Origin of the sequence: Streptomyces sp. NPDC007088 (assembly GCF_042869355.1) — a bacterium.
Lineage (GTDB): Bacteria > Actinomycetota > Actinomycetes > Streptomycetales > Streptomycetaceae > Streptomyces.
Window position 1 is genome coordinate 1 of sequence record NZ_JBIAFO010000033.1, and the last position, 45403, is coordinate 45403.

The window sequence follows — 45403 nt, forward strand, 5'->3', positions numbered from 1 at the left end:
CCCGCCCCCCCCCCGGGCCCGCCCCCCGGGGGGGGGTTGGGGGGGGGGGGGTGGGGGGGGGGTTGGGGGGCCGGGGGGGGGGGGCCCCCCCGCGGGGGGGGGGGGGCCCCCCCCCCCACGTCGTCGGCGTGGCGGCCCTCAGGCGGGGTGCCCGCCTCTGCGGCGGTGTCCCGCGACGAGTTCGGCGTAGCGGCGGCCGCTCGTCTTGACGGTGCGCTTCTGCGTCTTGTAGTCGACGTGGACGAGGCCGAAACGCTTGTCGTAGCCGTAGGCCCACTCGAAGTTGTCCATCAGCGACCACGCGAAGTACCCGGCGAGCGGGGCGCCCTTGCGCAGGGCCCGCGTGCAGGCCGCGAGGTGGTCCTCCAGGTAGCGCACCCGGTCCGGGTCGTCCACGCCGCCGTCGACACCGACCACGTCGGGCCAGGCGGAGCCGTTCTCGGTGACGTAGATCTTCCGCGCCCCGTACTCCTCGGTCAGCCGCAGCAGCAGCCGCTCGATGCCGTTCGCGTCGATCTCCCAGTCCATCCCGGTGCGCGGGACGTGCAGTCGGCGCACGGCCCGCGCGTAGGGCGCGCGCCCGGCGGGGTCGTCGGTGACGACGGCGGGCATGTAGTAGTTGAGCCCCAGCCAGTCCAGCGGCTGCGCGACGGTATCGAGATCCCCGTCCCGCAGGGGCAGTTCGACCCCGTACAGGTCGGTCATGTCCTGCGGGAAGCCGCGGCCGTGCAGCGGGTCCAGCCACCAGCGGTTGGTGTGGCCGTCCATGCGCCGGGCCGCCGCCGCGTCCGCCGGCGAACCGGTCGCCGGGTCCACGGGGCTGAGGTTGAGCACGATGCCGACCCGGGCGTCCGGTACGGCGGCCCGGATCGCGCGGGTGGCGAGTCCGTGCCCGAGCAGCAGATGGTACGAGGCGCGGACGGCGGCGGTCAGATCGCTGATCCCGGGCGCCATCGTCCCTTCGAGGTGGCCGATCCACGCGGAGCACAGCGGCTCGTTGAGGGTCGCCCAGTTCTTGACGCGGTCGCCGAGCCGTTCGGTGACCACCGAGGCGAAGTGGGCGAAGTGCTCGGCGGTCTCCCGGCGCGGCCAGCCGCCCCGGTCCTGGAGGGCCTGCGGCAGATCCCAGTGGTACAGCGTCGGGAAGGGTTCGATGCCCTCGGCGAGCAGGCCGTCCACGAGCCGGTCGTAGAAGTCGAGGCCCTCGGCGTTGACCGGTCCGTCGCCGGCGGGCAGAACGCGGGGCCAGGCCACCGAGAAGCGGTAGGCCCCGGCGTTCAGCTCCTTGATCAGGCCGAGGTCCTCGCGCCAGCGGTGGTAGTGGTCGCAGGCCACGTCACCGGTGTCACCGCCGGCCACCTTGCCCGGGGTGTGCGAGAAGGTGTCCCAGATGGACGGCCCCCGGCCGCCCTCGGCGACGGCCCCCTCCACCTGATACGCGGCGGTGGCCACGCCCCAGAGGAAGCCGTCGGGGAGGGCGGCGTGGTCGAGGGGTTCGCCCCCGGCCGGGACGGCAGCCGTCATTTGACGGCCCCGGCGGTCAACCCGGTCACCAGATACTTCTGGAGCAGCAGGAAGCCCGCCACGATCGGCACGCTGACCACGAGGGAGGCGGCCATGACCTGATTCCAGTACACGTCGTTCTGCGTCGCGTAGCCCTGGAGGCCGACGGCGAGGGTACGGGTCTGGTCGTTGGTCATGACGGAGGCGAACAGGACCTCGCCCCAGGCCGTCATGAAGGCGTACACGGCGACCGCGACGATGCCGGGGACGGCGGCCGGCACGACGACGCGGAAGAGCGCGCCGAGCGGACCGCAGCCGTCGACCTTGGCGGCCTCGTCGAGTTCCTTGGGCACCGAGTCGAAGTAGCCGATGAGCATCCAGATCGCGAAGGGCAGCGAGAAGGTCAGATACGTGATGATCAGGCCGAAACGCGAGCCGAACAGCGGGAGGCCGGTGGCGTTGCCGATGTTGACGAAGATGAGGAACAGCGGCAGCAGGAACAGGATGCCGGGGAACATCTGCGTCGACAGTACGGAGACCGTGAAGACCCGCTTGCCGGGGAAGCTGTACCGGCTGACGGCGTAGGCCGCGAAGACGGCGATGATCACCGAACAGACGGTCGCCGCGCCCGCCACGACCAGCGAGTTCACGAAGTACCGCGCGAGCGGGATGGTCTTCCAGATGTCGATGTACGGCCTGATCGTCAGACCCGAGGGGATCCAGTGGAACTCCCCGGACACGTCCTTGAGCGGCTTGAGCGAGCTGCTGATCATCACGTAGACGGGCAGCACGACGAAGAAGGTCAGGACGGTCAGGAAGACCCGGCGCACCCAGATGAACGACTTCGGCGGTGCCATGGGCGAACGCGGCACCCGGCCCTTGTCCGTCCGGGACACGGAGCCCGATGTCTTCGTCACGGCCGGCGTGACGGAGGTTGCGCTAGGCATCGGAGCCCTTCTTTCCGCGCGACGTGAGCAGGAGGTACAGGGCCGTCACCACGAGGAGGAAGAGCAGCAACAGGACGGACATGGCCGAACCGGTGCCGAAGTTCCAGGACACGAAGGACGACTGGTAGATGTGGATCGAGATGAGGTCCGCCGACTCCGGCGCCGAGTCCCCGAAGAGGATGAACGGCGTGTTGAAGTCGTTGAAGGTCCACAGGAACAGGACGAGCACGAGGACCTGATTGACGGGGCGCAGGGAGGGCAGGGTGATCCTGCGGATCTGCTGCCACATCGTGGCACCGTCGATGCTGGCGGCCTCGTAGAGGTCCTTGGGGATGTTCTGGAGGGCGGCCATCACGATGAGGAACGCGAAGGGCCAGGTCTTCCAGACGGCGACGACGCACAGGGCGACGAAGCTGTTGTTGCCCAGCAGCCAGAAGGGCTTGTCGTCGGTGAGGCCGAGCTGGTCGTGGACGACGTGGTTCACCAGGCCGTTGTCCCGCTGGAACATGAAGGCCCAGGTGATGACGGCGGCGTAGATGGGCAGCGCGTACGGGGTCAGGAAGATGGCCCGCAGCAGGCCCCGGCCCTTGAAGTTGTCCTGGAGGAAGATCGCGGCGGCGACCCCGATCAGCCAGCAGGAGGCCACCGAGATGACGGTGAAGACGCAGGTCACCCAGAAGGAGTGCAGCAGCGCCTTGCCGACCGGCTCGCTGAAGTCGATCGCGAGGTGGAAGTTGTCGAAACCCGACCAGGGGGCGGCGCCCCAGTCACGGATGTAGAACTGCGTCAGTTCCTTGAAGGCCATGAAGATGCCGACGACCATCGGCACCATGTGGACGAGGAGTTCGAAGAGCAGTGCGGGGAGCAGCAGCAGGTAGGGCAGACCGATCTTGCGCACCCGGTCGGGGATGCGCAGCCTGCCCTTCCGCTTCGGCCCGGGGCCGGGCCCCTTCACGGGGCCCGGCGTCGCCTGCTCGGGAGCGGCGGTGGCTGTCATGTTCAGTAGCTCACTTCGGCATCTGCTGCTGGGCCTTGTTCAGGCGTTCCTTGACGTTCTCCGTCGTGATCTTGCGACCCGCCGCGGCGTCCGCCCACAGCTCCTTCACCGCGGTACCCACCGTGGTCTCGAACTGCGACTCGGAGGGGACCTGCGGGAGCGGGCTCGCGCTGTTGAGCAGGGTCTCCTTGAGGACCTTGGTGTCCTGCCTGTTGAAGGCGGCGTCGTCCTGCGCGGCCTTGACCGGCGGGATGGAGCCGTAGGTCTTGTTGAGCAGCTTCTGCTCCGCGTCGCTCGTCATGAACTTGACGAACTTCTGGGAGGCGTCGAGGTTCTTCGTGTTCTTGAAGACGGCCATGTTGATGCCGGCGACCATGGAGTTGGTCTGCTTGTCGGCGCCCGGGGTGCCGGAGGGGACCGGGACGGGGGCGACGCCGTAGTCCTCGGGCTTCATGCCGTGCGCCTCGAAGGTGCTCGACGCGGCCTGCCACAGCACCATCGCGGTCTTGCCGCTGGAGAAGTCCTGCAGCGACTGGTTCTGGGCGTACTCGGCGTTGCCCGGGGCGATGATCTTGTCCTTGGCCATGAAGTCGACGTACTGCTTCACGGCGGCGACCGCGCCGTCGGAGGTGAAGGTCGGCTTGCCGTCGGCGTCGAAGAAGTCGGCTCCGTGCTGCTTGGCGAGGACGAACACCTGATGGATGTTGTTGGAGAGGTTGCCGCCCTCGGCGCCCAGGCCCCAGGTCTTGCCGCCCTTGGAGATCTTCTTGCCGTCCTCGACCAGCTCGTCCCAGGTCTTGGGCGCCTCGGTGATCCCGGCGTCGGCGAACATCTTCTTGTTGTAATAGAGCGCGTAGGACAGCGAGTAGAGCGGGACCGCGGCGGGGTCCTTGCCCTCGGCGCCGGCCGCGGCCAGCGCGGCCTCGGCGAAGCGGTCCTTGCCACCGATCGCGTCGAAGTTCTTCTGGTCCCAGGGCAGCAGCGCGCCCGTCGCCTGGAGCGAGGCGGTCCAGGTGTTGCCTATGTTCAGCACGTCCGGGCCCTGACCCGAAGTGGTGGCCGCGAGAATGCGGTTGAGCAGGTCGGCCCAGGGAACGACCTCCAGCTTGACCTTGACGCCGGTCTGCTTGGTGAACTTGGCGAGTTCCTTGGTCAGGATCTTCTTGTCCGCCTGGATGCTCGGCCCCTGGTTGGAGGCCCAGTAGGTGATCGTCTTGGAAGACTTGCCGTCACTCCCGCCGTCGCCGTCGCCGCCGCCACAGGCACTGGCGGTGACGGCGAGCGTGGTGACGAGGGTGGCAGCGGCAGCGGCTCGAAGTCTGCGCATGACGGAATGCCCCTTTCCGGGGTGGTCAAGGAGTGCTGGACGCGTTCAGTCCCTGAACGGCCTCACGACTTAATTTAGGACGTGAGTTAAAACCTGAGAGAAGGTCGCGTCAAGGGCTACGGCAGGGGTATGTTGCCGTCCGGGAAGGGGCAACATGGTGGAGCGTCACAGGCGAACAGTGCGTGACCTGCGCAGAGGCAACCGCGCGGCGGTTTTGCAACGGTTGTATTTCGATGGGCCGATGAGCCGCCAGGCGCTCGTTCCCGCGACCGGGCTGAGTTCGGGTTCGATCAGCAACGTCGTCTCCGAACTCACCGCCGACGCCCTCCTGGAGGAGGCGGGGGTCGTCGAGTCGGACGGTGGCCGGCCCCGTACCCTTCTGCGGGTCTCCCCTTCGGCCGGTTACCTGATCGGGGTGGACGTCGGCGAGACGATGGTCAGGATCGAGCTGTTCGACCTGGGCATGTCCGAACTCGCGCGCTCGGAGCTGGCGCTGACCCAGCTCGGTTACGACGTCGACGTCATCGTGCGGTACATCGGCGAGGGCATCGCCTCGGTGCTCACCGAGGCGTCCGTCCCGCCCGACCGGCTCCTGGGTGTCGGCGTGGGGGTGCCCGGCATCGTGGAGCGTTCGGGTCCTGAAGGAGCCCTGGTCCACGGGCAGACCATCGGCTGGGCCGGTGTGCCGCTGGAGACCTTGTTGCGCCAGGTCGCCGAACTGCCCCCGGAGGTCGGCTTCCACGTCAACAACGGGGCCAAGGCACTCGGTCAGGCGGAGATGTGGTTCGGTGGCGGCCGCGGCGCCGAGGACGCGGTCATCGTCCTGTTCGGCTCGGGGGTCGGCGCGTGCATCGTGACCGGCGGCGCGATCCACGGCGGAATGCACGGCAGCGCCGGGGAGTGGGGCCACCTGACCGTCAACGTCCGTGGCCGGCGCTGCCGTTGTGGGGCGCGCGGCTGTCTGGAGGCGTATGCCGGCTCCGAGGCGCTGTTGCAGCGCTGGGTGGAGGCGGGGGGCACCCTTCCGGACGGGGCCGGCGAGGAGGAGGCGGTGACGGCGCTGCTGGCCGCCGCCCAGCCCCGGGACGACGGCGGCGCGCCCGATCCGGTGGCGGTCGCCGTGCTGGAGGAGACCGCCGAGTACCTGGGCGCGGGCATCTCCGACCTCATCAACCTCTTCAGCCCGGAGCGGGTCCTCATCGGCGGCTGGGCGGGGCTTCAGCTGGGCCCGCACATCCTGGAGTCCCTGCGCCGCTACGCCGACAGCTTCTCGCTGCGCCACCCGGCCGGGAAGGTCACCATCGGCATGGGGCTGCTCGGGCCGGACGCGGTGACCGTGGGGGCGGCGACCCTCGTCCTCGCCGACTTCTTCAAGAGCGGTGGCCGGCGCAGCGAACCGGTGCGCGAGGAGGAGCTGCCCGCGCTGGACCACGTCGAATGGCGCGCCCCGCACGGGCCGGGTGCCCCGCACTGACTCCCCCTGGATCACGGGGGCGGGCGGCGGACGGGTCACGCGAGTTGCGCGGGAGAGCGCGGGGGCCCAGCGTCGGAGTGTCGGTCCTACTCCCAGGAAGGCGCGATGCCATGAACGGTCCCGGCCGGGGCGCGGGGGCGCACGGATGAGGATCACCGTCTTCGGCGCGTCCGGGAGAGCCGGGCGGGCCTTTCTGTACGCGGCCGCGCGGGCCGGGCACACCACGACGGCGGTCGTGCGCGATCCGGCCCGGCTCGCGAAGGCCCCGGCCGACCGGGTGGTGACCGGCGGCCCCTTCGACGAGGACGAGGTCGCCGACGCCCTCGACGGGGCCGGGGCCGCGGTGGTGGCGTACGCGCTGCGCGGCGGACGGCGCGACGTCCCGCTGTACTCCCGCGGCACCCGCACCGTCGTCGACGTGATGCGCCGGCTGCGGGTGCCCAGGCTTCTGGTGGTCTCGGAGGCGGCCTACGGACGGCATACGGCGGGGCCGCTCAACCGCACGGTGTCCGCGCTGTACCGGGCGACGGCGCGGCCCGTCATCCGGCAGCGGGAGGACCAGGACGCCGTCATCGCGGCGAGCGGCCTGGAGTGGACGATCGTGCGGCCGGTCGTCCTCGTCGAGGGACCCGCGCACGGCCGTCGCCGCGCGCCTTTCACCCCGCACCGCTCCCCCGCCCCGCGCACGACGTACGCGGATCTCGCGGCGCTGCTGCTCGACGCGCTGGAGGACCCGGCGACCTATCGGCGCGACCTCTACCCCTGAGCGGGCGGTGGCGCCTTCCGGTTCCGGGCGGGCCCGTGGCTACGGTCCCAGCGGGAGGACGTCCGCGTCCTGCCAGGCCCCCTCGCGCCGCACGATGAGGTGGACCACGGCCACGCGGGTGCACAGCGGCAGCTTCTCCGCGTAGCGCCGCTCCAGAGCGTCATAGGCCGACGGGTACGTTCCGGGCCTTTCGTGGTGGGCGAGGGTGAGGTGCGGGGGCAGCCCTCCGGGGCCGAAGAGCCCCCGGTAAGGCACCGCCTCGGGCCAGCGCTCCCGGAGCGCCGCGCGCAGGGCCAGGACCGGCTCGTGCGGTTCCGGCTCCAGGTAGAGCACCCCCGGGTAGCGGCCGAACCGCGCGAATCGGAGGGTGAAGGCGGGGTGGGCCCGGCACAGCCGGGCGAGTTCGCGCCGGGCCCCCGGTACGAGCCGGCTCTCGTGCACGAAGGGGTACAGGAGCGTGACATGAGCGGGGAACCCGGCCGTCACCAGGGAATCGGCCTCCGGTACCCGCAGGGTCAGGGCGGTGTCCCCGGGCCGGTCGCCCCAGCCCTCCGCGTCGTCCGCCCCGGCGGACCGGGCCGGCTCCCCTCTGGTCTCCACAGGGCCTCATGCTCGCACGCGGCAGGTCTTCTGCGCGCGGGGGCCCCGGGCGGACGACGGGTGGTGGTGCTCGCACGCCCGCCACGGGTGGGCGTGCGGACGCGCCGCTGGTGGGGGCGGGCGCCGGCCCGGCGCGCTGTTGCCGAGTTCACGTACGCCGGGGACCACGGATGATCGATCAAACGGGTGACGCGGGTTAGGCTGGGCGAGCAGTCGGTTCGCCCCCTTTCCTTCAGGATCGGGGTGCGTCGTAAGAGGGAACCCGGTGGGAGTCCGGGACTGCCCCGCAGCGGTGAGCGAGAACGACCGCCGTCCCACGCACTGGGCCTAACCGGGCCCGGGAAGCGACGGCCAGTAGGTGCCCGCCCGCCCCGTCTCGTACAAGGGCGTACGGCGTGTGTGCTCGCGAGTCCGAAGACCTGCCGCTGCCCGTGGGTGCCGTGGGCGCCCGCGGTGAACCCGGTGTGCGCGCGAGGGCGGCCGCGGGGTGCGGGCCGCTGCCGTCGCGGCCGGGTCCGTCCCGGTGCCGGTCACCGCACCCGGTGTCCTCCCGCCCGCGGTGCCGGGTCCGAGAACGCCGCTCGCGAAGGAGAGTTGACGTGACTGTGCAGTCCGCCGGAAACCCCCCGGCCGCCGTCCGGGACAGCAAGACCCCCGCTGAGTCCCAGGTGATGCTCAAGCACATCATGAGCGAACACGACACCAACCTGTACGGGACCATCCACGGAGGTGTCGTGATGAAGCTGATCGACGACACGGCGGCGGCCTCGGCCGGCCGGCACGCGGACGGTCCGGCGGTGACCGTGTCCGTGAACCGGATGACCTTTCTCGCGCCGGTGCGCGCGGGCGATCTGCTGAGCGCCGAGGCCACGCTGGAGCGCGCGGGGCGGACCTCGATGGACGTCGCGGTACGGGTGACGGCCGAGCGGTGGAACTTCTCCGGCCCGGTGACGGAGGTCGCGACGGCACGGCTCACCTTCGTCGCGATCGACGCCGAGGGCCGGCCGCGGTCCGTTCCCGCGCTGGTCTGAGCGCGCGAAGGGGCGGGGGCGGGCGGTGCCGAACCGCCCGCCCCCGCCCCTTCGCCGTGTTCGGCGGGTCCGCGCTCAGTGCACGCCGTGCAGGGCGGCGGTGTGCTCGCGGATCTGCTCCGGAGTCAGGTACACGTCGGTGTGCTCGAACTCGCGCAGGGTCCCGGACTTCTCCGACAGGAAGCCGGTCCGGACGAAGTCGTCACCCGCCACCGCGTTGAGCAGCCAGTTCGTCATGACACGGGTCTTGGCGGGCCCGGTACGCAGCGCCGACCAGTGGTAGCCCCTGGCCACCGCCTCGGCGGGCAGTCCCCGCAGGTTGACGCCGAGCGGCCGGGAGACGGCGTCGGTGCCGCCGAGGTCGACGACGAGCCCGAGGTCCTTGTGGACGTAGGGACGCATCGGCTGGTGCAGCAGGCTGGCGATGACGTTGTCGGCGACCTTGCGTCCCTGGCGCATCGCGTGCTGGGCGGTGGGCGGGCAGATCGCGCCCTCCTCCTTGGTGAGGTCGGGCACGGCCGCGGCGTCACCGAGGGCGAAGACGCCGTCGAGCCCGGGGACGTTCATCTCCGGGGTGACGGCGACGCGGCCGCGCACCGTCTCCGTGTCGAGCGTCGCCATGAGGGGGCTGGCGGCGACCCCGGCCGTCCAGATGAGGGTGCGGCAGGGCAGGGTGCGGCCGTCGGTGAAGGTGACCTTCTCCGGTCCGGCCTCGGCGATCGAGACGCCCAGGGAGACGTCGATCCCACGCCGTTCGAGCACCTTCATCGCGGCCTTGCCGAGTTCGTCGCCCAGCTCCGGCATGAGTTTGGGCGCGATGTCGATGAGGTGCCACTTGATGAGCGAGGGGTCCAGGCGCGGGTAGTGCTTGACGGCGTTGTGCGTCAGGCGCTGCAGGCACGCGGCGGTCTCGGTCCCGGCGTAGCCGCCGCCGACGACGACGAACTGCAGGCGGGAGGCGCGTTCCTCCTCGTCGGTGCTCGCGTCGGCGAGGTCGAGCTGGGAGATGACGTGGTCGCGGATGTACGCGGCCTCGGCGAGGGTCTTCATGCCCCGGGCGTTCTCGGTGAGCCCGGGGATGTCGAAGGTGCGGGTGATGCTGCCGGGGGTGAGCACGATGATGTCGTACGGCTCGTGCACGATCTCGCCGTTGACCTTCTGCACGATGCAGATCTTCGCCTGCGTGTCCACGCCGATCGCGCCGCCGGGAATGATGCGGGTGCGGTGCTTCTGGCTGCGGCGCAGCGAGACGGCGACGGACTGCGGGGTGAGCACCCCGGAGGCCACCTGGGGCAGCAGCGGCAGGTACAGCTGGTACGAGAAGGGCGCGACCAGGGTGATGTCCGCCCGGCCCGGTGGAATACGCCGCTCCAGACGGCGTACGCATCCCACTCCGGCGAAGCCGGCGCCCACTACGAGAATCCTGGGTCGTGCCACGGTTGTCGTCCCTTCTCAGGGGTCTGCGGTGTCCGGAGCCTGGACTGCTCCTACGGCTCTCGCTCGCCTGCCCGCTCAGCGGCGTATGTCACGGCCCATCTTTGCTTCCTCCCCGCCAACCCGCCCGTCGAACGCGCGCGGGCACGGCGGGAGGAGCGGCACGGCCACGGCCCCGCGGGCACCGGGCGGGGCCGATCGGGTGACGAAACCGCAGGCGGCGGGCGCCGCGCCCGGCCGGCCCCCACCGGGCCGGGCGCGGCCCGCGTCCAGGGCGCGTCAGCTGCCCGCGTGATGGGGCCACGGGGGCGCACGGCGTCGTCTACGCTCGGTTCGCCCGCCCCGGGCGGGTCTCGGTACGAGGTCGCGCGCGCCGCCCGCGCGCCCGCCACGGCGAAGGAGCCGTCATGCGCACGATCGAACTGACCGCGGGAACCGTCGAGTACGAGGACACGGGGGGCGAGGGGCCGGTCGTGGTGCTCCTGCACGGCCTGGCGATGGACGGCAGTTACTGGCGCGGACTGGTGTCCGCACTCGCGCCCGCGTGCCGGGTGATCGTGCCGAACCTGCCGCTGGGCGGCCACCGGGTGCCGCTGCGGCCGGGGGCCGACCTCAGCCCGCGCGGCATCGCCGCCCTGGAGGCGGAGTTCCTTACGGCCCTTGGCCTGCGGGACGTGACGCTGGTGGGCAGCGACTCGGGCCTGTTCCTGTTCGCCGCCCCGCTCGCGAAGGAGCGGATCGCGCGGCTGGTGATCGGCGCGTGCGAGGTCTTCGACAACTACCCGCCGGGTCTTCCCGGCAAGGCGGTCTCCCTCGCGGGCCGGGTGCCGGGCGGTCTGTGGCTGGTGAGCCGGATCGTGCGGGTGCGGGCGCTGCGCCGGGGCCCGACCATGCTGGGGCCCATGACGGTGCGCCCGGTTCCGCACGAGGTCACGGACGGCTGGTTCCGGGGCCTGATCGAGAATCCGGGTGTGCGACGCGATCTGCGGGCCTACCTCACCGCCACGCGCCCCGAGGACATGCGGGAGGCCGCCGAGGGGCTGCGCGATTTCGACCGGCCCACGCTCGTGGTGTGGGGCACGCGGGACCGGGTCATGCCGCTGGAGCACGGTCACCGGCTGACCGCGCTGCTGCCCGACGCGCGTCTCGTGGAGATCCCCGACAGCGGTACGTTCATCGCGGAGGACCAACCGCTCGCGTTCGCACGGGCGGTGGCCGACTTCGTCGGCGCCGGAGAGAGGCGGGAATCCGGCCGGAGTGAGTGACAACCAGAGGTTGACGCCCCTTGATTGTCAACCTACGGTTGTCACATGACGCATCCGGCAGAGTCCTCGTCCGTGCAGCGGGGCATCCGTCTCGACGACCTGATCAACGCCATCAAGAAAACGCACAGCGACGCCCTCGACCAGCTCAGCGACGCCGTCATCGCGGCCGATCACCTCGGCGAGGTGGCCGATCACCTGATCGGCCACTTCGTCGACCAGGCACGCAGGTCGGGCGCCTCCTGGACCGACATCGGCCGCAGTATGGGGGTGACCCGGCAGGCGGCCCAGAAGCGTTTCGTGCCCAAGGACGCGACGGACGGCGCGGACATGTCCGCCGACGAGGGCTTCAGCCGGTACACCCCGCGCGCGAAGAACGCGGTCATGGCGGCGCAGACCGTCGCGCAGGACGCGGGCAACGAACGCATCACCCCCGCCCACCTGACGGCCGGGCTGCTGGCCGAGCCGGAGAGTCTCGCGGTCGCGGCCCTGACCGCGCAGCGGATCTCACCGCGCGCGCTCAGGGAGGCGGTCGAACCACTGCTCCCGCCCCGCGTCGAAGGGGCCCCCGCTCTCGTCCCCTTCGATCCGGCGGCGAAGAAGGTGCTGGAGCTGACCTTCCGCGAGGCGCTGCGCCTGGGCCACCACTACGTCGGTACGGAGCACCTGCTGCTCGCCCTGCTGGAGCACGAGGACGGATCGGGTCCGCTGTCCTCCCTGGGCGCGGACAAGGCCGCGACGCAGGAGATCGTCGTCAAGGCATTGGAGGAGCTGACCGGACGGCGGCAGCAGACGGGGGAAGAGTCGCCCGGGGCGCGGTGACGCCCGCCCGGCGCACCGCCCGCGCTCACCCGCGTCTCGCCGGGTCCGGCTCCCGTCGCTCCGCCGTGGGAGCCGGACGGGCGAGGCGGGTCACGAGGAGCGCGAGCACCCCGGCGAGCAGCCCCCAGAAAGCGGAGCCGACACCGAGCAGCGTGAAGCCGGAGGCGGTGGCGAGGAAGGTGACGGCGGCGGCCTCGCGCAGCTCGGGCTCGGCGAACGCGCTGTGCAGGGAGGCGCTGATGGTGCCGAGCAGGCCGAGTCCCGCGATCCCGGCCACCAGAGCGTGCGGCAGGGCGGTGAGCAGGGCACCGATCGTGCCGCCGAGGAGACCGACGCACAGGTAGAAGAAGCCGGCCCACACGGCGGCGAGATAGCGGCGGGACCGGTCGGGATGGGCCTCCTCGCCCGCGCAGATGGCGGCCGTGATGGAGGAGAGATTGATGCCGAACGCGCCGAAGGGCGCGAGCAGGGCGTTGACCGCGCCGGTCCAGCCCAGCAGCGGGGAGACCGGCACCTGATACCCGGCGCCGCGCAGGACGGTCACGCCCGGGAGGTTCTGGGAGGCCATCGTGACGACGAACAGCGGTAGCCCGACGCTGACGAGGACCCGCCAGTCGAACTCCGGCACGGTGAGGACGAGGGAGGCCGGCGAGAACCGTATCCCTCCCGTGTGCGGGCCGCCGGTCGCGAGGGTCGCGAGCACGCCCGCAGCGAGCGCCAGCAGGACGGCGAAGCGCGGCGCCAGCCTGCGCGCGAGGAGGTAGGCCGCGAACATCGGGAAGACGACGCCGAAACTTCCGTGCATCGACCGGAACAGGTCGGTGCCGAACTCCAGGAGAACGCCCGCGAGCAGCGCCGAGGCCAGCGGCACGGGGATGCGGTCCATGACGCGGGCGAACCAGCCGGTGACCCCGCTCAGCAGGATGAGCACGGCGCAGAACACGAAGGCGCCGGTCGCCTGGGCCAGGGGGACGCCGCCGAGCGCGGTGGCGAGCAGCGCGGCGCCCGGGGTGGACCAGGCGGTCACGACGGGGGCGCGGTAGCGCAGCGAGAGCCCTGCGCAGGTGACGAACAGGCCGACGCCGAGGGCCAGCATCCAGGAGGCGAGTTCGCCGGCGTCCGCCCCGGCCGCCCGCGCCGCCGCGAACACCACGGCGGCGGAACTGCTCACCCCCACCAGGACCGTGACGAGACCCGCGGTGACGGCGGAGGGCGGGGCGAGTGCGCGCAGGCGCGCGAGAGTGTTCATGGACCGTTCCGGGGGCGCGGGGAGGCGGGACGACAGACGTTCCGTATACGGAACGTTTCGTGTATGGAACACTAGGGCGCCTCGCTTCGGGACGTCAACCTCCCTGGACAGGGCGGACGCGGGCCGGGCGGTGGCGGCATCGAATGGCGTGGTGGACCGGGAGCGGTATGGAGCTGAACGAGCAGGTGGGCCTGCGGCTGCGGGAGTTGCGGGAGCGGCGGGGCCTGTCGCTGTCGGAGCTGGCGCGCCGCGCGGGAACCGGGAAGGCCACGCTGTCGGGCCTGGAGTCGGGGCGGCGCAATCCGACGCTGGAGACGCTGTACGCGCTCACCACCGCGCTCGACGTCCCTCTGAGCTCGGTCCTGACGGAGCCCGCCCGGGGCCTTGTCCTGCGCCCCGGAGTCGACGGGGACGCCGTGACGGCGGCGCTGCTGGAGCGGGTGGAGTCCGCGGAGCTGGTGAGCGAGGTGTACCGCGCGCGTATCCGGCCGGGTGCGGTCCAGGAGTCCGCGGCTCACCTGCCCGGCACCAGGGAACGGCTCGTGGTGCTGAGCGGGAGGGCACGGGTGGGGCCGAGCGAGGCGCCGTTCACGGTGGGCCCCGGTGAGGAGGCGTGCTGGGTGTCCGACGGCCCGCATGTGTACGGCGCCCTGGAGCAGGCGGTCGTCGAGGCGGTGCTGTTCATCGACTACCCGCGCGGGCACGGCGGTTGAGGCTCAGTGACCGGCGACGGGCGCGACGGTGCCCGCCGCTTTCACTCCTCGGGCCGCGTGGGCACAAAGGCGTGCGGTGTGCTCGTCCCCGGACGCGGACGCGCGGCTTCGGCGGCGGCACGGGCGAGGAACCCCGCGACCGCCGACACGAAGCCGTCCGGGTCGTCCAGCCACGGGTAGTGGCCCGCGCCGCGCTGCACCACCGTCTCGGCGGGCCGGGCCCGGGGCAGGAGCGCGGTGTAGGCGTCGGCGAGCGCGGGACCGCCGCCCGGGTCCGTCTCCCCGGCGAGGACCAGGGACGGTGCGGTGCGGGCGGCGAGCACGGCACGCGCGGCGGGCGGGTCGAAGGCCCCCTCGGACACGAAGACCTCGGCCGCCCGCTCGTTGGTCTGCCGCTCCTCGGCCTCCCAGTGCGCTCGGGCCGTCTCGTCCCAGCGTTGGTAATAGAGGGGACCGGCCGCGTCCCAGTCGGCCTCGCTCGCCTCTCCCGCGACGATCCGTCCGAGGGCGGCCACCGCTTGCGGGTACCAGGGCCGTGTGCGACGCGGACGGACGGCGGCGGCTCGCTCCCGCGCCGTGACGTGGAGGCCGACGGCGAGCGGGCTCGGTGTCACGAGCACGAGGGCGTCCACTCGGCCGCCGTACGCCTGTAGGTACCGCACCGCGAGGTTGGCGCCCGCCGAGTGCGCGAGGAGGTCGGCGGTGTCGAGCCCGAGGTGACGCCGGAGGGCCTCGATGTCCTCGGCCAGCCGGTCGCAACGGTAGGAGGCGGGGTCCTGGGGGACGGCGGAGGCGCCTGTCCCGCGCAGGTCCGGTACGAGCAGCCGGTGGTGCGCGTTCAGTCCCCCGAGGTCGCCGAGGTACTCCCCCGCGCGCATCGGCCCGCCCGGCAGGCAGATCAGGGGCGGACCGGTGCCGGTTTCGCGGTAGGCCAGCCGGGTCCCGTCGGCGGCGGCGTAGTAAGGCATGGCGGCAGCCTCGCAGATCACGGTGAGCGAAGGCAACGGTCAGGCCGGCGCCACCGCGCGGGCCGTCTGTCAGCCCTTTCGGGCGGGGGCCGAGCGCAGGACGCAGTCCCCGCACAGCCCGCCGCCGGGGACGCGGTAGTAGAGGCAGCAACTGGAGCGCAGGAAAGCGACGCCGAGCCCTTCCTCGTGGACGAAGGTGCCGCCCTCGGACAGGGGCGCTCGGCCGAGCAGCGCGGCGGCGATCGGCACGGGCGGGTGCGGTGCGCCGGGGGCACGGCCGAGCAGGACGCGTACCGCGCCGGCCAAAGCGGAGGCGGCGTTCCCCCGCAGGATGGGTGCCGAGAGGCCGAGGCGCGTACGCATCGCCGTCTCCAGTGGCCGCAGGTTGGCCTCGACGACGGTGGCCCCAAGCGCCTCGGCGGGCGCCTCGGGACGGGCGAGCGGTTCGGGGAGCCACAGGGTGAGCGCGCCGTCCCCGGACAGCCGCCAGCGCACCCGCCCGGGAGCCAGGTCGGGGACGCGGCCGCTCAGGGCGGCGGCGCCGAGCCCGAGGGACCAGAGCCGGGAGGCCAGCCCCAGGTGCACGGTGGAGGCGGCCACCCGCCGGTCGGCCGTCCCCATGCGCGGGGCGGCACGGGCGACGTACTCCTCCAGTCCGCTGTCGTAGAGCGTGCTGAGGGGGGCGAACTCCCCGGCGTCCGTCCGGTCGGCGCACTCCGCGGTGAAGTAGGGCCCGACGCGCGCCAGCCGTTCCATGATCTCGCGCACGTGTCGCCGCCCTGTCTCCTCGTCGTGGACCGTCACCAGCGTACGGCGGCCGGCGGGGCGGGCTCCGGCCGGGCGCGTGACCGGTTCTGGGGCTCCGTACGCCGAGACCACCGGTGTCGGCCCGTGCTGTCCGGGGCTGGTCGGCCTAACCTGACCCGCGGCAGGTGTGCGGAAACGGGACGAGACACAGGGGCGGCCGGACGTGAAGAGTGAGCAGGCGCGGGCGCGGAGCACGGCGGCCCTGCGGCGGGTGATGCGGGAACGGGACCCGGACGAGGAGCACCGGGCGGCCACCCCGCTGGAGTTGTTGTTCGACCTCACGTTCGTCGTCGCGGTCTCGCAGGCGTCCGCGCAGCTGCACCACGCGCTCGCCGAGGAGCACTTCGCCACGGCCCTGACCGGCTACGCCGCGGTGTTCTTCGCGATCTGGTGGGCGTGGATGAACTTCACGTGGTTCGCCTCCGCCTACGACGCGGACGACGTGCCCTACCGGTTGCTGACCCTGCTCCAGATGGCGGGGGTCCTCGTCCTCGCCGCGGGGGTGCGGCCGGCCTTCGAGCACGGCGATTTCGGCGTCGTGGTCGTCGGGTACGTGATCATGCGGATCGCGATGGTCTCGCAATGGCTGCGCGCCGCGGCGGAACACCCGGAGGGACGGAGCACCGCGCTGCGCTACGCCGTGGGGATCACCGTGGTGCAGGCGGGCTGGATCGCGCGGCTCTGGGTGTCCGGCGCGTGGGCCTGGGGCAGCTTTCTGCTGCTGGTCGCTGCCGAACTGGCGGTACCCGCCTGGGCGGAGTTCCGGGGCCGGCGCACCCGCTGGCATCCCGGGCACATCGCCGAACGCTACGGCCTGTTCACCCTGATCGTGCTCGGCGAGGTCATCCTCGGCTCGCTGGCCGCGGTACGGAGCGCCGTGAGCGAGCGCGGTGTCTCGGCCGGCCTGCTGCTGATCGCCGTCGGCGGACTGCTGCTGGTGTTCGGCCTGTGGTGGCTCTACTTCAGCGGCCGGGAGGCGCGTCTGGACAGCCTGCGCACCGCGCTCGGCTGGGGCTACGGGCACTACGTCGTCTTCGCGGCGGTCGCGGCCCTGGGCGCTGGGCTGGAAGCGGCCCTGGACGCCACCGAGCACGAGGCACCCGTGTCCGAGCAGGCCGCGGCGCTGTCGGTGGCGGTGCCGGTGGCGGTCGTCCTCGCGGCCGTCGGGGTCCTGCACCGGCTCACCGGGGCTGGCGCCGTGGACCGCCAGGTGCTGGTGGCCGCCGCCTGTCTCGTGGTGCTGGCCCTCGGCTTCGCCACCCCGGTGCTGGGCGTGGGGGGCGCGGTCCTCGGAATGGGGCTGGCGGTGGCGGCGACCCTGACGGCCGGTCTGTTCGTGGCGCGGCGCGCGGAACGGGCCGCGTGAGGGGCGGTCGGCGTTTCGCCCTCGTGGGTTGGCGAGGGTGACGTGCGTCTCCCCGGACCAGGGACCACCGGCCCCTCCTGCGGTGCTCCACGGGCCGGAAGACTGGAGCCGAAACCCGAGGAGGTCGTTCCATGCCCCACACCGTGACCGTCGGCCTGGACGGTTCCGCCACGAGTCGCGCCGCCGCCGAGTGGGCCGCCCAGGAGGCGCTGCTGGCCGGGCGGCCGTTGCGGTTGCTGCACGCCACGACCGCCGGGGCACCGGTCGGCGCGAGGGGTGGTCCCGCGCGTCCGGCACCAGCGCGGCGCGGTGCGGTGGATCTCGCCGTGGACGAGACGCGGGCGGACCTGTCGCGGCGTCACCCGGGACTGCGTACCGTCAGCGAGCAGGTCGCCCAGGACCCGGCGACGGCGCTCGTGTCGGTGGCGGGCCCGGGGGACCTGCTGGTACTCGGGGCCAGGGGCCGGGGCGCGAGGAGAGGTCTGCCGCTCGGCTCCGTGGCGCTCGCGGTGACGGCCCGTGCCCCCGGCCCGGTCGTGGTCGTACGCGCGGAGGAGGAGGACCGGCGGGAGGCGGGGGGCCGGGGCGCGGTGCCCGGGGAGCGGCGTCCCGCCGCCCACGAGCCGCAGCCCCCGACGGGAAAGGGTGATGTGGTCGTGGGTCTCGACGTGCACCGCCCGCACGAGGACCTCCTGCGTTTCGCGTTCGGGGCGGCGCTGCGCAGGGGCGCGGGCGTCCTCGTGCTGCACGGCTGGCGGACCCCGCCGTACGCCTCCCTCGCGCACGCATCCGGCCCGTCACGAACGGAGCTGACGGCGGAACTGACGCGCGAGGCCCTGGAGAAGCTCGACCACGTGCTGGCGACCTGGCGCGAGCGCCACCCGGGGGTGAAAGTGCGCGAGGCTGCGGTGCCGCGGAACGCGGCCCGCCACCTCGTGGCGGCCTCCCAAGACGCCGCCCTGCTCGTGGTGGGGCGCCGCCGGGCCCCGAATCGGACGCACCTGGGCCCGGTCGGCCACGCGGTACTCCACTACGCGATGGCGCCGGTCGCGGTGGTCCCGCACGACTGAAGGAGCCCGGCCGCCCCTCGCCGGACACCACGGGCCGCGGCCGTCCGGTCCCCCGCCGGAGTACCGACTCGGAGGTACCCCCGCCCGCCCGGGGGCCGGGGGCTTCGCCCTGTCCCGGGCCGGTCCCGGCCGTCCTCCGGGCCCCGCCCGCCCGTTCACGGTCCCCGCACGACCCTCAGGCCGTGCACGAGGCGGGGGCGGACACGGATCGTGCAGTCCGTGTCCTGGCTGCCCCACGAGGCCAGGACACGGCTGAAGCGCGCGATCTCCCCGGGATCGGTGACGGGCGTGGCGTAGCCGGTCGCGACGACGCTCCAGCCGAGGTGGGTCCTCGGGTCGATGTCGTCCGCCTCGTAGGCGACGACGACCCCGCGCGCCGCGCCCTCGCGCGGCGAGCGGGGGGTGAGGTCGGCGCCGTCGTGGGTGCGGATGACGATGTCTCCGCCGTCGAGGACGTGGGAGACGGGCCGTACGGTGGGCAGGGCCTGGCGGCTGAAGACGATCCGGCCGAGCGCGACGGCGCCGAGCAGCCGGAGGGACTCCTCCGGGCCGAGGGGGATGCCGCGCCGGGTCCGGGGCGCGGCGGCCGGGTGATCGAGCGTCATGGTCACTTCCGTGAGGTGGGGCCCGGACCGGGCTGTGCCCATGACACCGCGTCCCCGGGGCTCCGCACAGGGGCCGTTCGTCCCCTGTGCGGCCGGACCGGGGCCGACCGGCCCTGTGCCGGCCGTCCGCCGTACCGGATGATCAGGACATCAGGAACGGGGTCGACGGGGTCACGGCGGAAGAGGACAGGATGGCGCAGAAGGCGGACCGGCCGATACGGGTGTTCCTGCTGGACGACCACGAGGTGGTGCGGCGCGGGGTGCACGACCTGCTCGACGACGAGCCGGACATCACGGTCGCCGGGGAGGCCGCGACGGCCGGGCAGGCCCTGGCGCGGGTTCCCGCGGTACGCCCCGACGTCGCGATCCTCGACGTGCGGCTGCCCGACGGCGACGGCGTCGCCGTGTGTCGCGAACTGCGCGCGCTTGCCCCCGGCCTGGCCTGCCTCATGCTGACGTCCTTCGACGACGAGGAGGCGCTGCTCGACTCCGTCATGGCGGGGGCGGCCGGGTACGTCCTGAAGCAGATCCGCGGCTCCGATCTGGTGTCGGCGGTACGGACGGTCGCCTCGGGCCGGTCCCTGCTGGACCCCGGCGCGACGGCGCGGCTGCTGGAACGGCTGCGCCACGGGCAGTCCCCCGAGCGGGAGGCGTTGCCCGGACTCACGGACCGGGAGCGCAGCATCCTGGAGCTGATCGGGGAGGGCCTGACGAACCGGCAGATCGGGGAGCGGTTGTTCCTCGCCGAGAAGACGGTGAAGAACCAGATCTCCCGGCTGCTCGCCAAACTCGGTGTCCAGCGGCGCGTCCAGGCCGCGGTGATCGCCACGCAGGTCAGGGACCGCGCCGGCCGCGTACGTCCCTGAGCCGGGACGGGAGCGCGCGCGGGTGCCGTCACCTGCCGGTGGCAGTTGCCCGCCGAGGCACTAGTCTCGTCGGCCAGGGGACGGCTTGGTGGGCGGGGCGGGTGGAGGCGACTGCGGTGACGGCTGGGGAGCGAGCGCGGATACGGCTCCCGCAACTGCGGCTCGACGAACTGCTCGGGGAGTTGCAGGCGCGGCTGGACGCGGCGCGCGGCACCCGGGACCGGGTGCACAGTCTGCTGGAGGCGGTCCTGTCGGTGGGCAGGGAGCTGGACCTGCGGCAGGTGCTGCGCAGCATCGTGGAGGCCGCGGCCGTCCTGGTCGACGCCGAGTACGCGGCGCTGGGGGTCATCGGCCCCGACGGCAAACGGCTCTCCGAGTTCCTGACCATCGGGGTGAGCGAGGAGCGCATCGCGGCCATCGGCCCCTATCCCGAGGGGCACGGGCTGCTGGGCGAGGTCATCCGCAACCCGGAACCGCTGCGGCTGTCGACGATCCGCGAGCACCACTCCTCGCACGGTTTCCCGCCCGAGCACCCGCCCATGAACACCTTTCTCGGCGTGCCGATCCGGGTGCGTGCGCAGGTGTTCGGGAACCTGTACCTGACGGAGAAGCGCGAGGGGCGCCAGTTCGACGACGAGGACGAGTCGGTGCTGTCGACGCTCGCGGTCGCGGCGGGCGTCGCGATCGACAACGCGCGGCTGTACGAGGAGTCGCGGCGCCGGGAGCGCTGGTTGCGGGCCAGTTCGGAGATCACCCACAGCCTGCTGTCGGGCTCCTCCCCCACCGAGGTGCTCAGCGGGGTCGCCGAGCGCGCCCGGGAGATCACCGGGGCGGAACTCGCCGTCGTCGCCGTACCGGTGGAGGAGACCGGGTCCCTGGTGGTGGAGCTGGCCATCGGACCGGGGGCGCGGCGGCTGCGGGGCCGGGTTCTGCCGGCGCGGGAGGGGCTGATCGGGGCGGCCTTCTCGGCGGGCGCGCTGGTGAGTGGTCCGGCGGCGGCGCCGCGGACGGGCCCCGGCGGCGGGCCGGAGGGGCCGGAGGGCCTGGGGCCCGCTGTGGCGGTCCCCATCGGTTCCGGGGAGGGCGTGCGCGGGGTGGTGCTGCTGGCCCGCTCACGTGGCGGGCCCGTGTTCACCGAGGAGGAGAGCGAGCCGTTGCGCGGGTTCGCGGGGCAGGCGGCCGTCGCGATGGAGCTGGCGGAGCGGCGGGACGACGCGGAGCAGATCGCCCTCCTTGAGGACCGCGACCGGATCGCCCGCGATCTGCACGACCTCGCGATCCAGCGGCTGTTCGCCACGGGGATGACCCTGCAGAGCGCGGGCCGGTTCATCGAGCACGAGGGTGCCGCGGAGCGGGTGCTGCGGGCCGTGGACGACCTGGACGAGACCATCAAGCTCATCCGTTCCACGATCTTCGGTCTGCGCTCGCGGGACGACGCCCTCGGTCAGGGGCTGCGGGCGCGTGCGGTGCGGGCGGCCGGTGAGGCGGCCCCCGTACTCGGTTTCGCCCCGGCGCTGCGCATGGAGGGGCTGCTCGACACGGAGGTGCCGCGCGAGACGGCCGATCACGTGGTGGCGGTCCTGTCCGAGGCGCTGGCGAACGTGGCCCGGCACGCGCGGGCGACGCGCACGGACATCCGGCTGGCCGCCGCGGACGGCGAGGTGCGGCTGACGGTACGCGACGACGGGGTGGGGGTGCCCGGCGGCGGCCGGCGCAGTGGTCTGCGCAACCTCGCGGAGCGCGCCGAGCAGTTGGGCGGGACACTGGCGCTTTCCGCCCCCGAGGAGGGGACGGGCACGGTGCTCGACTGGCGGGCGCCTCTTCCGTCCGGATGAGGGATCTGCCGGTCCGTGTGAGAGGTCCGCTGTCCGGATGAGGGGCCCGCTGTGCGCGTGAGCGGCGGGAAGCTCGTAGGTGGTCGGGCCGAGGCGGCCGAGTCTCAGCCGTCCGTCTCTCCGGTGCCTCTCCGGTGCAGTTCCTCCAGCGCGTCGAGGACGACGGTGTGCTGATGCCAGGCCAGCCAGCGTCCCGACTGGAGACCCAGCCGGGCGAGGGCGGCCTCGGCGGCCCTGCCGGGCGGGGTGATGGGGCGGTCGTGGTGGGTGGAGACCATGCCGACGCAGCGGCCCGCGGCGGTGACGAGCGGGGTGCTGTGGGCGCCGCGGCTCCCGGCGGCGAGGATGGTGCGGCGAGCCGGTTCGGTGAACACCGGATCGGTCGCCACGTCCCGCACCGTCACCTGTGCGACGTCCTGTGCGGCGCGGGAGCAGGACGTCCCGGCGGGGCCGGCCTCCACGTGGTCGAAGAAGTCCACGAAGTCGTCGGTGAGCCCGGCGTGCTTCTCCATGCGCAGCCCCCCGCTCACCGCGTCGACGAGCTGCACGTTGCCCATACCGGTCTGGTTGATCTCCAGGGTGCGGCTGAGGACGTTGCCGAGCACGGCTCCCACGGTGGGTCTGCCCTCGGTCGGCCCGGCCAGCGCGCCCAGGGGCGGCGGGGTGTGCCGGGCCCGGCCGGGGAACCACTCGCGACCCGGGCGGGGGCGCGGTGCGGCGACGACGGCCTCGGCGAGCGCCCGCACGCGCAGGTTGTGCCGCTGCGCGGTGTGGTGGAGGAGGCCGAAGGCGGTGCGCTCGTCACCGAGGCGGTACCGCTCCTGGAGCACGCCCTGGGCCTGGGCGATGACGGGCCGGGAACGCAGCTTGGCGCGCAGATCGCGAATCTCGGCGCGCAGGCGCGCCAGGTCAGTGTCCGCGTCCGTGTCCCGGGAGACCGGGACGGCATGGGCGGTGGGGGCGGTGGGGGCGGTGGGCGCGCGGTCCGTCCCGACGAGCGCGCCCGTCCCGGGTCCGCCATGCTCCGCCGGTTCCGGCGTGGGTGCCCCGGTCCCTGCCGTGTCCATCCCGGTGCGTCTCCCGTCCCATCCGCCGCCGGTGTCCTTCCGGACCGGACGACCCGCGTCTCCTGCTGTACGGCGCCAGCTTTCCGCCGGGGCGCCCCCGGAGTCAATCGAGCGCCGCGCCGGGGCCGATCGGCCCATGCATACCTGACCGGCGACGGGCAATACTCGGGACAGGGTCAGGAAGCGGCCTGTCCGTGATGAAGGCTGCCCTGTTGAAGGAATGACCCGATGTCCCCCACGAACCACCGGCTCGGTCCGCGTCACTTCGTCGTCGTCCTCGACGAGGTGGTCGACCTCGACAACGAAGCGACCGTGGAGAGCGCGCTGCGCCGGCTCGTACGTACGGCACGCGAGCGGACGGTGGTGATCGACATCACGGCGCCGATCATCACCTCGGCCGGACTGCACGTACTCCTGCGGTTGCGGCGCACCGCGCTGGCCCACGCGAGGACGCTGCGGGTCGTGGCCCGGGAGCCCACCACGCGCTGGGTGTTCCGTGTCACGCGGCTCGAACAGACGCTCAAGGTGAGTCACAGCCTCGAACAGGCTCTCAGGGAGAGCCTCCCCTCGTCCGTGGCGCCACATGTCCCGCACCCCCGGCGTAACGGCCGGGCGGCCGACGAGCGTCCGGGGGCGCGGCACTCGCGCCGTTGAACCCGCCCGCGGCCGACGCTCGGTCCAGCTCCCGGCCCGTCGCCGCCGCCGGTCCGGCGGCCCCCGGCGAACGCCGTACGGATGTCGCGTCCCTGGACGCGGAGTCTCGCCGACGAGGCGCGGGGCCGGCAGGACCGGTGCTCCCAGGACGTGGGACCCGGTCGGCACGGAGCCGCTGTCCTCTCGCCACGTCGGAGGGCAGCGCGAAAGAGGCCGGTGGTCGTCGCGGCGCCGTCTCCGCCCGTGGTGCCCGGTGTCCGTGACCGCGAGGTGTCGTGGTCCGGCCGGGGCCGTGACGCCGGGGCGGCAGCGGCTCGGTGAACCGACTTCGTCAGGTCGCTTCCCGATCGGCTCGTGTCTCTTCGATACTTGAGGGCGGTTCGCGACCACGACAGGATCGGAGCGCTTCGGGGGCCGGCCCAAGGACACCGGTGTCGGACCGGCCCCGGCCCGGCCGGACTCCGCCCCGGCCTGCGCCGGCCGCGGGGCCGTACTCATCCGCTCGCCAGGCCCCGGTTGTCCGGGGGCCGGCTGGACACGCAGGAGAGCCCGTTGAAGATGCTGATCAACGTTCCGGAGACCGTCGTGGCCGACGCCCTGCGGGGGATGGCGGACGCGCATCCCGAGCTGACGGTGGACGTCGTGAACCGGGTGATCCTGCGCCGGGACGTGCCCGTCGCCGGACAGGTGGCGCTCGTGTCGGGGGGCGGGTCCGGTCACGAGCCGCTGCACGGCGGGTTCGTGGGACCCGGCATGCTCTCCGCGGCCTGTCCCGGTGAGGTGTTCACCAGTCCGGTGCCCGACCAGATGGTGCGGGCGGCCGCCGCCGTGGACAGCGGGGCGGGGGTGCTGTTCCTGGTCAAGAACTACACGGGCGACGTGCTCAACTTCGACATGGCCGCCGAACTGGCCGAGGAGGAGGGCATCCGGATCGCGAAGGTGCTCATCGACGACGACGTGGCCGTGACCGACAGCAGCTTCACGGCGGGGCGACGCGGTACGGGCGCCACGCTGTTCGTCGAGAAGATCGCGGGGGCCGCCGCCGAGGAGGGCCGTCCGCTGGAGGAGGTCGAGGCGCTCGCCCGCCGGGTCGACGCGCGTTGCCGCAGCTTCGGGGTCGCGCTGAGCGCCTGTACGACTCCGGCGAAGGGCAGCCCGACCTTCGACCTGCCGGCCGGTGAACTGGAGCTCGGCGTCGGTATCCACGGCGAACCGGGGCGGGAGCGGCGCGCCATGATGACCTCCCACGAGATAGCGGACTACGCGGTGGACGCCGTGCTGGACGACCTGCGGCCGAGCGCGCCCGTGCTCCTCCTGGTCAACGGCGCGGGCGGCACGCCGCTGCTGGAGCTGTACGGGTTCAACGCCGAGGTGCAGCGGGTCCTGCGCGAACGCGGGGTGCCGGTGGCCAGGACGCTCGTCGGCAACTACGTGACCTCGCTGGACATGGCGGGCGCCTCGGTCACCCTGTGCGAGGGCGACGAGGAACTGCTGCGCCTGTGGGACGCCCCGGTGGCGACACCGGGCCTGCGCTGGGGACGGTGAGCGGTTGTGCGGACGAGGACGGACGGAGGAGTGAAGTGGTGAGCGCTGGGCTCGATGCCGCGTTCTTCCGGAGCTGGCTGGTGGAGGCCGCCTCGGTGATCGACCGCGAGGCGGACCGGCTGACCGCACTCGACTCCCCCATCGGGGACGCCGACCACGGCGGCAATCTGCGGCGCGGCTTCGCCGCCGTGCGTCAGGCCCTGGAGGAGGAGCGGCCCGCGACTCCGGCCGCGGTGCTGGCGCTGGCCGGCCGGCGGCTCGTCTCCACGGTGGGCGGTGCCTCGGGGCCGCTCTACGGGACGCTGTTGCGCCGTACGGGAAAGGCGCTCGGCGAGGCGCAGGCGGTGAACCGGGAGGAGCTGGCGGTGGCTCTGCGGCAGGGGGTCGAGGCGGTCGCCGCGCTCGGTGGTGGGGCGGCCGGGGACAAGACGATGCTCGACGCGCTGATTCCCGCCGCCGACTCGCTCGGCACTTCCTTCGCGGCGGCGCGCACGGCGGCGCGGGACGGGGCGCGGGCCACGGCCCCGCTCCGGGCCCGCAAGGGACGGGCGAGTTATCTGGGCGAACGCAGCGTCGGGCACCAGGACCCGGGTGCCACCTCCGCCTCGCTCCTGATCGCGGCTCTGGCCGACACCGCGGACGGGACGATATGAGCGCGGGTCGGGTCGGCATCGTGCTGGTCTCGCACTCGGCGGCCCTCGCCTCGGCCACCGCCGAGCTCGCGCGGGGTCTGGCGGCGGGCGGGGCGCTCGCGCCGGTCGCCCCGGCGGGGGGCACCGTGGGCGGCGGGCTCGGGACGAGCGCCGACCTGATCGCCGAGGCGGCCCGGCGGGTGGACGGCGGCGCCGGGGTGGCCCTGCTCGCCGACCTCGGGAGCGCGGTGCTCACGGTCAAGGCCCTGCTCGCCGAGGAGGAGGACGAACTCCCGCCGGACTGCGTCCTGGTGGACGCTCCGTTCGTGGAGGGCGCCGTCGCCGCCGTCGTCACGGCTTCGGCGGGCGGCGACCTCGCCGCGGTGCGGGCGGCGGCCGAGGAGGCGTACGCCTACCGGAAACGGTGAGCGGGCCGGGCCCCGGCCGGTGCGCGCGGTTCAGCGCCCGGCCGGGGCCGTGGCGGTCTCCTCCAGGAACTTCCGTACCCGGCGCTCCCCGGCGGCGACCGCGGCGGCGGGATCGTCGAGGGGCGTGACCACGGTGTCGGGGAAGAGGAGGTAGGCGACCCCCGTGTCGGTCCCGCCGCCCAGGGGGTCGGCGGGGACTCCAAGGTCCTTGGCGGCCTTCCAGGACGCCTCTCCGATGACGTCGGACGGCCCGCTGTCGCCGACGACCGCGTACCGGAGGCGTCCGTCGTGGATCAGGACGGCCAGCGTGCCGCCGACGACGCCGGAGTCCGCGGGCCGCCAGCGAGCGGAGGGCTCGGGGACGACGACGTACGGGAGACGCTCGGCGCTCAGCGGCCGGCCGTCGCGCCCGGTCCAGGCGGTGGTGTCCTGGAAGGTGGGGTCGGTCTCGGCGTTGCAGTGGCTGCCGGGCCGGCCGTCGCAGTCGATGTCCAGGTCCGCCTTCCAGTACACCGCCTTTCCGGTGGCGCACACGGGGATCTCCTCCGGGCCCTCGGCGTCGGTGCGGTAGCGGCCTTCGGAGATCTCCTCGCAGGAGCCGAGGCGGTCCAGGAGCGTGCGGGCGTCGACCGGTGGCCGGGCGGGGGTCCCGGACCGGGGTGTCGTGCCCTCGCCGCCGTGTGCCCCGGTCGCGGGGCGCTCGCTCGCGGGCCCGGCCGCGGTACGGCGTTCCTCCCCCGCGCCCCGCACCCGGACGGTGGCGGAGGAGGTGTCACCGCGGTGGGGTGCGGCGCAGGCCGCGCAGGCGAGGGCCGCTCCTGCGGCGAGGGGGACGAGTACGGTGCGCGCCGACGGCATACGGGGCTCCTGCGGGGGCGGTGGGGGCCGGAGCCGACGAACGGTCCGGGGCCGTCGTACGACGGCACGTCAGCAAGGAACGTAAGCCGCCGCTCGGGGGGCGGCCCCTCCACTCGTCCGGACGGCGCAAAAGCCCGTCCGCCGCTACCGGCCCCCCGGCCCTGCCCGCTCCCCGGTGTCCTCTCAGCGCAGGGCGCGCACGATCTCCTCGGCCAGCGGGCCCGAGGAGGCCGGGTTCTGGCCGGTGTGGAGGTTGCGGTCGCTGACGGTCTTCGGCGCCCACGGCTCACCCTCCTCGAACCGCACGCCGAGGCCGTTCAGCCGGTCTTGGAGGAGCCAGGGCGCGCGGTCGGCGAGCCCCGCCTGGGTCTCCTCCGCGTTGGTGAAGGCGGTGACCCGGTAGCCCGCGAAGGGGGAGCCGCCCGGCGCCCCCTCGGTCGCGAGCAGCGCGGCCGGGCCGTGGCACACGATGCCGAGCGGCCGGCCCGAGGCGAGCGCCTCGGTGAGCACCCGCGCGGAGTCCTTGTCGCTCGCCAGGTCCTCCATGGGGCCGTGCCCGCCGGGGTAGTACACGGCCGCGTAGTCGGCCGGGTCGACCTCGGCGAGGGACAGCGGTTCGAGGAGCGGCGTCATGGTCTCCAGGGCGGCGGTCATGGCCTCGGCTCCCTTCTCGCCGCCGGTGAACTGGGGGCTGAGGCTGCCCGCGTCGACCGTGGGGACGACACCGCCCGGGGTCGCGACGTCCACGTCGTAGCCCGCCTCGGTGAACACCCGGTAGGGCTCCACGGCTTCCTCGGCCCAGAAGCCGGTGGGGTGCGGGGTGCCGTCGGCGAGCGTCCAGTGGTCGGCGCCGGTCATCACGAACAGGATTTTTGCCATGGGTGTCTCCGTACACGTGGGGGACGGGGGGCCCGGCCGGCCGGTTCGCCGGTCTCGTACGGGGCCCTCCTGCGAACGTAACCCGTTCTGAGCGAACGTAACTCCCCGGCGGCGGGAGGCGCCTCACCGGGGCCGGGGCGCGCGGGCCACCCGCACGCACGCGGCGCGGCCGGGCGGTGGCCGGTGCGGTGCGCCGGACGCATGAGGCTGTCACCTGGCCGGGGGCACGGGCGCCCGTGCGAGGTGCGGCCGCCGGGCCGGGCCCGTTGGCTCGGTCACGGGCCGCACGGTTTCCCGCAGACCGGCGCCGCGTCGGCGCCCCCGTGCCGGACCGGAGGGCGGACACACATGGGCACAGCCGGCACGACGCTCGTGGGTACGGGTCTGGCAGCGGTGGCTCTGCTGACGGTGGCCGGTCCGGCCCGCGCGGACGGTGACGCGCCGGGGGTCGAGCTGACGGCACAGCTCTCCGCGGTCCGGCTGATGACGTCGGCCTGCCCGGAAGGCGGGCGGGCCGCGCTGCTCCCGGCGGGAGCCACGGCCTTCGACGAGGGGTACGTCCTCGATCTCACGGCGCGCGGGCGGGAGCGTACCGGTTCGTGGCTGGCCCTCGCGGACGGCCGCTACTCGGTCACCGTACGCTGCGCGGACGGTACGGAGCTGACGGGCGGTCCGGTGCGGGTGCCGGGTCCGGCGTCGCCACCGGCCACCGATCCCTCTTCGGCCTCCTCCGCCACGGCTCCCCCCGCGCGGCCCGAGCGGTCGGCGCCGGTGCCGGCCTCGCCTTCGGCGTCCGCCCCCGGGACCTCGGCGGCCCCCTCCGCCCCGTCGTCGGGGCGGGCGCGGGGTCCGTACGCGGAGGGTTCCGCCCCGCCGGACGGGCGCTCCCCCGGCGGGTCCTCGTCGCCTTCGGCCGGGGTGACCGTGCCCCGAGGCGGTGTCCAAGGAGGGCTGGGCGGTAGCGCGGCCCACGGTTCCTCGCCTGCCTTCGAGGCCGGGGTGGCCCTGCTCGCGACAGGGAGCGCGAGCGTGACGGTGTGGCTGGTGCGGCGTCGTCTCGCGCGGCGCCTCTGACGCGCGAAGGGGCCGCGCACCGGGTTACCGCCGCGGTGTCGCGGTGAACCTCTGGTGGAAGAGGGTGGTCGGGCGCAGGTTCCCGGCCGGGCCGGCCGCGCAGTGCGGGATGCTGCCGGCCTCCGTCCGGCCGGTGGAGCGGTAGAGCCGCCCGGCGGGGCCGCCGGTCTCGGGGTCGAGCACGGGCGGCGCGGGCGGTGTCACCTGGGACCTCGCCCCGGGAGCGCCACTCCTCGGCCTCAAGAGGGCCGAACGGGTGAAGGAAGCCGAGAGAGGCCCGCCGCGCACGGTGGCGACGAGCGGGTCCACGAGGCCGGGGAGTGCCGTGTGGGACGTGTCCGGGGTGAGCCGCGTGCACAGGTGAGGGGCAGCGGGACGCCTGTCTTCATGGGTGCTCCGATGCGGGGGCGCGGGGGTACGGAAAGCGACACCGGTGCGAGGCGGCCACGTCGGTTCAGGGCGGGGTCACGCCCGCCGGTCGCGGCAGCCGGGCGCACCTGAGCGGGGGCCTCACGCGCGGCCCGCTCTCACGCGCGGCCCGCTCTCGCGGGCGGCGTGTCACTCGTCGGCGGCGCCGACCTCGGCCTCCGCGACCCAGCCGTAGGGCAGTTCCAGTCCGTCCACCGTCGCCGCCTCCACGGCGCGGGTCTCGGGGTCGATGTCGACCTCGAAACCGTCTCCGGCGTAGCGGGGATAGCCGCTCTCTCCCTCCTCCCCCGTGGCCCGGACGACGGCGCGCCGCATGGACGTGCCGTGGTCGAGACGGCCCGACTCGTCGGTCATCTGCGGTTTGAGGGTGACGGTGTACGTGGCGCGGTGCGGCGTGGACGTCATGCCCCGGAGGCTAGTGCGGTCCGCGAGGCGCCGCGCGCCGGACACGGTCCGCACCGGGCGCCCCGTGGGGAACGCGCCCCACGGGGCAGACTGACGGCATGACGCACAAGCGCAGCGCGGGCCTGCTCCTGTACCGGCAGGGACCCGCCGGGACCGAGGTACTGCTGGGGCACATGGGGGGTCCGTTCTGGGCGCGGAAGGACGCCCGTGGCTGGTCGGTCCCCAAGGGCGAGTACGAGTCCGGGGAGGAGCCGCTCGCGGCGGCCCACCGGGAGTTCCACGAGGAGCTGGGCCGTCCCGCGCCACAGGGGCCCTACCTTTCGCTCGGCGAGAAGAAGCAGCCCAGCGGCAAGATCGTCACGGTGTGGGCGGTGCCCGGGGACTTCGATCCCGCGACGATGGTGCCGGGCACCTTCTCGATGGAGTGGCCGCGCGGTTCCGGCCGCGTCCAGGACTTTCCCGAGCTGGACCGGGTGGAGTGGTGCACGCCCGAGCGGGCCCGGGTCGCCCTGGTCGCGGCGCAGACGGTCTTCGTCGACCGGCTCCTCGCCAAGCTGGCCCCCGGCGCGAAGGCCCCGTAGCGCTCGCCCCGCACATTCCCCGTCCGGGAGGGGGCAGGCGAGCCGGAGAACCGACCGGCCTTCCGCGTTGCGGCCCTCACCGGAGCGCGGCAAGGTCGGAGTACCTGGACCAGGAGGGAACGACCATGCCCATCGCGACGGTGAACCCGGCCGACGGCGAGACCCTGAAGACCTTCGACGCGCTGTCCGAGGACGAGGTGGAGCAGCGGCTGCGGCGCGCCCACGAGACCTTCGCGACGTACCGCACGACGGACTTCGCTCAACGGTCCCGGCTGATGAACAGGGCGGCCGACCTGCTGGAGCAGGACGAGCGGGACATCGCGCGGATCATGACGACCGAGATGGGCAAGACGCTCAAGGCGGCCCGCGCGGAGGCCGCCAAGTGCGCGAAGGCGATGCGCTGGTACGCGCGCAACGCCGAGCGGCTGCTCGCCGACGAGCACCCGGCCGACGCGGACGTCGAGGACTCGGGGGCGAGGGCGGCGCGCGTGGTGTACCGCCCGCTGGGCGTGGTGCTGGCCGTGATGCCGTGGAACTTCCCGTTGTGGCAGGTGATCCGGTTCGCGGCGCCCGCGCTGATGGCGGGCAACGTCGGTCTGCTCAAGCACGCCTCGAACGTTCCGCAGACCGCGCTCTACCTCGGTGACCTGTTCCGGCGCGCGGGTTTCCCCGAGGGCTGTTTCCAGACACTGCTCGTGTCCTCGGGGTCGATCGAGGCGATCCTGCGGGACGAGCGCGTCGTCGCCGCGACGCTCACCGGCAGCGAGCCGGCCGGCCGCTCCGTCGCCTCGATCGCGGGCGACGAGATCAAGAAGACGGTACTGGAGCTGGGCGGCAGCGACCCGTACGTCGTGATGCCCTCCGCCGACGTCGTGCGGGCGGCGCGTACCGCGGTGACGGCCCGGGTGCAGAACAACGGACAGTCCTGCATCGCGGCGAAGCGCTTCATCGTGCACGAGGAGGTGTACGAGACCTTCGAGCGGGAGTTCGTGGCCGGTATGAAGGCGCTCACGGTCGGCGACCCGATGGAGGAGTCCACCGATGTCGGGCCGGTCTCCAGCGAGCGGGGCCGCGCCGATCTTGAGGAGCTGGTGGACGACGCGGTCGAACGCGGGGCGACGGTCCTGTGCGGCGCACGCCGTCCCGAGGGCTTCGACCGGGGCTGGTACTACGAACCGACGGTGCTCTCGGGGATCACGCCGGCCATGCGCGTCCACCGCGAGGAGACCTTCGGCCCGGTCGCCACGCTGTACCGGGTGCGGGACCTGGACGAGGCGGTCGCACTCGCCAACGACACGTCCTTCGGGCTGAGTTCCAATGTGTGGACCGAGGACGCGGCGGAGACCGAGCGCTTCGTGCGGGACCTGGAGGCGGGCGGGGTGTTCTTCAACGGCATGACCGCCTCGCACCCCGCGCTCCCCTTCGGCGGCGTCAAGCGCTCCGGGTACGGGCGCGAGCTGGCCGATCACGGCATCAAGGAGTTCTGCAACGCGACGACGGTGTGGCAGGCGGCCTGAGCGAGTCCCCGCCGGGCTCCTGGAGGGCGGAACAAGGCGCGTGGAGGTGTCCGTGGAGGCGGTGACCGCACTCGACCGGATCGCGTTCCTGCTGGAGCGCGCGCAGGCACCGACGTACCGGGTGCGGGCCTTCCGCACGGCCTCCGCCGTGGTGCGCGAGCTGACACCGCGGGAGGTCGAACAGCGGGCCGCGCAGGGCACCTTGCAAGCACTGAAGGGCATCGGCCCGAAGACCGCGCAGGTGGTGGCGGAGGCGGTCCGGGGGCGCGTCCCCGGCTATCTGGAGAAGCTGGAGGAGCGGGCACGCGACCCGCTCGCCGAGGGCGGGGCCGCGCTGCTCGCCCGTACCCGCGGGGACTGCCACACGCACTCCGACTGGTCGGACGGCGGCAGCCCCGTCGAGGAGATGGGACGGGCCGCGGCGGCGCTGGGTCACGAGTGGACCGTCCTGACCGACCACTCCCCCCGGCTCACCGTCGCGCACGGGCTGTCCGCCGAGCGGCTGCGCGAGCAAATCGACCTCGTGGCCGCCCTCAACGAGCGGTGGGCGCCGTTCCGGCTGCTGACCGGGATCGAGTGCGACATCCTGGACGACGGGACACTCGACCAGGACCCCGGCCTGCTGGACCGGCTCGACGTCGTGGTCGTCTCCGTCCACTCCAAACTCCGCATGCCGGCGGCGGAGATGACCCGCAGGCTGCTGACCGCCGTACGCGATCCGCGCTCCGACGTCCTCGGGCACTGCACCGGGCGGCTGGTCACCGGCCGGGGCCGCCCGGAGTCGCGGTTCGACGCGGAGGCGGTGTTCGCCGCCTGTGCCGAGACCGGGACGGCGGTGGAGATCAACTGCCGTCCGGACCGGCTCGATCCGCCCCGTCGACTGCTGCGGCTCGCCGTGGACTCCGGGGCCCTGCTCTCGATCGACACGGACGCGCACGCACCGGGTCAGCTCGACTGGCAGGCGTTCGGCTGCGCGCGGGCCGAGGAGTGCGGGGTAGAGCCCGAGCGCGTCGTCACCTGCCGGCCGCTGGACGAGCTGCTGGAGTGGGCCCGGCGCGCGGCCTGAGGACGACCCGTGCGGCCGTCACCGGGGGCCGGCGTCCCGCAGCAGTTCCCCGAGGATCTTGTCCGGGGTGATCGGCAGAGCGCGCAGGCGGGCGCCGGTCGCGTGGTGGATCGCGTTGGCGATGGCCGCGGCGGTGCCCACGATCCCGATCTCGCCGATCCCCTTGCTGCCCATCGGGTTGAGATGCGGATCCTCCTCCTCACTCCAGTGGGCCTCGATGTGCGGGGTGTCGGCGCAGGAGGCGACGTGGTAGGCGGCGAGGTCGGCCTCGACGAAGGCGCCGGAGACGGGGTCCAGGGTGCTGCCCTCGGTGAGCGCGGCCCCGAGGCCCATGAGCATGGCGCCGACGAACTGGGAGCGTGCGGTCCGGGGGTTGAGGATGCGGCCGGCGGCGTAGTGCCCGAGCAGCCGGCGTACCCGGGCCTCGCCGGTCGCGGTGTCGACCCGGACCTCGGCGAAGTGGGCGCCGAAGGCGTGCCGGGCGTACGGCGACCCCTCCCCGGCCGGGTCACTCGTGTCGGCCACGACGGCGAGCCCCTCCGTCGGCAGGTCACCGCCGAACTCCCCGACCGCCTCCAACAGTTCGGTGCACGCCTGGTGCACGGCCCACCCCCAGGAGGCGGTGCCGGAGGAGCCTCCGGCCAACGGGGCCGAGGGCAGGTCGCTGTTGCCGATCTCGACGGTGACCCGCTCCAGCGGGGCGCGGAGCGCGTCCGCCGCGATCTGGGCGAGGACGGTACGGGCCCCGGTGCCGATGTCGGTCGCGTTGACCCTGATCCGGTAGCCGCCGTCGCGCAGGGCCCTGGCCTCGGCGGTGGACGGCGAGATGAGGACCGGGTAGGTCGCGGCGGCCACCCCCGTGCCGAGCAGGTACCGCCCCTCCCGGCGCACTCCGGGGCGCGGGTCGCGGCCCGCCCAGCCGAAGCGTGCGGCCCCCTCACGCAGGCACTCCACGAGGTGGCGGCTGCTGTAGGGGCGCCCGCTGTCGGGCTCGGTGGCGGGCTCGTTGCGCAGGCGCAGTTCGACGGGGTCGATCCCGGCGGCCCCGGCGAGTTCGTCCATCGCCGATTCGAGGGCGAACATGCCCGGGGCCTCCCCGGGGGCCCGCATCCAGGAGGGGCTCGGTACGTCGAGGGCGACGACACGGTGCGTGGTGAGGCTGTTCGGGGAGGTGTACATGACGCGGGCGGGCACGGCCGCCTGCTCCACGAACTCCTTGATCCGCGAGGTGTGCGTGGTGATCTCGTGGGCGAGGGCGGTGATGACCCCGTCGGCCCCGGCACCGAGGCGCACCCGGTGCACGGTCGGGGCCCGGTGTCCGACGACCTCGGGCAACTGGCGCCTGGGAAGCGCCAGTTTGACCGGGCGGCCGAGGTGGCGGGCGCCCATCGCGGCGAGTACCGCCTGGGGGCGCGGCGTGCCCTTGGAACCGAAGCCGCCGCCGACGTGCTCGGCCACGACGGTGACGCTGTCCTCGGGACGGCCGAAGAGGGTGGCGAGTGCCTTGCGCACCGCGGTGGTGCCCTGGCTGCTGTCGTGCACGGTGAGGTGCCCGGCCTCGTCCCACACGGCGACGGCCGCGTGCGGCTCCATGGGGTGGTTGTGCTCGGCGGCGATGCTGTACGTGCTGTCGACGCGGACGGCCGCGGCGGCGAACTCGGTGGCGAAGTCCCCGCGTTCGCGGTCCGCGGGGTGTCCGCCGTTGGCGCTTCGCGGCTGGTGGATCCCGGGGTGTCCCAGGCGCAGTTCGACGTCGTGCGGGTCGGTCTCGTAGGTGACCTCGACGGCCTGCGCGGCGGCGCGGGCCGTCTCCAGCGTCTCGGCGAGGACGAGGGCGACGTACCAGCCGTGGTGTGGGACGCGTTCGTCCTGGAGGACCAGGAGTGTCGGGTCGTCGGCCGGGGTCAGCCGTGGGGCGTTGTGGTGGGTGAGTACGGCGAGGACACCGGGGAGGGCGAGCGCGTCCTGGTCGTGGACGGCGGTGATCCGGCCGGAGGGCACGGTCGCGGGCACGGGCCAGGCGTAGGCGCAGCGCGGCGGGGTGTGTTCGGCGGCGTAGCGGGCGGTGCCGGTGACTTTGGCGCGGCCCTCGCGGCGGCGGGCGGGGGTGCCGAGGGCTGGGGAGGGCTGGTTCACGGGGTCGGCTCCCGGGTGGTGCGGGCGGCGGCGAGTTCGCTGAGGGTCGCGACGGCGAGGCGGCGGGCGAGCGGCACTTTGAAGGCGTTGCCCGGCAGCGGTTCGGCCCGCTCCAGTTCGGCGTCGAGGGCGCGCTCGAAGGTGTCCTGTCCGGCGACGGCGCCGCACAGGACGTCCTCCGCGGTGCGGGCCCGCCACGGCCGGTGGGCGACTCCGCCGAGGGCCAGCCGGGCGGTGCGCACGACGCCGTCGGGCCGTACCCGCAGCACGGCGGCGACGGAGACCAGGGCGAAGGCGTACGAGGCGCGGTCGCGGGCCTTGCGGTAGGTCTGCGGCAGCCCGGCGCAGGCGGCGGGCAGGCCGACGGCGGTGACGAGTTCGCCGGGCAGCAGGCAGGTGTCCGACTCGGGGTGGTCCCCGGGCAGCCGGTGCAGATCGGCGGCGGGCACGGTGCGCGAGCCCTGGGGCCCGGTGAGGTGCACCTCGGCGCCGAGCGCGCTCAGCGCGACGGCCAGGTCGGAGGGGTGGGTGGCGACGCACTGCGGGGAGGCGCCGAGGACGGCGTGTTCGCGGTGGTGTCCGGCGAGGGCCGCGCAACCGCTGCCGGGAGCGCGTTTGTTGCAGGGCTGGGAGGTGTCCAGGAAGTAGGCGCAACGAGTGCGCTGGAGAAGGTTGCCGCCGGTGGTCGCGGCGTTGCGCAGCTGTCCGGAGGCGCCCGCGAGGAGTGCGAGCGAGAGCGCGGGGTAGCGGGTCCGGACGGCGGGGTGGGCCGCGAGGTCGCTGTTGCGGACGGCGGCCCCGACCCGCAGCCCGCCGTCGGCCTCCTCCTCGACGCGGCCCAGCGGCAGACCACTGACGTCGATGAGCGTGGCAGGGGTCTCGACGCCGAGTTTCATGAGGTCCACGAGGTTGGTGCCGCCTCCGAGGTAGCGCGCGCCGGGCGCGGAGGCGAAGCCCTCGACGGCCTCGGAGACGCTGCGGGCGCGCAGGTAGGCGAAGGGTTTCACCGGATCACGTCCTCGACGGCCTCGACGATACGGGGGTAGGCGCCGCAGCGGCACAGGTTGCCGCTGAGCCGTTCGCGCAGTTCGGTGGCGTCGAGGCGGACGGGCACCTGATCGGTGCCGGGCGGGGTGACGTAGGAGGGGTGGCCCTGCTCGGCCTCGGCGAGCACGCCGAGCGCGGAGCACAGCTGTCCGGGGGTGCAGTAGCCGCACTGGAAGGCGTCGCGTTCGAGGAACGCCTCCTGGAGCGGGTGCAGCCGGTCGCCGTCGGCGAGCCCCTCGACCGTGGTGACGTCGGCGTTCTGGCAGGCGACGGCGAGCTGAAGACAGCTGTTGAGGCGCCGCCCGTCCTGGAGCACGGTGCAGGCGCCGCACTGGCCGTGGTCGCAGCCCTTCTTGGCGCCGGTCAGGCCGAGCCGTTCGCGCAGCAGGTCGAGCAGGACCGTGCGGTGGTCCACGTCCGGGAGGCGGTGTTCTTCTCCGTTGACGCGCAGGGTGACGGTCGACTGGTGGACGAGCACGGGCGCGGCGGCCGTTGTGCTCGGGCCTCGGTCCTGCTGTTGCACGGGGCGCACCTCTTCCGGCCTGGTCGTCGGGCCGCCGGGCGGCGCCGCAGGGTTCCAGAGTGCGCCGGTCCCCGCCGGGCGGCATGTCGCGCGGGGCCCGCCGGGGGCCCCTGTCACCCGACTGCCACACACAAGGGCGGGGGCCGTGACCTGGAGTGAGTGGCGGCGTTGAAGGGGGCGTACTGGTCACGGTCCCGTGGCCCACTCGCAATCCAAGGAGATCTCGTATGTCTCGCTTCGCGAAGGCAGCCGCTGTCCTCGCCGGTACCGGTGCCGTCGTGGCCGCGGGCGCCGGTATCGCCGCCGCGGACGCCGGCGCGCAGGGTGCCGCGATCGGTTCCCCGGGGGTGCTCTCCGGCAACCTCCTGCAGGTTCCGGTGCACGTCCCGGTCAACCTCTGCGGCAACAGCGTCAACGTCATCGGTCTGCTGAACCCCGCGTTCGGCAACACCTGCGTCAACGCCGACGGCGGCCACGAGCGCGGCCACGACGGCGGCTACGGCGACGAGGGCTACGGCAACTGACCCCCTCGGCCCACGCACCGTACGGCCCCGCCGGTTCACTCCGGCGGGGCCGTACGGCTGTCCCGGCCCCTCAGGCGTAGCGGTAGAGCGCGCTGTGGTCGAGGAGCGCGGCGGGGGCGACGTCCCACGGCGGCATCGGGTCGTTCAACGTCGCGATCCGCCCGCTCTGGGAGTCACCGGGTGACAGGGCGCGGGCCGGCAGGTAGCCGGCCTTCGGGTGGGCGCGCTGCCACCGCGACCAGATCAGGTCGACGAAGGCGTGGTGCAGCCAGAACACCGGGTCGCCCGGCGAGGAGCCACCCAGCATCGTCCCGCCGACCCAGCGGTGCACGCGGTTGTGGTTGCGCCAGCGGGCGCTGCCCTGGCCGGTGGACCAGCCCTCCAGCTTGTTGCGGAACCCGCCGCGGGAGGTCGAGTTCCACGGGGGGACGTCATAGGTGGCGTCCCGCGTGGCCCGCTCCAGCTCCGCCTTGGTGGGCAGGCCGATGGGGTCCTGCGGCCGTCCGAAGGCACGGCGCAGGTAGGGCCGGTCGTCGACGCCCTCGGTGAGTTCCCACTCCCCCCTTCCGTAGGCGAAGGCCCCGGTGGTCACCTGCTGGTCGCTGCGCCGGCCGTCACCGCCGAGGAAGTCCTCCTGCCACAGGGCGGCCGCCGGGGTGTTGTCCTTCGTCCAGTCCCAGTAGGGGACGGTCACTCCGGGGGCGATCTCGCGCAGGTCGCGTTCGAACTCCAGGAGGTAGCGGCGGTGCCAGGGCAGGAAGGAGGGCGTCATGTGGGCGAAGCGCGGGCCGCCGTCGCCGTCCGAGACGTAGTACTTGACGTGGGTGCGCACGTAGTCGTCGTAGCGTCCCGACCGTTTGAGTTCGAGAACCGCGCCGACGAACCTCTTCTTCTCGGCGCTCGTCAGGTCGCGCTGGTTCTTCCGGGTGTAGACCATGCGGTGCTCTCCTCGGGTCCTCAGCCGCCGTGCCGGGCGGCGTTGCGGGTTGGGGCGGCCCCGCCCAGCTCGTCGACGGCCGCCCGTACGGCCTCGCGGGGGGTGGCGTAGGAGGTGGAGTGGTCGACGGCGGTGAGCCAGCCGCCGTCGGCGCGGCGCATCAGGTGCAGCGGCCGTCCGTCGACGAGGGCGGTGTCCCCCGCTCCCTGGATGTGGCGGCCCGCGTACACCTCGTCGAAGGCGGGGGCGGGCGCGGGGTCGGCGAGGATCGTGTCCGGCGGCCGGGCGGTGACCACCGGGGCGAGGGCCACCGCCGTACCACCGAGGGCGCCGAGGGTGAACAGGGCGCGCAGCAGGTGGCGGCGTCCGGTCCCGGGACCAGAGGGGCCCAGGGTGGCGGCGTTCTTCGTATACGGAAGCGGGATGGTCGGCGTCGTGGTGCGTGGGCTCATGCGGTGGTGCTCCGTCCTGGGGAGGCTCGCGGCCAGAGGTGGGCCGTCGGTGCGCACAACGACGCGGAGCGGGATCGGTTGCTGGGCCGAGTGGGGGGCCCGGCGTGATCGGTTCCTGAAGCGAGGACGGGCCCGGCCGGGTCGCGTTAAGCCCTCCTTAAGGGGAGGAACAATCCCAACTGGCGCTTATGCGACGTCACTTCTTGTTTTCAAGAAGGGAGACCGAGGCTCCTCGCGCACAGATATTGACGTGTTCGAAACAAGGGTGAAGCATCGTCAGGCAGATCGATCCGCGACTTTGGAGTCACGACGATGCGTTTTCCCCCCACCACATCCACTCCCCCGAGATCCCTCACCCCACGTTCCAGGCGACGCGCCACCGCGCTCGCCGGGGTCTCGGCTCTGGTCACCTCGCTGTTCCTGCTCGCCCCCACCGGGCAGGCTGCGGCCGACCCCCTGCCGGGAGGCGGGGACCTCGGGCCCAACGTGAAGGTGTTCGACCCGTCCACGCCCGACATCCAGGGCCAGGTGGACGACATCTTCAAGAAGCAGGAGTCGGCCCAGTTCGGCGACGGACGCTACGCCCTCCTGTTCAAACCGGGAACCTACGACAACATCAACGCCCAGCTCGGTTTCTACACCTCGATAGCCGGGCTCGGCCTGAACCCCGACGACACGACCTTCAACGGGGACGTGACCGTCGACGCGGGCTGGTTCGACGGCAACGCGACGCAGAACTTCTGGCGTTCGGCCGAGAACCTGGCGCTGAACCCGGTGAGCGGCACCGACCGCTGGGCCGTGTCGCAGGCGGCGCCGTTCCGCCGGATGCACGTCAAGGGCGGTCTCAACCTCGCCCCGGACGGCTACGGCTGGGCGAGTGGCGGCTACATCGCCGACAGCAAGATCGACGGCACCGTGAGCCCGTACTCGCAGCAGCAGTGGTACACCCGCGACAGCTCCGTGGGCGGCTGGAGCAACGGCGTGTGGAACATGGTGTTCTCCGGTGTCGAGGGCGCCCCCGCGCAGGGCTTCCCCGACCCGCCGTACACCACGCTCGACACCACGCCCGTCTCGCGCGAGAAGCCGTTCCTGTATCTGGACGGCGACGACTACAAGGTGTTCGTCCCGGCCAAGCGCACCAACGCGCGCGGCGTCTCGTGGGACAGCGGCACCCCGCAGGGCGAGTCGCTGTCGCTGGACCAGTTCTACGTGGTCAAGCCCGGCGCGAGCGCCGAGACCATCAACGCGGCCGTCGAGCAGGGCCTGCACCTGCTGTTCACCCCTGGCGTCTACCACGTCGACCAGACGATCGACATCGACCGGGCCGACACCGTGGTGCTCGGACTGGGCATGGCGACGATCATCCCGGACAACGGGGTGACCGCGCTGCGCGTCGGCGACGTCGACGGGGTCAAGCTCGCGGGCCTGCTCGTGGACGCGGGTACGACCAACTCCGACAGCCTCGTCGAGGTCGGCACGGAAGGCGCGAACGCCGACCACGCCGACAACCCGACCTCGCTCCAGGACGTCTTCATCCGGGTCGGCGGCGCCGGCCCCGGCAAGGCGACCAACGGCATGGTGATCAACAGTGACGACACGATCATCGACCACACCTGGATCTGGCGGGCCGACCACGGCGACGGGGTCGGCTGGGAGACCAACCGCTCCGACTACGGGCTGACCGTCAACGGGAACGACGTCCTCGCCACCGGTCTGTTCGTCGAGCACTTCAACAAGTACGACGTGCAGTGGAACGGCGAGCGCGGCCGCACGATCTTCTTCCAGAACGAGAAGGCGTACGACGCGCCCAACCAGGCCGCCATCCAGAACGGCGACCAGAAGGGCTACGCCGCCTACAAGGTGGCCGACTCCGTGGAGAACCACGAGGGCTGGGGCCTGGGCAGCTACTGCTACTACAACGTGGACCCGTCGATCCAGCAGGGCCACGGCTTCGAGGCACCGGTCAAGGCCGGGGTGAAGTTCCACGACCTGCTCGTGGTGTCACTGGGCGGTCAGGGACAGTACGACCACGTCATCAACGACACCGGGGCGCCCACGTCGGGCACCGACACGGTGCCCTCGACGGTGGTGTCCTGGCCGTAACCGGCCCGGACGTCCCCACGACACCGGGGCCCGGTCACCTTCGCCGGACGGTGACCGGGCCCCGGCCCGTCCTTCCCGACAGCCCTCCGCTCACCGGCCCCCGGCCACTCGCAGGATTGCGCCGGTCGCGTACGAGGCGTCGTCGGAGAGGAACCACAGGACGGCGCCCGCGATCTCCTCGGGACGCCCCGCGCGGCCCAGCGGCACCCCGGCCCCCACCCGCGCCGGCCGCTGCGGATCGGCGTGGAAACCGGTCTCGATCACCCCGGGCGCGACACAGTTGACGCGGATACCCGAGGGCGCGACCTCCTGGGCGAGACCCACGGTGAGCGTGTCGGTCGCGGCCTTCGTCGCGGCGTAGTGCACGTACTCTCCCGCCGAACCGAGCGTCGCGGCGGCCGAGGAGATGTTGACGATGGCACCCGCCGTACCGGTGCGCACCATGTCGCGCACGGCGCGACGACAGCACAGCAGGTAGCCGAGCACGTTGACGTCGAGGACGTCACGCAGCCCCCGCGCGTCCGCCTCGGCCAGCGGGCCGACCGGTCCGCTCACCCCCGCGTTGTTGACCAGCGCGGTGACCGTGCCCAGTTCGGCCTCGGCCGTCTCGAAGAGCCGGTCCACGTCGTGCTCGTCGGCCGTGTCGACGGCGACGGTCACCGCGCGGCCGCCCGCCTCCCGGACCGCGGCGGCGACCTTCTCGGCGGCCGCCCGGTCCGAGCGGTAGCCGATCGCGAGGTGGTGCCCCGCCTCGGCGAGCCGGACACAGACGGCGGCGCCGATACCGCGGCTGCCTCCCGTGACGACGGTGACCTGCTGCGGGGACATCCACGACCTCCTGGACGGAACGGCGTACACCAGTGCGATCACTGTAGTCGCCGTGGGTGCGCGAGGCGTGCGCGCGGCCCCGTATCCCCGGCCCGGGGGCCAGCACACCCGTACGGGGCCCCCTCGAAGGTGTCACGTGCGCGGGACGGGGCCCGCGGACCTGTTAATAAGGATGCTTCCCCCACGTCAGGAGCGCGAGATGCACCGTTCCACCGCCGTCGCACACGGCCCTTCCGCCCCCTCGGGACCGGCGGCCGCCGCTCTCCCGCGTCCCGCGCGGGAGGAGGCCGCCGAGGGGGCCACGGAGCATCAGCTCACCTTCGACGGCTTCCGCTACGTCGTCCGCAGCGTGGGGCGGTCGACGCCCGGACAGGACCCGGTGCTGATCCTGGGCGGCTCCTCGCAGGACCGCTTCTCGTGGATGCGGCACGAACGTGGTCTCGCCCCGCTCGGGCAGCTCCTCACCGTCGACCTGCCCGGCTACGGCGGTGCGGACTTCCTCCCCGAGCGCTACGGCGTGGACTTCCTGGCGGCGACGGTCCGCTCCCTGCTCGACGCGCTCGGGGTCGCACGGGTCAATCTGGTCGCGGCCTGTTTCGGCGGGGCGGTGGGGCTGCGCTTCGCCCAGCACAGCCCCGGCCGGGTGCGCAGACTCATGCTGGTGGGGATGACCCGGCGCATCCCCGAGGACTACGGGCGGGCCATGGTGCGCTGGGCGGGGATGATCGAGCGCGGGGAGACGGGGCCGATCGCGCAGGAGCTGACGGAGCGTTTCATGGCGCCGCCCGGCGTCGGCACGGTGCGCAAGCACGCGGCCGTCACGCGGCTGGTGCACCAGCAGATCGCGGACCAGACCACCGAGCAGACCGCGAAGTCGGCCGAGCACAACACCCGGCTCATGCGCCACGAGTGGTACCGGCCCGAACCGGTGCCCGCCGTGCCCTCCCTGGTGGTCACCGGGGAGTTCGACACGCTGACGACGCCGGACATGGGCCGCGAGGTGGCCGCCTCGCTGCCGGCCGCCCGCTTCCTGACGATCCGGGAGACCGACCACCTCGCGCCGGTCGAGCGCACCGCGGACTTCGCGGATCTCGTGGTGCGCTTCTGCACCGACCAGTCCCTGCACTCCTTGCCGTACGGCACCGAGGTGGAGAGCTTCGGCAGCGGCCGGCACTGACGTGCCCCACGTGCCCCACGTCCCCGGCGCGCACGCGCACGGCCCCCGCACACGAGGTGCGAGGGCCGTGGTGACGCGCCGGCGTGGCGGTCCGCGCCGGTGGTGGAGCGACTCAGCGGCGGCGGAACGACGTGAGGTAACCGCCGGCCGGGCTGCCCACGCCGGTCACGTCGTCGTAGCCGACGACGGCCTTGAGCGAGCTGTCCCTGCCGAGTACGCGCAGGGTCGTCTTCGTCCCCTCGGAGGCGTCGTAGCCGTTCACGTAGTCGGTGCGCACGACACCGATCCCCTGGCCCTGGCCGAGCGGCTGGTCGGTGACGTCGTGGTAGGCAGAGGTGCCGTAGCGTGCGTAGATGCCCGGGTTGGCGAAGCCGATCGGGACCCCGTGCTGGGCCTGCTGCGCGAGGGCCTGGACCCCGGCGATGACCGGGGCGGCGAGCGAGGTGCCGCCGATGCGGTACTCCCCGTACTTGAGCTTCCCGTTGGGGAAGGTCTGCGTCTGGCCCACCAGGAAACCGGTGTTGGGGTCGGCGACGGCCGCGATGTCCGGGACGGTGCGCATCGGCGTCTTGCCGTTCGCCTTCGCCAGCTTCGCCGGGACGACGCCCTTCTGGTAGAAGGGCTGCTCCACGACGGCACTCGTGCCGCCGCCCGCACCGGAGGTGAAGGTCCCCGGGAACCCGGTCCAGGAGTCGCCGGCCGCGGACAGGGCGGCGTTCTGGGTGCCCCAGCCGGTCTCCCACTGGTACCTGCCGCCCTTGCCGACCGCGAGCGAGGTGCCGCCGACGGCGGTGACCCACTGCGAGTTGACGGGCATGTCGACCTGCTTGGTCCCCGTGGAGGCGACGTTGTCCCCGTCGTCCCCGGAGGAGAAGTAGAAGCCGATGCCCTCGACGGCGCCCCGCTGGAAGACCTGATCGTAGGCCGCGGCGGAGGCCGGGGTCTCGTTGGACTCCAGATCGCCCCAGGAGTTGGAGACGATGTCGGCGAGCCTGTTGTCCACGACCTTGCTCAGGCTGTCGAGCAGGTCGTCGTCGTAGCAGGAGGCGGCGCCCGCGTAGACGATGTTCGCGTCGGGGGCCACCGCGTGCACGGCCTCGACGTCGAGGGTCTCCTCGCCGTACCAGCCGGAGGCCCCGCACTCCTCGGTGCGGTTGTAGTCCTCGGGCAGGACCTGGGTGAGCTGGCCCTTGCGGTACTTCTTGTCCCCGTTGCGCGCGGCGTACTGCGCCGCGTCGGCGGCGATGGTCGGGGAGGCGTAGGCGTCGGTGATGGCGACCGTGACGCCCTTGCCGGTCTGCTTGCCCGCTCCGTAGGCGGCGCGCAGCTGCTTGCCCGTGTAGCCCTTGACCGCGTACGGGGCCTTCTTGCCGAAGGCGGAGGGCAGCTTCTTGTTCGTCTTCGAGCCGAAGTACGTGGAGAAGGGGCCCGCGTTGCGGAAGACCGCGTCCGGCGGGGGCAGCGTCTCGTCGTGGCTCGCGCGGTGCGGGGCGTTGTCCAGCCCGGTGACCGTCAGGACCGCTCCGTGCAGAGACTGCGGCACCGAGGGGGTGGCGTCGGGGGCGTGATAAGTGTGGCCGCTACGCGCGTAGTTGCGCAGCTTGGTGGAGAACGCCTTCTCCACCGCCGAGGTACGGCCGGACACCGTGAGGTAGTTCTGGTTCCGCCCGGTCACCGTGAGCCCGGCGCCCTTGAGCCACGCGGTCACCTCGGCGACCTGTTCACGGCTCGCCCCGAAGCGGGCCTCGGTCTGCCGGGTCGTCAGGTACTTGCCGTACGAGGACGACGCGGGGTCGGAGACCTCGCGGGCGTAGCGTGCGAGCCCGGCGGCGTCGCGGCCGGCCAGGTAGACACGGGCCTCGACCTGATGGCCGGCGGACAGCGCGCCGCGGTCGGCCTTGGCCGTGGCCCAGTGCGGTTTGGTGCCCGCCAGTGTCTGCCGCCCGGTGTGACCGGTGTCGGCGGACGCGGTCGGTATGCCGAGCGCCAGGGCTCCGGCGGCCAGGGGCAGTGTCGCCGCCCAGACCATTCCGGCGCGCAGGCGAGGTCGGCTCGATCTCATGGGACCCCCTGCTGTGAACGAATGGACGTGCGGCGAAAAGGTAGTTGACAGCCGCACGCACCGATCACTCTGTCGATCAAGTGTTCATCGGGGGTACATGGGTTGGTCTAGGAACGGTTAAGGAGGCGCCAACGCTTCGCCAACGTGGCCCCCTCCCGGCCTGGAGGGGGCCACGTGTTGACGGGGTGTCGTGCGACGGACGGGAAGGCCGTGGCCTCAGGAGGCGGCGGGGCTGAACCACGCGGGTCCGCCGGACAGGGCCTGCTTGATACGGAAGAGGGAGAAGTCGGCGAGCGGCGGCAGCGCGTCCAGGGAGTACCAGCCGACCTCCAGGGACTCGTCGTCCCCGACCCGCGCCTCGCCGCCGGTGGCCCGGCACAGGAAGGTGATGTCGACGAACTGGCAGCGGTCGCCGTTCGCGTAGGTCACCGGCTGCAGCGTCTGGACCAGGACGAGTCGTTCGGCGACGCAGTGCACGGAGGTCTCTTCGAGGACCTCCCGCACGGCCGTCTCCGCGGGCTGCTCCCCGGGCTCGCAGATTCCTGCCGGCAGGGCCCACTTCCCGGTGTCCGTGCGTCGGCCGAGCAGGACACGGCCCTCGGGGTCGAGGACCACGGCGTTGACACCGGGCAGCAGGAGTAGTTCGTCGCCGATGTTCTCGCGCAGCTTGAGGATGAATTCGGGGGTCGCCATGGCAAGACCCTAACGTCCGGGAAGAGGGGGGGGGGGGGGGGGCCCCGGGGCCCCGCCCCCGCCCCCCCCCCCCCCCCCCCCCCCCCCCCCCCGGGGGCCCCCCCCCCCCCCCCCCCCCCCCCCCCCCCCCCCCCCCCCCCCCCC

At 73.3% G+C, this 45403-nt stretch carries 44 protein-coding genes and 1 riboswitch; of the genes, 21 read left to right on the top strand and 23 right to left on the bottom strand.

The window, feature by feature from the left end:
• Nucleotides 1-138: 138 nt before the first annotated feature.
• The 4 genes from ACFYMP_RS30610 to ACFYMP_RS30625 form a co-directional block, all read right to left on the bottom strand.
• The gene (locus ACFYMP_RS30610; protein WP_388863659.1) at nt 139-1524 is read right to left on the bottom strand and encodes a GH1 family beta-glucosidase; all 1386 of its coding nucleotides are present in this window, start codon (nt 1522-1524) and stop codon (nt 139-141) included.
• On the bottom strand, nt 1521-2360 hold the full coding sequence (locus ACFYMP_RS30615) for a carbohydrate ABC transporter permease (protein ID WP_388863741.1): 840 nt from the start codon (nt 2358-2360) through the stop codon (nt 1521-1523). The genes ACFYMP_RS30610 and ACFYMP_RS30615 overlap by 4 nt, the downstream gene beginning before the upstream one ends.
• Before the next feature lie 82 nt (nt 2361-2442).
• Nucleotides 2443-3447 (bottom strand): carbohydrate ABC transporter permease, encoded by a 1005-nt coding sequence (locus ACFYMP_RS30620; protein WP_388863661.1) that lies wholly within the window; start codon nt 3445-3447, stop codon nt 2443-2445.
• Between the two features lie 10 nt (nt 3448-3457).
• Nucleotides 3458-4774 (bottom strand): ABC transporter substrate-binding protein, encoded by a 1317-nt coding sequence (locus tag ACFYMP_RS30625; RefSeq protein WP_388863663.1) that lies wholly within the window; start codon nt 4772-4774, stop codon nt 3458-3460.
• Nucleotides 4775-4928: 154 nt separating this feature from the next.
• Between ACFYMP_RS30625 and ACFYMP_RS30630 the strand changes: the two genes are divergently transcribed.
• Entirely contained in the window at nt 4929-6248 is a 1320-nt protein-coding gene (locus tag ACFYMP_RS30630; protein WP_388863665.1) for an ROK family protein, read from the top strand.
• 145 nt (nt 6249-6393) lie between these two features.
• On the top strand, nt 6394-7014 hold the full coding sequence (locus ACFYMP_RS30635; RefSeq protein WP_388863667.1) for an NAD(P)-dependent oxidoreductase: 621 nt from the start codon (nt 6394-6396) through the stop codon (nt 7012-7014).
• A 39-nt stretch (nt 7015-7053) separates the two neighbouring features.
• Here the strand turns inward: ACFYMP_RS30635 and ACFYMP_RS30640 are convergent, their stop codons facing one another.
• Complete coding sequence (locus ACFYMP_RS30640) at nt 7054-7614, bottom strand: 2'-5' RNA ligase family protein (RefSeq protein ID WP_388863669.1); 561 nt, start codon at nt 7612-7614, stop codon at nt 7054-7056.
• Between the two features lie 197 nt (nt 7615-7811).
• A riboswitch (cobalamin riboswitch) is annotated at nt 7812-8056 on the top strand.
• A 157-nt stretch (nt 8057-8213) separates the two neighbouring features.
• On the opposite strand from ACFYMP_RS30640, the gene ACFYMP_RS30645 reads away from it, so the two are divergent.
• Entirely contained in the window at nt 8214-8645 is a 432-nt protein-coding gene (locus tag ACFYMP_RS30645) for an acyl-CoA thioesterase (protein WP_388863671.1), read from the top strand.
• Nucleotides 8646-8720: 75 nt separating this feature from the next.
• Here the strand turns inward: ACFYMP_RS30645 and ACFYMP_RS30650 are convergent, their stop codons facing one another.
• Nucleotides 8721-10082, bottom strand: a complete 1362-nt coding sequence (locus ACFYMP_RS30650; protein ID WP_388863673.1) for an NAD(P)/FAD-dependent oxidoreductase — start codon at nt 10080-10082, stop codon at nt 8721-8723.
• A 404-nt stretch (nt 10083-10486) separates the two neighbouring features.
• On the opposite strand from ACFYMP_RS30650, the gene ACFYMP_RS30655 reads away from it, so the two are divergent.
• On the top strand, nt 10487-11344 hold the full coding sequence (locus ACFYMP_RS30655; RefSeq protein WP_388863675.1) for an alpha/beta fold hydrolase: 858 nt from the start codon (nt 10487-10489) through the stop codon (nt 11342-11344).
• A 45-nt stretch (nt 11345-11389) separates the two neighbouring features.
• Nucleotides 11390-12163, top strand: a complete 774-nt coding sequence (locus tag ACFYMP_RS30660) for a Clp protease N-terminal domain-containing protein (RefSeq protein WP_388863677.1) — start codon at nt 11390-11392, stop codon at nt 12161-12163.
• Nucleotides 12164-12188: 25 nt separating this feature from the next.
• On the opposite strand, the gene ACFYMP_RS30665 is transcribed toward ACFYMP_RS30660, so the two are convergent.
• On the bottom strand, nt 12189-13412 hold the full coding sequence (locus ACFYMP_RS30665) for a benzoate/H(+) symporter BenE family transporter (protein ID WP_388863679.1): 1224 nt from the start codon (nt 13410-13412) through the stop codon (nt 12189-12191).
• 167 nt (nt 13413-13579) lie between these two features.
• Here ACFYMP_RS30665 and ACFYMP_RS30670 point away from each other — a divergent pair, with 167 nt between their 5' ends.
• Complete coding sequence (locus ACFYMP_RS30670) at nt 13580-14125, top strand: helix-turn-helix domain-containing protein (RefSeq protein ID WP_388863681.1); 546 nt, start codon at nt 13580-13582, stop codon at nt 14123-14125.
• A 41-nt stretch (nt 14126-14166) separates the two neighbouring features.
• On the opposite strand, the gene ACFYMP_RS30675 is transcribed toward ACFYMP_RS30670, so the two are convergent.
• Nucleotides 14167-15093: an alpha/beta fold hydrolase gene (locus ACFYMP_RS30675; protein ID WP_388863683.1), complete on the bottom strand. Its 927-nt coding sequence runs from the start codon at nt 15091-15093 to the stop codon at nt 14167-14169.
• Nucleotides 15094-15162: 69 nt separating this feature from the next.
• On the bottom strand, nt 15163-15897 hold the full coding sequence (locus ACFYMP_RS30680; RefSeq protein WP_388863685.1) for a (2Fe-2S)-binding protein: 735 nt from the start codon (nt 15895-15897) through the stop codon (nt 15163-15165).
• Between the two features lie 217 nt (nt 15898-16114).
• Between ACFYMP_RS30680 and ACFYMP_RS30685 the strand changes: the two genes are divergently transcribed.
• Entirely contained in the window at nt 16115-17266 is a 1152-nt protein-coding gene (locus ACFYMP_RS30685) for a low temperature requirement protein A (RefSeq protein WP_388863743.1), read from the top strand.
• Nucleotides 17267-17397: 131 nt separating this feature from the next.
• A complete protein-coding gene (locus ACFYMP_RS30690; RefSeq protein ID WP_388863687.1) occupies nt 17398-18336 on the top strand; it encodes a universal stress protein in 939 nt (312 codons plus the stop codon).
• Between the two features lie 155 nt (nt 18337-18491).
• Here the strand turns inward: ACFYMP_RS30690 and ACFYMP_RS30695 are convergent, their stop codons facing one another.
• Nucleotides 18492-18941: a pyridoxamine 5'-phosphate oxidase family protein gene (locus tag ACFYMP_RS30695; protein WP_388863689.1), complete on the bottom strand. Its 450-nt coding sequence runs from the start codon at nt 18939-18941 to the stop codon at nt 18492-18494.
• A 191-nt stretch (nt 18942-19132) separates the two neighbouring features.
• On the opposite strand from ACFYMP_RS30695, the gene ACFYMP_RS30700 reads away from it, so the two are divergent.
• Together ACFYMP_RS30700 and ACFYMP_RS30705 are read left to right on the top strand one after the other, a co-directional pair.
• Nucleotides 19133-19807, top strand: a complete 675-nt coding sequence (locus ACFYMP_RS30700; RefSeq protein WP_388863691.1) for a response regulator — start codon at nt 19133-19135, stop codon at nt 19805-19807.
• 116 nt (nt 19808-19923) lie between these two features.
• Nucleotides 19924-21642: a GAF domain-containing protein gene (locus tag ACFYMP_RS30705; protein ID WP_388863693.1), complete on the top strand. Its 1719-nt coding sequence runs from the start codon at nt 19924-19926 to the stop codon at nt 21640-21642.
• Nucleotides 21643-21746: 104 nt separating this feature from the next.
• Here ACFYMP_RS30705 and ACFYMP_RS30710 read toward each other — a convergent pair whose 3' ends face one another.
• On the bottom strand, nt 21747-22709 hold the full coding sequence (locus tag ACFYMP_RS30710; protein ID WP_388863695.1) for an ANTAR domain-containing protein: 963 nt from the start codon (nt 22707-22709) through the stop codon (nt 21747-21749).
• A 228-nt stretch (nt 22710-22937) separates the two neighbouring features.
• On the opposite strand from ACFYMP_RS30710, the gene ACFYMP_RS30715 reads away from it, so the two are divergent.
• The 4 genes from ACFYMP_RS30715 to ACFYMP_RS30730 all read left to right on the top strand — a co-directional run bounded on the left by ACFYMP_RS30715 (nt 22938) and on the right by ACFYMP_RS30730 (nt 25968).
• Nucleotides 22938-23363, top strand: a complete 426-nt coding sequence (locus tag ACFYMP_RS30715; protein ID WP_388863697.1) for an STAS domain-containing protein — start codon at nt 22938-22940, stop codon at nt 23361-23363.
• Nucleotides 23364-23915: 552 nt separating this feature from the next.
• Nucleotides 23916-24908: a dihydroxyacetone kinase subunit DhaK gene (gene dhaK / locus ACFYMP_RS30720; RefSeq protein WP_388863699.1), complete on the top strand. Its 993-nt coding sequence runs from the start codon at nt 23916-23918 to the stop codon at nt 24906-24908.
• 38 nt (nt 24909-24946) lie between these two features.
• Nucleotides 24947-25561, top strand: a complete 615-nt coding sequence (dhaL, locus tag ACFYMP_RS30725) for a dihydroxyacetone kinase subunit DhaL (RefSeq protein WP_388863701.1) — start codon at nt 24947-24949, stop codon at nt 25559-25561.
• Nucleotides 25558-25968 (top strand): PTS-dependent dihydroxyacetone kinase phosphotransferase subunit DhaM, encoded by a 411-nt coding sequence (locus ACFYMP_RS30730; RefSeq protein ID WP_388863703.1) that lies wholly within the window; start codon nt 25558-25560, stop codon nt 25966-25968. The genes dhaL and ACFYMP_RS30730 overlap by 4 nt, the downstream gene beginning before the upstream one ends.
• 30 nt (nt 25969-25998) lie before the next feature.
• On the opposite strand, the gene ACFYMP_RS30735 is transcribed toward ACFYMP_RS30730, so the two are convergent.
• Entirely contained in the window at nt 25999-26826 is an 828-nt protein-coding gene (locus ACFYMP_RS30735; RefSeq protein ID WP_388863705.1) for a glycoside hydrolase family 75 protein, read from the bottom strand.
• A 183-nt stretch (nt 26827-27009) separates the two neighbouring features.
• Entirely contained in the window at nt 27010-27705 is a 696-nt protein-coding gene (locus ACFYMP_RS30740) for a type 1 glutamine amidotransferase domain-containing protein (protein ID WP_388863707.1), read from the bottom strand.
• A 348-nt stretch (nt 27706-28053) separates the two neighbouring features.
• Here ACFYMP_RS30740 and ACFYMP_RS30745 point away from each other — a divergent pair, with 348 nt between their 5' ends.
• On the top strand, nt 28054-28779 hold the full coding sequence (locus tag ACFYMP_RS30745; RefSeq protein ID WP_388863709.1) for a serine/threonine protein kinase: 726 nt from the start codon (nt 28054-28056) through the stop codon (nt 28777-28779).
• A gap of 24 nt (nt 28780-28803) precedes the next feature.
• Here the strand turns inward: ACFYMP_RS30745 and ACFYMP_RS30750 are convergent, their stop codons facing one another.
• A complete protein-coding gene (locus ACFYMP_RS30750) occupies nt 28804-28983 on the bottom strand; it encodes a hypothetical protein (RefSeq protein ID WP_388863711.1) in 180 nt (59 codons plus the stop codon).
• Between the two features lie 354 nt (nt 28984-29337).
• Complete coding sequence (locus tag ACFYMP_RS30755; RefSeq protein WP_388863713.1) at nt 29338-29613, bottom strand: hypothetical protein; 276 nt, start codon at nt 29611-29613, stop codon at nt 29338-29340.
• Nucleotides 29614-29711: 98 nt separating this feature from the next.
• Between ACFYMP_RS30755 and ACFYMP_RS30760 the strand changes: the two genes are divergently transcribed.
• From ACFYMP_RS30760 to ACFYMP_RS30770, 3 genes are all read left to right on the top strand, one after another.
• Nucleotides 29712-30194 carry an NUDIX domain-containing protein gene (locus ACFYMP_RS30760; RefSeq protein WP_388863715.1) on the top strand — a complete coding sequence of 161 codons (483 nt, stop codon included), beginning with the start codon at nt 29712-29714 and terminating at the stop codon, nt 30192-30194.
• A 125-nt stretch (nt 30195-30319) separates the two neighbouring features.
• The gene (locus ACFYMP_RS30765) at nt 30320-31711 is read left to right on the top strand and encodes an NADP-dependent succinic semialdehyde dehydrogenase (RefSeq protein ID WP_388863717.1); all 1392 of its coding nucleotides are present in this window, start codon (nt 30320-30322) and stop codon (nt 31709-31711) included.
• A gap of 52 nt (nt 31712-31763) precedes the next feature.
• Nucleotides 31764-32777, top strand: coding sequence for a PHP domain-containing protein (locus ACFYMP_RS30770; protein ID WP_388863745.1), 1014 nt, complete (start codon nt 31764-31766; stop codon nt 32775-32777).
• 18 nt (nt 32778-32795) lie between these two features.
• Here ACFYMP_RS30770 and ACFYMP_RS30775 read toward each other — a convergent pair whose 3' ends face one another.
• The 3 genes from ACFYMP_RS30775 to ACFYMP_RS30785 are packed head-to-tail and all read right to left on the bottom strand — an operon-like array spanning nt 32796 to nt 36483.
• A complete protein-coding gene (locus ACFYMP_RS30775) occupies nt 32796-34913 on the bottom strand; it encodes a xanthine dehydrogenase family protein molybdopterin-binding subunit (RefSeq protein WP_388863719.1) in 2118 nt (705 codons plus the stop codon).
• Nucleotides 34910-35920, bottom strand: a complete 1011-nt coding sequence (locus ACFYMP_RS30780) for an FAD binding domain-containing protein (RefSeq protein WP_388863721.1) — start codon at nt 35918-35920, stop codon at nt 34910-34912. The genes ACFYMP_RS30775 and ACFYMP_RS30780 overlap by 4 nt, the downstream gene beginning before the upstream one ends.
• Nucleotides 35917-36483 (bottom strand): (2Fe-2S)-binding protein, encoded by a 567-nt coding sequence (locus ACFYMP_RS30785; protein WP_388863723.1) that lies wholly within the window; start codon nt 36481-36483, stop codon nt 35917-35919. The genes ACFYMP_RS30780 and ACFYMP_RS30785 overlap by 4 nt, the downstream gene beginning before the upstream one ends.
• 227 nt (nt 36484-36710) lie before the next feature.
• On the opposite strand from ACFYMP_RS30785, the gene ACFYMP_RS30790 reads away from it, so the two are divergent.
• On the top strand, nt 36711-37007 hold the full coding sequence (locus ACFYMP_RS30790; RefSeq protein ID WP_388863725.1) for a chaplin: 297 nt from the start codon (nt 36711-36713) through the stop codon (nt 37005-37007).
• 70 nt (nt 37008-37077) lie between these two features.
• Here ACFYMP_RS30790 and ACFYMP_RS30795 read toward each other — a convergent pair whose 3' ends face one another.
• Both ACFYMP_RS30795 and ACFYMP_RS30800 read right to left on the bottom strand, forming a co-directional pair.
• Nucleotides 37078-37944, bottom strand: coding sequence for a tyrosinase family protein (locus tag ACFYMP_RS30795; protein ID WP_388863727.1), 867 nt, complete (start codon nt 37942-37944; stop codon nt 37078-37080).
• Between the two features lie 20 nt (nt 37945-37964).
• Nucleotides 37965-38396, bottom strand: coding sequence for a tyrosinase family oxidase copper chaperone (locus ACFYMP_RS30800; RefSeq protein WP_388863729.1), 432 nt, complete (start codon nt 38394-38396; stop codon nt 37965-37967).
• A 312-nt stretch (nt 38397-38708) separates the two neighbouring features.
• Here ACFYMP_RS30800 and ACFYMP_RS30805 point away from each other — a divergent pair, with 312 nt between their 5' ends.
• Nucleotides 38709-40499: a coagulation factor 5/8 type domain-containing protein gene (locus ACFYMP_RS30805; protein ID WP_388863731.1), complete on the top strand. Its 1791-nt coding sequence runs from the start codon at nt 38709-38711 to the stop codon at nt 40497-40499.
• Nucleotides 40500-40589: 90 nt separating this feature from the next.
• Here the strand turns inward: ACFYMP_RS30805 and ACFYMP_RS30810 are convergent, their stop codons facing one another.
• Nucleotides 40590-41327 carry an SDR family oxidoreductase gene (locus tag ACFYMP_RS30810; RefSeq protein ID WP_388863733.1) on the bottom strand — a complete coding sequence of 246 codons (738 nt, stop codon included), beginning with the start codon at nt 41325-41327 and terminating at the stop codon, nt 40590-40592.
• A gap of 199 nt (nt 41328-41526) precedes the next feature.
• On the opposite strand from ACFYMP_RS30810, the gene ACFYMP_RS30815 reads away from it, so the two are divergent.
• A complete protein-coding gene (locus tag ACFYMP_RS30815) occupies nt 41527-42504 on the top strand; it encodes an alpha/beta fold hydrolase (protein WP_388863735.1) in 978 nt (325 codons plus the stop codon).
• Between the two features lie 112 nt (nt 42505-42616).
• Here the strand turns inward: ACFYMP_RS30815 and ACFYMP_RS30820 are convergent, their stop codons facing one another.
• A complete protein-coding gene (locus tag ACFYMP_RS30820; protein ID WP_388863737.1) occupies nt 42617-44566 on the bottom strand; it encodes a protease pro-enzyme activation domain-containing protein in 1950 nt (649 codons plus the stop codon).
• A gap of 216 nt (nt 44567-44782) precedes the next feature.
• On the bottom strand, nt 44783-45259 hold the full coding sequence (locus tag ACFYMP_RS30825; protein WP_388863739.1) for an NUDIX domain-containing protein: 477 nt from the start codon (nt 45257-45259) through the stop codon (nt 44783-44785).
• Nucleotides 45260-45403 lie beyond the last annotated feature (144 nt).

Bases quoted from the DNA above. Each gene is read 5' to 3' on its own strand.
- ACFYMP_RS30610 (WP_388863659.1), bottom strand. From the start codon at position 1,524: ATGACGGCTGCCGTCCCGGCCGGGGGCGAACCCCTCGACCACGCCGCC.
- ACFYMP_RS30615 (WP_388863741.1), bottom strand. From the start codon at position 2,360: ATGGCACCGCCGAAGTCGTTCATCTGGGTGCGCCGGGTCTTCCTGACC.
- ACFYMP_RS30620 (WP_388863661.1), bottom strand. From the start codon at position 3,447: ATGACAGCCACCGCCGCTCCCGAGCAGGCGACGCCGGGCCCCGTGAAG.
- ACFYMP_RS30625 (WP_388863663.1), bottom strand. From the start codon at position 4,774: ATGCGCAGACTTCGAGCCGCTGCCGCTGCCACCCTCGTCACCACGCTC.
- ACFYMP_RS30630 (WP_388863665.1), top strand. From the start codon at position 4,929: ATGGTGGAGCGTCACAGGCGAACAGTGCGTGACCTGCGCAGAGGCAAC.
- ACFYMP_RS30635 (WP_388863667.1), top strand. From the start codon at position 6,394: ATGAGGATCACCGTCTTCGGCGCGTCCGGGAGAGCCGGGCGGGCCTTT.
- ACFYMP_RS30655 (WP_388863675.1), top strand. From the start codon at position 10,487: ATGCGCACGATCGAACTGACCGCGGGAACCGTCGAGTACGAGGACACG.
- ACFYMP_RS30660 (WP_388863677.1), top strand. From the start codon at position 11,390: ATGACGCATCCGGCAGAGTCCTCGTCCGTGCAGCGGGGCATCCGTCTC.
- ACFYMP_RS30665 (WP_388863679.1), bottom strand. From the start codon at position 13,412: ATGAACACTCTCGCGCGCCTGCGCGCACTCGCCCCGCCCTCCGCCGTC.
- ACFYMP_RS30670 (WP_388863681.1), top strand. From the start codon at position 13,580: ATGGAGCTGAACGAGCAGGTGGGCCTGCGGCTGCGGGAGTTGCGGGAG.
- ACFYMP_RS30675 (WP_388863683.1), bottom strand. From the start codon at position 15,093: ATGCCTTACTACGCCGCCGCCGACGGGACCCGGCTGGCCTACCGCGAA.
- ACFYMP_RS30685 (WP_388863743.1), top strand. From the start codon at position 16,115: ATGCGGGAACGGGACCCGGACGAGGAGCACCGGGCGGCCACCCCGCTG.
- ACFYMP_RS30690 (WP_388863687.1), top strand. From the start codon at position 17,398: ATGCCCCACACCGTGACCGTCGGCCTGGACGGTTCCGCCACGAGTCGC.
- ACFYMP_RS30695 (WP_388863689.1), bottom strand. From the start codon at position 18,941: ATGACGCTCGATCACCCGGCCGCCGCGCCCCGGACCCGGCGCGGCATC.
- ACFYMP_RS30700 (WP_388863691.1), top strand. From the start codon at position 19,133: ATGGCGCAGAAGGCGGACCGGCCGATACGGGTGTTCCTGCTGGACGAC.
- ACFYMP_RS30710 (WP_388863695.1), bottom strand. From the start codon at position 22,709: ATGGACACGGCAGGGACCGGGGCACCCACGCCGGAACCGGCGGAGCAT.
- ACFYMP_RS30715 (WP_388863697.1), top strand. From the start codon at position 22,938: ATGTCCCCCACGAACCACCGGCTCGGTCCGCGTCACTTCGTCGTCGTC.
- ACFYMP_RS30730 (WP_388863703.1), top strand. From the start codon at position 25,558: ATGAGCGCGGGTCGGGTCGGCATCGTGCTGGTCTCGCACTCGGCGGCC.
- ACFYMP_RS30735 (WP_388863705.1), bottom strand. From the start codon at position 26,826: ATGCCGTCGGCGCGCACCGTACTCGTCCCCCTCGCCGCAGGAGCGGCC.
- ACFYMP_RS30740 (WP_388863707.1), bottom strand. From the start codon at position 27,705: ATGGCAAAAATCCTGTTCGTGATGACCGGCGCCGACCACTGGACGCTC.
- ACFYMP_RS30745 (WP_388863709.1), top strand. From the start codon at position 28,054: ATGGGCACAGCCGGCACGACGCTCGTGGGTACGGGTCTGGCAGCGGTG.
- ACFYMP_RS30755 (WP_388863713.1), bottom strand. From the start codon at position 29,613: ATGACGTCCACGCCGCACCGCGCCACGTACACCGTCACCCTCAAACCG.
- ACFYMP_RS30760 (WP_388863715.1), top strand. From the start codon at position 29,712: ATGACGCACAAGCGCAGCGCGGGCCTGCTCCTGTACCGGCAGGGACCC.
- ACFYMP_RS30765 (WP_388863717.1), top strand. From the start codon at position 30,320: ATGCCCATCGCGACGGTGAACCCGGCCGACGGCGAGACCCTGAAGACC.
- ACFYMP_RS30790 (WP_388863725.1), top strand. From the start codon at position 36,711: ATGTCTCGCTTCGCGAAGGCAGCCGCTGTCCTCGCCGGTACCGGTGCC.
- ACFYMP_RS30795 (WP_388863727.1), bottom strand. From the start codon at position 37,944: ATGGTCTACACCCGGAAGAACCAGCGCGACCTGACGAGCGCCGAGAAG.
- ACFYMP_RS30800 (WP_388863729.1), bottom strand. From the start codon at position 38,396: ATGAGCCCACGCACCACGACGCCGACCATCCCGCTTCCGTATACGAAG.
- ACFYMP_RS30805 (WP_388863731.1), top strand. From the start codon at position 38,709: ATGCGTTTTCCCCCCACCACATCCACTCCCCCGAGATCCCTCACCCCA.
- ACFYMP_RS30810 (WP_388863733.1), bottom strand. From the start codon at position 41,327: ATGTCCCCGCAGCAGGTCACCGTCGTCACGGGAGGCAGCCGCGGTATC.
- ACFYMP_RS30815 (WP_388863735.1), top strand. From the start codon at position 41,527: ATGCACCGTTCCACCGCCGTCGCACACGGCCCTTCCGCCCCCTCGGGA.
- ACFYMP_RS30820 (WP_388863737.1), bottom strand. From the start codon at position 44,566: ATGAGATCGAGCCGACCTCGCCTGCGCGCCGGAATGGTCTGGGCGGCG.
- ACFYMP_RS30825 (WP_388863739.1), bottom strand. From the start codon at position 45,259: ATGGCGACCCCCGAATTCATCCTCAAGCTGCGCGAGAACATCGGCGAC.